The organism is Escherichia sp. KTE159 (assembly GCF_000408805.1).
GTDB lineage: Bacteria > Pseudomonadota > Gammaproteobacteria > Enterobacterales > Enterobacteriaceae > Escherichia > Escherichia marmotae.
Genome location: NZ_KE137295.1, coordinates 74199 through 131869, shown reverse-complemented (window position 1 = coordinate 131869; position 57671 = coordinate 74199). Strand labels below are relative to the sequence as shown.

At 50.6% G+C, this 57671-nt stretch carries 49 protein-coding genes and 1 pseudogene (1 of these 50 only partly in view); 30 read left to right on the top strand and 20 right to left on the bottom strand.

Annotation, left to right across the window (positions count from 1 at the left end; genetic code table 11):
- Positions 1–921, top strand: the 3' portion of a protein-coding gene (gene dtpC / locus A31E_RS02495) for a dipeptide/tripeptide permease DtpC (RefSeq protein WP_001517606.1). 537 nt of this gene lie to the left of the window's left edge; the window shows 921 of its 1458 coding nt (coding positions 538–1458); its start codon lies beyond the left edge, outside the window; it ends in the stop codon at positions 919–921.
- 236 nt (positions 922–1157) lie between these two features.
- On the top strand, positions 1158–2675 hold the full coding sequence (lysS, locus tag A31E_RS02500) for a lysine--tRNA ligase (RefSeq protein ID WP_016249489.1): 1518 nt from the start codon (positions 1158–1160) through the stop codon (positions 2673–2675).
- Between the two features lie 118 nt (positions 2676–2793).
- On the opposite strand, the gene ghoT is transcribed toward lysS, so the two are convergent.
- From ghoT to yjdI, 4 genes are all read right to left on the bottom strand, one after another.
- The gene (gene ghoT / locus A31E_RS02505; protein WP_001173345.1) at positions 2794–2967 is read right to left on the bottom strand and encodes a type V toxin-antitoxin system toxin GhoT; all 174 of its coding nucleotides are present in this window, start codon (positions 2965–2967) and stop codon (positions 2794–2796) included.
- Between the two features lie 26 nt (positions 2968–2993).
- A complete protein-coding gene (gene ghoS / locus A31E_RS0123275) occupies positions 2994–3290 on the bottom strand; it encodes a type V toxin-antitoxin system endoribonuclease antitoxin GhoS (protein WP_001517605.1) in 297 nt (98 codons plus the stop codon).
- Between the two features lie 226 nt (positions 3291–3516).
- Positions 3517–3789 carry a GNAT family N-acetyltransferase gene (locus A31E_RS02510; protein WP_000405652.1) on the bottom strand — a complete coding sequence of 91 codons (273 nt, stop codon included), beginning with the start codon at positions 3787–3789 and terminating at the stop codon, positions 3517–3519.
- Positions 3790–3800: 11 nt separating this feature from the next.
- The gene (gene yjdI, locus A31E_RS02515) at positions 3801–4031 is read right to left on the bottom strand and encodes a 4Fe-4S mono-cluster protein YjdI (protein ID WP_000371696.1); all 231 of its coding nucleotides are present in this window, start codon (positions 4029–4031) and stop codon (positions 3801–3803) included.
- A gap of 178 nt (positions 4032–4209) precedes the next feature.
- Here yjdI and A31E_RS02520 point away from each other — a divergent pair, with 178 nt between their 5' ends.
- The 5 genes from A31E_RS02520 to A31E_RS02540 all read left to right on the top strand — a co-directional run bounded on the left by A31E_RS02520 (position 4210) and on the right by A31E_RS02540 (position 10943).
- Positions 4210–5841, top strand: a complete 1632-nt coding sequence (locus A31E_RS02520; protein ID WP_001216442.1) for a sensor histidine kinase — start codon at positions 4210–4212, stop codon at positions 5839–5841.
- Positions 5838–6557, top strand: a complete 720-nt coding sequence (gene dcuR, locus A31E_RS02525; protein ID WP_000611294.1) for a two-component system response regulator DcuR — start codon at positions 5838–5840, stop codon at positions 6555–6557. Before A31E_RS02520 ends, dcuR begins: the two co-directional genes overlap by 4 nt.
- Positions 6558–7126: 569 nt before the next feature.
- A complete protein-coding gene (gene dcuB, locus A31E_RS02530; protein WP_000899515.1) occupies positions 7127–8467 on the top strand; it encodes an anaerobic C4-dicarboxylate transporter DcuB in 1341 nt (446 codons plus the stop codon).
- Between the two features lie 77 nt (positions 8468–8544).
- Entirely contained in the window at positions 8545–10191 is a 1647-nt protein-coding gene (gene fumB / locus A31E_RS02535; protein WP_016249488.1) for a class I fumarate hydratase, read from the top strand.
- 122 nt (positions 10192–10313) lie between these two features.
- The gene (locus A31E_RS02540; RefSeq protein WP_000621498.1) at positions 10314–10943 is read left to right on the top strand and encodes a DUF2238 domain-containing protein; all 630 of its coding nucleotides are present in this window, start codon (positions 10314–10316) and stop codon (positions 10941–10943) included.
- 154 nt (positions 10944–11097) lie between these two features.
- Here the strand turns inward: A31E_RS02540 and melB are convergent, their stop codons facing one another.
- On the bottom strand, positions 11098–12519 hold the full coding sequence (gene melB / locus A31E_RS02545) for a melibiose:sodium transporter MelB (RefSeq protein ID WP_000028086.1): 1422 nt from the start codon (positions 12517–12519) through the stop codon (positions 11098–11100).
- A gap of 92 nt (positions 12520–12611) precedes the next feature.
- On the bottom strand, positions 12612–13967 hold the full coding sequence (gene melA, locus A31E_RS02550; protein WP_000986613.1) for an alpha-galactosidase: 1356 nt from the start codon (positions 13965–13967) through the stop codon (positions 12612–12614).
- Positions 13968–14237: 270 nt separating this feature from the next.
- Here melA and melR point away from each other — a divergent pair, with 270 nt between their 5' ends.
- The 7 genes from melR (at position 14238) to pmrB (ending at position 23694) form a co-directional block, all read left to right on the top strand.
- On the top strand, positions 14238–15146 hold the full coding sequence (gene melR, locus A31E_RS02555) for a transcriptional regulator MelR (RefSeq protein ID WP_016249487.1): 909 nt from the start codon (positions 14238–14240) through the stop codon (positions 15144–15146).
- 197 nt (positions 15147–15343) lie between these two features.
- The gene (gene adiA, locus A31E_RS02560) at positions 15344–17611 is read left to right on the top strand and encodes an arginine decarboxylase (RefSeq protein ID WP_077633379.1); all 2268 of its coding nucleotides are present in this window, start codon (positions 15344–15346) and stop codon (positions 17609–17611) included.
- Positions 17612–17945: 334 nt separating this feature from the next.
- Positions 17946–18707 (top strand): AraC family transcriptional regulator, encoded by a 762-nt coding sequence (locus A31E_RS02565; protein ID WP_001217088.1) that lies wholly within the window; start codon positions 17946–17948, stop codon positions 18705–18707.
- Between the two features lie 136 nt (positions 18708–18843).
- A complete protein-coding gene (gene adiC, locus A31E_RS02570; RefSeq protein ID WP_000093135.1) occupies positions 18844–20181 on the top strand; it encodes an arginine/agmatine antiporter in 1338 nt (445 codons plus the stop codon).
- A 103-nt stretch (positions 20182–20284) separates the two neighbouring features.
- Positions 20285–21928, top strand: a complete 1644-nt coding sequence (gene eptA, locus A31E_RS02575; protein ID WP_001517598.1) for a phosphoethanolamine transferase EptA — start codon at positions 20285–20287, stop codon at positions 21926–21928.
- On the top strand, positions 21925–22593 hold the full coding sequence (basR, locus tag A31E_RS02580) for a two-component system response regulator BasR (protein WP_016249486.1): 669 nt from the start codon (positions 21925–21927) through the stop codon (positions 22591–22593). The genes eptA and basR overlap by 4 nt, the downstream gene beginning before the upstream one ends.
- Entirely contained in the window at positions 22594–23694 is a 1101-nt protein-coding gene (pmrB, locus tag A31E_RS02585) for a two-component system sensor histidine kinase PmrB (protein ID WP_001052120.1), read from the top strand.
- On the opposite strand, the gene pmrR is transcribed toward pmrB, so the two are convergent.
- From pmrR to crfC, 4 genes are all read right to left on the bottom strand, one after another.
- Positions 23670–23759 carry an LpxT activity modulator PmrR gene (pmrR, locus tag A31E_RS24885; RefSeq protein ID WP_001517597.1) on the bottom strand — a complete coding sequence of 30 codons (90 nt, stop codon included), beginning with the start codon at positions 23757–23759 and terminating at the stop codon, positions 23670–23672. The genes pmrB and pmrR overlap by 25 nt on opposite strands.
- A gap of 128 nt (positions 23760–23887) precedes the next feature.
- The gene (gene proP / locus A31E_RS02590) at positions 23888–25390 is read right to left on the bottom strand and encodes a glycine betaine/L-proline transporter ProP (RefSeq protein WP_001517596.1); all 1503 of its coding nucleotides are present in this window, start codon (positions 25388–25390) and stop codon (positions 23888–23890) included.
- Positions 25391–25659: 269 nt separating this feature from the next.
- Positions 25660–26532: a diguanylate cyclase regulator RdcB family protein gene (locus tag A31E_RS02595; protein WP_016249485.1), complete on the bottom strand. Its 873-nt coding sequence runs from the start codon at positions 26530–26532 to the stop codon at positions 25660–25662.
- Positions 26529–28757 (bottom strand): clamp-binding protein CrfC, encoded by a 2229-nt coding sequence (gene crfC, locus A31E_RS02600; RefSeq protein WP_001517594.1) that lies wholly within the window; start codon positions 28755–28757, stop codon positions 26529–26531. Before crfC ends, A31E_RS02595 begins: the two co-directional genes overlap by 4 nt.
- A 401-nt stretch (positions 28758–29158) precedes the next feature.
- On the opposite strand from crfC, the gene A31E_RS02605 reads away from it, so the two are divergent.
- From A31E_RS02605 to yjdN, 3 genes are all read left to right on the top strand, one after another.
- Positions 29159–29494: a zinc ribbon domain-containing protein YjdM gene (locus A31E_RS02605; RefSeq protein WP_000056775.1), complete on the top strand. Its 336-nt coding sequence runs from the start codon at positions 29159–29161 to the stop codon at positions 29492–29494.
- A gap of 139 nt (positions 29495–29633) precedes the next feature.
- Positions 29634–29810 (top strand): hypothetical protein, encoded by a 177-nt coding sequence (locus A31E_RS26815; protein ID WP_157942462.1) that lies wholly within the window; start codon positions 29634–29636, stop codon positions 29808–29810.
- Between the two features lie 161 nt (positions 29811–29971).
- Positions 29972–30415, top strand: coding sequence for a VOC family metalloprotein YjdN (yjdN, locus tag A31E_RS02610; RefSeq protein WP_001131293.1), 444 nt, complete (start codon positions 29972–29974; stop codon positions 30413–30415).
- A 160-nt stretch (positions 30416–30575) separates the two neighbouring features.
- Here the strand turns inward: yjdN and yjdP are convergent, their stop codons facing one another.
- Together yjdP and rpiB are read right to left on the bottom strand one after the other, a co-directional pair.
- Positions 30576–30905, bottom strand: a complete 330-nt coding sequence (yjdP, locus tag A31E_RS02615) for a DDRRRQL repeat protein YjdP (protein ID WP_016249484.1) — start codon at positions 30903–30905, stop codon at positions 30576–30578.
- Positions 30906–30973: 68 nt separating this feature from the next.
- A pseudogene (gene rpiB / locus A31E_RS02620) lies at positions 30974–31240 on the bottom strand (bifunctional allose-6-phosphate isomerase/ribose-5-phosphate isomerase RpiB); the annotation flags it as partial.
- A 244-nt stretch (positions 31241–31484) separates the two neighbouring features.
- Here rpiB and yjcS point away from each other — a divergent pair.
- The 12 genes from yjcS (at position 31485) to yjcO (ending at position 47109) form a co-directional block, all read left to right on the top strand.
- Positions 31485–33470 carry an alkyl sulfatase YjcS gene (gene yjcS, locus A31E_RS02625; protein WP_016249482.1) on the top strand — a complete coding sequence of 662 codons (1986 nt, stop codon included), beginning with the start codon at positions 31485–31487 and terminating at the stop codon, positions 33468–33470.
- Between the two features lie 208 nt (positions 33471–33678).
- Positions 33679–33954, top strand: a complete 276-nt coding sequence (locus A31E_RS02630) for a YtcA family lipoprotein (protein ID WP_016249481.1) — start codon at positions 33679–33681, stop codon at positions 33952–33954.
- Positions 33955–33973: 19 nt separating this feature from the next.
- Positions 33974–35005, top strand: a complete 1032-nt coding sequence (mdtN, locus tag A31E_RS02635; RefSeq protein WP_000446339.1) for a multidrug efflux transporter periplasmic adaptor subunit MdtN — start codon at positions 33974–33976, stop codon at positions 35003–35005.
- Positions 35005–37056 carry a multidrug efflux transporter permease subunit MdtO gene (mdtO, locus tag A31E_RS02640; RefSeq protein ID WP_016249480.1) on the top strand — a complete coding sequence of 684 codons (2052 nt, stop codon included), beginning with the start codon at positions 35005–35007 and terminating at the stop codon, positions 37054–37056. The genes mdtN and mdtO overlap by 1 nt, the downstream gene beginning before the upstream one ends.
- Positions 37053–38519, top strand: coding sequence for a multidrug efflux transporter outer membrane subunit MdtP (mdtP, locus tag A31E_RS02645; RefSeq protein ID WP_016249479.1), 1467 nt, complete (start codon positions 37053–37055; stop codon positions 38517–38519). The genes mdtO and mdtP overlap by 4 nt, the downstream gene beginning before the upstream one ends.
- Positions 38520–38716: 197 nt before the next feature.
- Positions 38717–40864: a formate dehydrogenase subunit alpha gene (gene fdhF, locus A31E_RS02655; protein ID WP_077627668.1), complete on the top strand. Its 2148-nt coding sequence runs from the start codon at positions 38717–38719 to the stop codon at positions 40862–40864.
- A 373-nt stretch (positions 40865–41237) separates the two neighbouring features.
- On the top strand, positions 41238–42806 hold the full coding sequence (locus tag A31E_RS02660) for an ABC transporter substrate-binding protein (protein WP_016249478.1): 1569 nt from the start codon (positions 41238–41240) through the stop codon (positions 42804–42806).
- 100 nt (positions 42807–42906) lie between these two features.
- Positions 42907–43956 carry an ABC transporter permease gene (locus tag A31E_RS02665; protein WP_016249477.1) on the top strand — a complete coding sequence of 350 codons (1050 nt, stop codon included), beginning with the start codon at positions 42907–42909 and terminating at the stop codon, positions 43954–43956.
- Positions 43956–44789, top strand: coding sequence for an ABC transporter permease (locus A31E_RS02670; RefSeq protein ID WP_001131973.1), 834 nt, complete (start codon positions 43956–43958; stop codon positions 44787–44789). Before A31E_RS02665 ends, A31E_RS02670 begins: the two co-directional genes overlap by 1 nt.
- On the top strand, positions 44782–45618 hold the full coding sequence (locus tag A31E_RS02675; RefSeq protein WP_016249476.1) for an ABC transporter ATP-binding protein: 837 nt from the start codon (positions 44782–44784) through the stop codon (positions 45616–45618). The genes A31E_RS02670 and A31E_RS02675 overlap by 8 nt, the downstream gene beginning before the upstream one ends.
- On the top strand, positions 45605–46309 hold the full coding sequence (locus A31E_RS02680) for an ABC transporter ATP-binding protein (RefSeq protein ID WP_000156932.1): 705 nt from the start codon (positions 45605–45607) through the stop codon (positions 46307–46309). The genes A31E_RS02675 and A31E_RS02680 overlap by 14 nt, the downstream gene beginning before the upstream one ends.
- A gap of 110 nt (positions 46310–46419) precedes the next feature.
- Positions 46420–47109 carry a Sel1 family TPR-like repeat protein YjcO gene (gene yjcO, locus A31E_RS02685; protein ID WP_016249475.1) on the top strand — a complete coding sequence of 230 codons (690 nt, stop codon included), beginning with the start codon at positions 46420–46422 and terminating at the stop codon, positions 47107–47109.
- 161 nt (positions 47110–47270) lie between these two features.
- Here the strand turns inward: yjcO and gltP are convergent, their stop codons facing one another.
- From gltP to nrfA, 8 genes are all read right to left on the bottom strand, one after another.
- Positions 47271–48584: a glutamate/aspartate:proton symporter GltP gene (gltP, locus tag A31E_RS02690; RefSeq protein ID WP_000789606.1), complete on the bottom strand. Its 1314-nt coding sequence runs from the start codon at positions 48582–48584 to the stop codon at positions 47271–47273.
- A 342-nt stretch (positions 48585–48926) separates the two neighbouring features.
- Entirely contained in the window at positions 48927–49523 is a 597-nt protein-coding gene (gene nrfG, locus A31E_RS02695) for a heme lyase NrfEFG subunit NrfG (protein ID WP_000812997.1), read from the bottom strand.
- Positions 49520–49903, bottom strand: a complete 384-nt coding sequence (gene nrfF, locus A31E_RS02700) for a heme lyase NrfEFG subunit NrfF (protein ID WP_016249474.1) — start codon at positions 49901–49903, stop codon at positions 49520–49522. The genes nrfG and nrfF overlap by 4 nt, the downstream gene beginning before the upstream one ends.
- The gene (locus tag A31E_RS02705; protein ID WP_071990857.1) at positions 49896–51614 is read right to left on the bottom strand and encodes a heme lyase CcmF/NrfE family subunit; all 1719 of its coding nucleotides are present in this window, start codon (positions 51612–51614) and stop codon (positions 49896–49898) included. Before A31E_RS02705 ends, nrfF begins: the two co-directional genes overlap by 8 nt.
- A 19-nt stretch (positions 51615–51633) precedes the next feature.
- Positions 51634–52590 carry a cytochrome c nitrite reductase subunit NrfD gene (nrfD, locus tag A31E_RS02710; RefSeq protein ID WP_001517578.1) on the bottom strand — a complete coding sequence of 319 codons (957 nt, stop codon included), beginning with the start codon at positions 52588–52590 and terminating at the stop codon, positions 51634–51636.
- The gene (nrfC, locus tag A31E_RS02715) at positions 52587–53258 is read right to left on the bottom strand and encodes a cytochrome c nitrite reductase Fe-S protein (RefSeq protein WP_000220276.1); all 672 of its coding nucleotides are present in this window, start codon (positions 53256–53258) and stop codon (positions 52587–52589) included. The genes nrfD and nrfC overlap by 4 nt, the downstream gene beginning before the upstream one ends.
- Positions 53255–53821 carry a cytochrome c nitrite reductase pentaheme subunit gene (gene nrfB / locus A31E_RS02720; RefSeq protein ID WP_010377524.1) on the bottom strand — a complete coding sequence of 189 codons (567 nt, stop codon included), beginning with the start codon at positions 53819–53821 and terminating at the stop codon, positions 53255–53257. The genes nrfC and nrfB overlap by 4 nt, the downstream gene beginning before the upstream one ends.
- Positions 53822–53865: 44 nt before the next feature.
- Positions 53866–55302 carry an ammonia-forming nitrite reductase cytochrome c552 subunit gene (gene nrfA, locus A31E_RS02725; protein WP_000196871.1) on the bottom strand — a complete coding sequence of 479 codons (1437 nt, stop codon included), beginning with the start codon at positions 55300–55302 and terminating at the stop codon, positions 53866–53868.
- Positions 55303–55694: 392 nt separating this feature from the next.
- Here nrfA and acs point away from each other — a divergent pair, with 392 nt between their 5' ends.
- Positions 55695–57653: an acetate--CoA ligase gene (acs, locus tag A31E_RS02730; protein ID WP_016249472.1), complete on the top strand. Its 1959-nt coding sequence runs from the start codon at positions 55695–55697 to the stop codon at positions 57651–57653.
- Positions 57654–57671 lie beyond the last annotated feature (18 nt).

The window sequence follows — 57671 nt, the reverse complement described above, 5'->3', positions numbered from 1 at the left end:
GGTTTGTTGATATTCCTGAGTGGTCATCGTCATTTCCAATCCACGCGAGGTATGGATAAAAAAGCGCTCACTCGCGTGAAGTTTGCCTTGCCGGTATGGAGTTGGTTGGTGGTGATGCTCTGTTTAGCCCCGGTATTTTTTACCCTATTGCTGGAAAACGACTGGTCCGGATATTTGCTGGCGATCGTTTGCCTTATTGCTGCACAAATCATTGCCCGCATGATGATCAAATTCCCCGAACACCGCCGTGCTCTTTGGCAAATTGTATTGTTGATGTTTGTCGGGACGTTGTTCTGGGTACTGGCACAACAGGGCGGCAGTACCATCAGCTTGTTTATCGATCGCTTTGTGAATCGTCAGGCATTCAATATTGAAGTACCTACTGCGCTATTCCAGTCGGTGAATGCAATTGCGGTGATGCTCGCTGGGGTTGTACTTGCCTGGCTGGCGTCGCCAGAAAGCCGCGGCAACTCAACATTGCGCGTCTGGCTGAAGTTTGCCTTTGGCTTACTGCTGATGGCTTGTGGCTTTATGTTGCTGGCATTTGATGCCCGACATGCAGCGGCTGGCGGTCAAGCGTCAATGGGCGTGATGATATCCGGGTTGGCGCTAATGGGCTTTGCCGAACTCTTTATTGATCCGGTGGCAATTGCGCAAATCACGCGCCTGAAAATGTCTGGCGTATTAACCGGTATTTATATGCTGGCAACAGGCGCGGTCGCCAACTGGCTGGCAGGCGTAGTGGCACAACAGACGACAGAGTCGCAAATTAGCGGTATGGCAATTGCAGCTTACCAGCGATTCTTTTCCCAGATGGGAGAGTGGACGTTGGCTTGTGTCGCGATCATCGTGGTATTGGCCTTTGCTACCCGATTTCTGTTTAGCACGCCGACCAATATGATACAGGAAAGCAACGATTAACTGCCGTGAAAACAATTGGTTACGAATCAATTGACTTTTAGTTAATCACACTAGCAAATCAAGATTAATAAGATATTTAAACTATTTTTATGATTATTTATTAGTGATATCAACTTGAGGTGAGCGTTGGTTTCGATAAGATAAACTGAGTTATTAATAGTCGAGGCAGATAATACAGTGTACCGATCTGTCTCTTTATCTACGCTAAATTGAAAGCTGGATTTAGAGGAACCAAAATGTCTGAACAAGAAACACGGGGAGCCAATGAGGCTATTGATTTTAATGATGAACTGAGAAATCGTCGCGAAAAACTGGCAGCACTGCGTCAGCAAGGTGTGGCGTTTCCCAATGATTTTCGCCGCGACCATACCTCTGACCAGTTGCACGAGGAATTTGATGCGAAGGATAACCAGGAACTGGAATCCTTAAACATTGAAGTCTCGGTTGCTGGCCGAATGATGACCCGTCGCATCATGGGGAAAGCCTCCTTTGTAACGTTGCAGGATGTAGGTGGCCGTATTCAACTGTACGTTGCGCGAGATAACCTGCCAGAAGGTGTTTATAACGACCAGTTTAAAAAATGGGATTTGGGTGACATTATCGGCGCACGCGGTACGCTGTTTAAGACACAAACTGGCGAGCTTTCCATTCACTGTACTGAGTTACGCCTGCTGACTAAGGCACTGCGTCCCTTGCCAGATAAATTTCATGGCTTACAGGACCAGGAAGTCCGTTATCGTCAACGTTATCTGGACCTGATCGCTAACGATAAATCCCGTCAAACTTTTGTTGTTCGTTCAAAAATTCTGGCCGCTATCCGCCAGTTCATGGTCGCTCGTGGGTTTATGGAAGTAGAAACCCCGATGATGCAGGTAATTCCAGGTGGGGCATCTGCTCGCCCGTTTATTACCCATCACAATGCTCTTGATTTGGATATGTACCTGCGTATTGCGCCAGAGTTGTATCTGAAACGCCTGGTTGTAGGTGGTTTTGAACGAGTATTCGAAATCAACCGTAACTTCCGTAATGAAGGTATTTCTGTTCGTCATAATCCTGAGTTCACGATGATGGAGCTCTACATGGCGTATGCGGATTACCACGATTTGATTGAACTGACGGAGTCACTGTTCCGCACCCTGGCACAAGAGGTACTGGGTACAACTAAAGTCACTTATGGTGAGCATGTGTTTGATTTTGGCAAACCGTTTGAAAAACTCACCATGCGCGAAGCAATCAAAAAATATCGTCCAGAAACCGATATGGCAGACCTGGATAATTTTGATGCCGCTAAAGCATTAGCCGAATCTATCGGTATTACGGTAGAGAAAAGCTGGGGGCTGGGACGTATTGTCACCGAAATCTTTGATGAAGTGGCAGAAGCACATCTGATTCAGCCAACCTTTATTACTGAGTATCCGGCGGAAGTGTCGCCGCTGGCGCGCCGTAATGATGTTAACCCGGAAATCACCGACCGTTTTGAATTCTTCATCGGTGGTCGTGAAATCGGTAATGGTTTTAGCGAATTAAACGACGCAGAAGATCAGGCAGAACGTTTCCAGGAGCAGGTTAACGCTAAAGCTGCAGGTGACGACGAAGCCATGTTCTACGATGAAGATTACGTTACTGCGCTGGAATATGGTCTGCCGCCAACCGCTGGTTTAGGTATTGGTATCGACCGAATGATTATGCTGTTTACTAACAGTCATACTATCCGCGACGTTATTCTCTTCCCGGCTATGCGCCCACAGAAATAAGTTTTACTTTAATGAACGAAGCAGCCTGATGACTGCTTCGTTCGTCGTTCCGCAAGTCCAGCTTTGAGGAGAGACGCTTCGTTTCAAGATAACCAGCGGGTCCACTCAACCACAGCTCCTAAAAGAGAGAAAAAAGTAATGCCACGGGCAGGCTCATTGGCCAGGTTATTCCTACCAGGAATGCACTAAGTAAACGAATATGTGTTTTCTCATGTGAGAGAAACCAGATAATGACAAAGGATATGTTCACACCAATCACATAAAAAATTAATATTTTAGAGAATAGTGCCATTTTGAATATCTTCTTATCCTTTCCATCTATTTGTAGAACTGACGGAAATAGTCATCGACTATCATAATGTTGAGGTCAAAATCAATATCTGGTAAGTCTAAGCATTTGAGCCTGATTAAATCTTCAATTTCACTTGCGGCTAATGATGTCGTTATTGCGAAAGCATTCTCATTCAATTGTCGTGGTATTCCATATTCATCAGCAACTATAGAGGAGAAATCCATATCATACATTAACGACCTTAACCTTAAGAAAACTGAGTAATAAGATGATGGATAATCAAAAGAAACAACGTAAGTTTTGAACCTGTTTATACCTTCCATAAAATGACTCCTATCAATATTATACGCCCTGGGGATGCAAAGTTTATTAACCCCGATTGATGATTCTCATATAGGAGATATTCTTTTTTTTTGCTCAATAGAGGGGATGATTTGGGACAAAAAAACGCTCTCTCTGACCATTATTTGTGCATCCCCCTACCCTTCAGATACTCTCCTGAATGACGTTACGCAGAACATGAAAATATCATTACTCCACACTCTACCATCAGTTACGAATATCATCATACTCACGCGTTTTATCAAATTCGTGTTTCGCAAACGGACACAGCGGGATAATTTTTCGTTTCTCCCGGCGCATTTTTTCCACGACTTTTGCCACCAGTTGTTTACCAATCCCCTGCCCTTTCAAACTTTCATCAACATCGGTATGTTCGATAATGGCTAAATTTTCTCCGGTTGGCACAAAGACAATTTCTGCTATTTGCTTTCCCTGCGCATCATTAATATAAAAATTATTATGGCCCTCACGTATTTCCATTTTTCCCTCGCTTATTTATGACGGTATTTCAGTGCGCCACTTGGGCACGTATCAATAACGTTCACTACGGTAGCGACGTCAACTTCATCCGGCATAATCCACGGCTTACGTTTGAGATTAAATAACTTGCCGTTGCCACGTACGCAGTTGCCGGAATGCTGACACATCGCGGTGTTGAACCAGACATCTATCTTTTCGCCGGTATAGCAGCGATAACCATCATCCAGTAGAGCTTGATCCATGACCTTCCCCCATCAAAAGTATGGTTTTCGCTATAAGCATAGCTCCCGAATCGCCAGACGACACTGGCAGTTTCAATGAGCAGCTCCTCTGCTCCAAATAGCCAATCCCCCTTACTCCCTTTGAATTACCCGCATCATCAGGGATAATGCTTAGGAAATTTGTCATACAAGGAAGCTGATGAGACATTCACTGCCCTGCCGCATGTTACGCAAACGTCCGATGAAACTCAGTACCACGGTGATCTTAATGGTCAGCGCAGTGCTGTTCTCGGTGTTGCTGGTAGTGCATCTGATTTACTTCTCGCAGATCAGCGATATGACGCGTGACGGACTAGCCAACAAGGCGCTGGCTGTGGCGCGAACCCTTGCTGACTCGCCGGAAATCCGACGGGGCTTACAAAAAACACCGCAGGAGAGCGGTATCCAGGCCATCGCTGAAGATGTACGCAAACGGAACGATCTGCTGTTTATTGTCATTACCGATATGCAAAGTCTTCGCTACTCACACCCTGAAGCCCCGCGAATTGGTCAGCCATTTAAAGGTGATGACATCCTTAAAGCTTTGAACGGCGAGGAAAATGTTGCTATTAATCACGGTTTTCTGGCGCAAGCCTTACGCGTATTTACCCCTGTCTACGACGAAAATCATAAACAGATCGGCGTGGTGGCGATTGGTCTGGAGTTAAGCCGTGTAACACAGCAGATCAATGACAGCCGCTGGAGCATTATCTGGTCAATTTTATTCGGTGTGCTGGTTGGCGGTCTGGGCACCTGGATACTGGTCAAAGTACTTAAGCGCATCCTGTTCGGCCTGGAACCCTATGAAATCTCTACTCTGTTTGAGCAACGCCAGGCAATGCTGCAATCGATCAAGGAAGGCGTCGTTGCCGTGGACGCTCGTGGCGAAGTCACACTAATTAATGATGCCGCGCAAGAACTGCTCAACTACCACAAATCGCAGGATGACGAAAAGTTATCGACACTTAGTCAGGCATGGTCGCAGGTAGTTGATGTATCGGAAGTGTTACGCGACGGCACGCCGCGACGAGATGAAGAGGTGACCGTTAAAGACAGACTCTTACTGATCAACACCGTTCCGGTGCGCAGTAATGGCATTATCATCGGAGCCATCTCTACCTTCAGAGACAAAACAGAAGTTCGTAAGCTGATGCAACGGTTGGACGGTCTGGTCAACTATGCCGATGCCCTTCGTGAACGATCCCACGAATTTATGAACAAATTGCACGTGATTCTCGGATTATTGCATCTGAAGAGTTATAAGCAGTTGGAAGATTACATTCTCAAAACAGCCAACAACTATCAGGAAGAGATTGGCTCTCTGCTGGGTAAGATCAAATCTCCGGTTATCGCTGGTTTTTTAATCAGCAAGATTAACCGTGCGACCGATTTAGGCCATACGCTGATTTTAAACAGTGAAAGCCAGTTGCCAGACAGTGGTAGTGAAGATCAGGTCGCGACGCTAATTACCACGCTGGGAAACCTGATAGAAAACGCGCTGGAGGCATTAGGGCCGCAACCTGGTGGCGAAATCAGCGTCACGTTACACTACCGTCACGGCTTGCTGCACTGTGAAATTAACGATGATGGGCCGGGGATTCCCCCCGATAAAATCGATCACATTTTTGACAAAGGTGTCTCGACAAAAGGAAGCGAACGAGGCATCGGTCTGGCACTTGTCAAACAACAGGTTGAAAATCTCGGCGGCAGCATTGCCGTGGAATCAGAACCCGGAATTTTCACACAATTTTTTGTCCAATTACCCTGGGATGGGGAGAGGTCGAGCAAATGATTAATGTATTAATTATCGATGACGACGCAATGGTAGCGGAACTAAATCGCCGCTATGTCGCACAGATACCGGGCTTTCAGTGCTGCGGCACCGCCTCTACGCTTGAGAAAGCCAAAGAGATTATCTTCAACAGCGACACCTCCATCGACCTGATATTACTCGATATCTATATGCAAAAAGAGAATGGACTCGATTTACTGCCCGCCCTGCACAACGCTCACTGCAAAAGCGATGTGATTGTCATCTCTTCCGCTGCCGATGCCGCAACTATTAAAGATTCACTACATTACGGCGTCGTTGATTACCTGATTAAACCCTTCCAGGCATCACGTTTTGAAGAGGCACTCACCGGCTGGCGACAAAAAAAAATGGCGCTGGAGAAGCAGCAGTATTACGACCAGGCGGAACTGGACCAGCTAATTCATGGCAGTTCATCCAACGAACAGGATACGCGTCGTCTGCCGAAAGGCTTAACGCCACAGACTTTACGCACGCTGTGCCAGTGGATTGACGCTCATCAGGACTATGAGTTTTCAACCGACGAGTTGGCCAACGAGGTTAACATCTCACGCGTTTCGTGCCGTAAATATTTGATCTGGCTGGTGAATTGCCACATCTTAGTTACCAGCATCCATTATGGTGTCACTGGTCGTCCGGTTTATCGTTACCGTATTCAGGCAGAGCATTACTCATTACTGAAGCAATATTGTCAATAAAGCGTTATTCGTTATCTGGAAGTAACAATTATTGTAGTAACGCAAACCAGCACTGGCACAAGTTACATCCCCTATCAGTAAAACTTGTGCCAGATCAAATATAATTTCCCTTCTTCAGTCCAGCAAATTAATATCCTTTCGGATAAATAGAGTTTTTAATTTCAAAACGCTAACAAAAGTTAATTAACTATTATGTTACCTGCATTATGTGTATTTTTACCCACAAATAGGTAGATCAGAATAATCTATAAACTTAATGACATCTTCCTGTAGAACAAAAACAGACTGATAAATATCAACAAGATAGCAAACAAACAAGTCATTAACATCTGCAAAACATAAACGATAAACCCATCGCCAGAGAGTATTTCTCTCTGAAAAAGTCACTTATCACAGTGCATAAATTTTCTGCTGTTTTAATCAGCCAATATTTACTGTGAAGTATTTACTCAAGCCAGTAACGACCAAACGGATATTTAGTCAGGCTCTGAAAACAGTTCATCCAAAACAGAACGTGACTGTGATCTATTCGACAAGAATTTAAATGGGATTATCGCGAGGGTTCACACATGTTATTTACTATCCAACTTATCATAATACTGATATGTCTGTTTTATGGTGCCAGAAAGGGCGGTATCGCGCTGGGGTTATTAGGCGGTATCGGCCTGGTCATTCTGGTCTTCGTCTTCCACCTTCAGCCGGGTAAACCCCCCGTTGATGTAATGCTGGTCATCATCGCGGTGGTGGCGGCATCTGCGACCTTGCAAGCCTCTGGCGGCCTTGACGTCATGCTGCAAATTGCCGAAAAACTGCTGCGCCGCAACCCGAAATATGTCTCCATTGTCGCGCCGTTTGTCACCTGTATACTGACCATTCTTTGCGGTACTGGCCACGTGGTCTACACCATTCTACCGATCATCTATGACGTCGCCATTAAGAACAACATTCGCCCGGAACGCCCGATGGCGGCGAGTTCTATCGGCGCGCAAATGGGAATTATCGCCAGTCCGGTGTCCGTTGCGGTAGTATCACTCGTCGCAATGCTGGGTAACGTCACCTTTGACGGTCGTCATCTTGAATTCCTTGACCTGCTCGCTATCACCATCCCATCTACCTTGTTAGGAATCCTGGCGATCGGTATCTTCAGTTGGTTCCGCGGTAAAGATCTGGATAAAGACGAAGAATTCCAGAAATTCATCTCTGTACCGGAAAACCGTGAGTATGTTTACGGTGATACCGCTACGCTGCTGGATAAAAAACTGCCGAAAAGCAACTGGCTGGCAATGTGGATCTTCCTCGGGGCAATCGCCGTGGTCGCGCTTCTCGGTGCTGATTCAGACCTGCGTCCATCTTTTGGTGGCAAACCGCTATCAATGGTACTGGTTATTCAGATGTTTATGCTGCTGACCGGGGCGCTGATTATTATCCTGACCAAAACCAATCCCGCGTCTATCTCAAAAAACGAAGTCTTCCGTTCCGGTATGATCGCCATCGTGGCGGTGTACGGTATCGCGTGGATGGCGGAAACCATGTTCGGTGCGCATATGTCTGAAATTCAGGGCGTACTGGGCGAAATGGTGAAAGAGTATCCGTGGGCTTATGCCATTGTTCTGTTGCTGGTCTCCAAGTTTGTGAACTCCCAGGCCGCAGCGCTGGCAGCCATTGTTCCGGTTGCACTGGCGATCGGCGTTGACCCGGCATACATCGTGGCTTCAGCACCGGCTTGCTACGGTTATTACATCCTGCCGACCTATCCTAGCGACCTGGCAGCGATTCAGTTTGACCGTTCCGGAACCACCCACATCGGTCGCTTCGTCATCAACCACAGCTTCATTCTGCCAGGGTTGATTGGCGTGAGCGTATCCTGCGTCTTTGGCTGGATCTTCGCCGCGATGTACGGGTTCTTGTAATTGCACTATGCGTGCTGCCCATCGCTGTGCGGCACGCCATTTTCGTATAACAAATACAGAGTTACAGGCTGGAAGCTATGTCAAACAAACCATTTATCTACCAGGCACCTTTCCCGATGGGGAAAGACAATACCGAATATTATCTGCTCACCTCCGATTACGTCAGCGTTGCCGAATTTGACGGTGAAACCATTCTGAAAGTGGAACCAGAAGCCCTGACCCTGCTGGCGCAGCAAGCCTTCCACGACGCATCTTTCATGCTCCGTCCGGCCCACCAGAAACAGGTTGCGTCTATTCTTCACGACCCAGAAGCCAGCGAAAACGATAAGTATGTGGCGCTGCAATTCTTGAGAAACTCTGAAATCGCTGCCAAAGGCGTGCTGCCGACCTGCCAGGATACCGGCACCGCGATCATTGTCGGTAAAAAAGGTCAGCGCGTATGGACCGGCGGCGGTGATGAAGAAGCCCTGTCAAAAGGTGTCTATAACACCTATATCGAAGATAACCTGCGCTATTCACAGAACGCGCCGCTGGATATGTACAAAGAGGTTAACACCGGCACTAACCTGCCTGCGCAAATCGACCTGTACGCGGTAGATGGCGACGAGTACAAATTCCTCTGCGTTGCCAAAGGTGGCGGCTCTGCCAACAAAACGTATCTCTACCAGGAAACGAAAGCCCTGCTAACCCCCGGCAAACTGAAAAACTTCCTCGTTGAGAAAATGCGCACCCTCGGCACCGCAGCCTGCCCGCCGTACCATATCGCATTTGTGATTGGTGGAACTTCCGCTGAAACCAACCTGAAAACCGTTAAGTTAGCAAGTGCTCACTATTACGATGAACTGCCGACGGAAGGGAACGAACACGGTCAGGCATTCCGCGATGTCCAGCTTGAACAGGAACTACTGGAAGAGGCCCAGAAGCTCGGCCTCGGCGCGCAGTTTGGCGGTAAATACTTCGCCCACGACATCCGCGTGATCCGTCTGCCGCGTCACGGCGCATCCTGCCCGGTAGGTATGGGCGTCTCCTGCTCCGCTGACCGTAACATCAAAGCAAAAATCAACCGCGAAGGTATCTGGATAGAAAAACTGGAGCACAACCCAGGCCAGTACATTCCGGAAGAGCTACGTCAGGCAGGTGAAGGCGAAGCGGTGAAAGTCGACCTTAACCGTCCGATGAAAGAGATCCTCGCCCAGCTTTCGCAGTATCCGGTTTCCACCCGTTTGTCGCTCACCGGCACGATTATCGTTGGTCGCGATATTGCGCACGCTAAGCTGAAAGAACTGATCGACGCCGGTAAAGAACTGCCGCAGTACATCAAAGATCACCCGATCTACTACGCAGGTCCGGCCAAAACGCCTGCTGGTTATCCTTCCGGTTCACTTGGCCCAACTACCGCAGGACGTATGGACTCCTATGTGGATCTGCTGCAATCCCACGGCGGCAGCATGATCATGCTGGCGAAAGGTAACCGCAGTCAGCAGGTCACCGACGCTTGTCATAAACACGGCGGCTTCTACCTCGGCAGCATTGGCGGCCCGGCGGCAGTGCTGGCACAGCAGAGCATTAAGCATCTGGAATGTGTTGCCTATCCGGAGCTGGGTATGGAAGCTATCTGGAAAATCGAAGTGGAAGATTTCCCGGCGTTTATCCTGGTCGATGACAAGGGCAACGACTTCTTCCAGCAGATCGTCAATCAACAGTGCGCGAACTGCACTAAGTAACCTCTTCGGCCCGGCGCCTGGCGGTATACTGCCAGGTGATCCCCCCGGGCCACCTCTTTTGCGATTGTAATTTCACGCTTACTGGTGAATAGTCAGTATTTTCCCTGACTTGCGAACTCACCATGATCCGCACACTCAAGCCGTTAATTCTTAACACTGGCGCGTTGGCGCTAACATTCATCCTGATTTACACCGGCATTTCGGCTCATGACAAACTGACCTGGTTGATGGAAGTGACGCCAGTGATTATTGTCGTACCGTTGCTGCTTGCCACCGCCAGACGTTATCCATTAACGCCCTTGCTCTATACGCTGATTTTCTTTCATGCCATCATCCTGATGGTTGGCGGTCAGTATACCTACGCAAAAGTTCCCATCGGTTTTGAAGTGCAGGAATGGCTGGGGCTGAGTCGTAATCCGTATGACAAGCTGGGGCACTTTTTTCAGGGGCTGGTGCCTGCACTGGTGGCGCGAGAGATCCTTGTGCGTGGGATGTACGTGCGCGGACGTAAAATGGTAGCGTTTCTGGTCTGCTGCGTGGCGCTGGCGATAAGCGCAATGTATGAATTGGTTGAGTGGTGGGCAGCGTTGGCGATGGGCCAGGGCGCGGATGATTTTCTCGGCACCCAGGGCGACCAGTGGGATACGCAATCCGATATGTTCTGTGCGCTGCTGGGCGCATTAACCGCGGTGATATTCCTCGCTCGCTTTCACTGCCACCAGTTACGGCGCTATGGCTTGATAACCGGATGACAACCTGCGTTTTGTTTATGCCGGATGCGGCGTAAACGCCTTATTCTGCCTACAAAATGTGCAAATTCAATCAATTGAATTTCTTATTGTAGGCCTGATAAGACGCGCCAGCGTCGCATCAGGCAATGTTTTCATTCGCTATTGCCAACGTCCGTCAGGCTTTCACATCGCTCACTGCACCGACCGGAATATCAGCATGAACAGGTACGGGGGGCACTTTACGATATTTATCCAGCAGATGGATCTGGATCCTGCGCAGCGTGTCGCCATTGAGGCGATAGAAACGGAAGTAGAGAATCAGCGTGACCATGAAGAACAGAGCAGGTAGAGCAATCATAATAAACTGCATACCTAATATGGCTTGCGTAGACTGTTCAACATTCGGGACATAGCCAATCATCCCCAACACAACTGCAATGAAAAAAGCCGCAAATGCCGAACCGCCCTTCACCACCATCGTCTGCACGGAATAAGCAATGCTCTCACAGCGGATGTGCAATTTATATTCACCGTAGTCAACGGTATCTGCCACCATGATGACCTGTAATACCCAGAACAGCGCCGTCCCCACATTCAGCAAAATACCGGCTATCACAATAAGAGCGACGTTGTGATAGCCCACTAATGCCATCAACAGAAGAACACCACAGCTTAATACCGGAAGAATAGAGGCTCCGGCCCATAAAATACGTCGGGATAATGATTTAACTAAACGCGGGAAGAACACTAACGTCACCAGGTTAGCTGCTCCCGCATACGACAGGTAATAGGGAAACAGATCCGCATCACCGATAACATACGAGAAATAATAGATAGCAAAGCCGGTGATAATGTTGCTGGCAATATTATAAGCAAGAGCCATTCCCAACAGGCAGGAAAGCTGATCGTTTTTATAAATAAGCGCAATGATGGCTTTTAGTGTCAGGTGTTTTTCTCCGACAGACGATTGATTATCTGACGAAAAGACTTCATGCACATTACGCAGAGTGATGATGGTCGACACAATAAAAAACGCAATCAGCACCAGTGTGAACATCTGAAAGCCAAATCCCCGATCGCCGCCGCCGACATAATTAACAAATGGCAGCGTCACGCCTGCCGTAACAAAACCCGCCAGACTGGCAAAAAAGCGCGGATAAGGAACCAGTTGTTCTCGCTCACGTTTGTCGAGGGTTATGGTTGGAACCAGTGACCAGAAGGGAATATCCATTATGGTGTAAGTCATGCCCCAAAGAATGTAGGTCACGCAAACAAAGACAATCTGAGTAGTACCTTCAAACAGATGCGCGCTAAAGAGAAGAAATAAGATTACAGAGTTAGCCAACGTACCGATCAGGATCCAGGGCTTAAACTTACCCCATCGCGATCGCGTAGCATTTACAATCCACCCCATAATCGGATCGTTAATAGCATCCCAGATCCTCGCCACCAGAAACAAAGTACCAATCAAACCAACCGACAGCCCGACAACATCGGTGTAGTAATACATCAGGTACATATACACAATGCCGATCGCAAAATCCTTCCCGAACGCTCCAAATCCATAACTAAGTTTTGTCGTCATTGAAATGCTCATAGGGTATCGGGTCGCTGTTACCAACGCCCGCCTTCTGTTATTGGTATCGTCAGAGGTGTGCGCCGGAAGACATACCCCGGCGCAGTAGCGTATTAGCGGTGCAACCAGCCGGGTAGCCAGTTGCCGTGGGCGGTAATCAGGTCGTCAACAAGAGCATAAATTTCGTCAATGCTCAGCACAGCGGCGGTGTGCGGATCCATCATCGCGGCGTGGTAAACACGGTCACGATTTTCCGTGAGAATCGCTTCCGTCAGTAGCGTTTGTACGTTGATATTGGTTTGCATCAGTGCTGCCAGATGCGAAGGTAGCGTACCGACTTTAGTCGGCTGAATGCCATTAGCATCAACCAGACAGGCGACTTCCACGCAACATCCTTGCGGCAGGTTATCAATCAGGCCATCGTTACGAACGTTGCCATAAATCACACTCGGTTCACCGGTCCAGATAGCGTTCATGATTGTGCTGGCATATTCCCGCGACGGTTTAATATCAATCCGGGACGCATTCTTATACTCCTCCAGCTCTTTATGCCAGTTCGCCAGTTGCTCAACGCAGCGTTTCGGGTACTCATCCAGCGGCACTTTATAACGTTCAATCAAATCCTCACGGCCTGGCTTAATAAACCACGGCGTATATTCAGCAAAGTGTTCTGATGATTCCGTGACGAAGTAGCCCAGCTTTTTGAACATTTCATAGCGCACAATATTCTGGCAGCGGGGATTACCATGAATATTCGGCTTCGGTGCCTGGCCCGCATCATAGGCTGCCAGCAGTTCCGGATAGAGATTCACGTAACTGCCGTCTGCGGTTTTGCGCTCCAGCTCCAGGTAGAACGCCATATGGTTGATACCTGCACAACGATAACGCAGTGTAGCGGGATCGATATTGAGATCGCGCGCCAGTTCTTCCGCCGTTCCCTGCACCGAATGGCACAACCCTACCTGTTTGATATGCGGATAGCGGGCATACATTGCCCAGGTATTCATCGCCATCGGGTTAACGTAGTTCAGCATGGTGGCGTCGGGGCACACTTCCGTCATGTCCTCACAAATCTGCCACAGATGCGGAATGGTACGCAGCGCGCGCATAATGCCGCCCGGCCCCAACGTGTCGGCAATAGTTTGTTCCAGACCGTGACGCTTACAAACCTCAAAATCGGTGACCGTACAGGGTTCATAACCGCCAATCTGAAATGCCACCACCACGAAATCAGCATCCTGTAAGGCTTCTTTCTGTTGGGTATGACAGGTAATTTTGCCGCTGGCTCCTGCTGAATCCATCAGCTTACGCACCACAATGTGCGACTCTTCCAGGCGGGTGGGATCGATATCCATCAGGGCAATATGCGCCGTTTTCAGCGCCTCGCGATGAAACACATCACCAAGAATATTTTTAACGAAAATCGTCGAACCAGCGCCGATAAAAGTAATTTTGGGTGCAGACATCATTCAGGTCTCCTGGCTTGCTTGAATGATTTCATCATGGCAGGCGATTTCGCAGAAAACCTCCGGCTTCCCCGTTGAGCATTCCCAAAAACTCAGATCCTGGGTTGCTTAGCAGTAAATCTGAGTTTTCGGGAATAAATTGCCTAAAAAACAGAGTAATTAGCCCTTATAAAACCCTATCCATTCCTCTCTCTTTACGTTTTGTGTCGTCATTCGCAGTCACCCCTGCCAACTTCTGCCATGATTCTGATAATCCAGGAAAGAGGGCTATCGATGAATACAGACACATTTATGTGCAGCAGTGATGAAAAGCAGACCCGCAGCCCGCTGTCGCTATACTCGGAATATCAGCGGATGGAAATTGAATTTCGCGCGCCGCATGTCATGACCTCCAGCCACTGGCATGGTCAGGTTGAGGTAAATGTGCCTTTCGATGGCGATGTGGAATACCTGATCAACAATGAACACGTAAGTATCAATCAAGGCCATATCACGCTGTTCTGGGCCTGTACGCCGCACCAGCTAACCGATACCGGAACCTGCAAGAGCATGGCAATTTTTAATCTGCCAATGCATTTGTTTCTCTCCTGGCCACTGGATAAAGACCTTATAAACCATGTGACTCACGGCATGGTGATTAAATCACTGGTGGCACAGCAACTTAGTCCGTTTGAAGTACGCCGCTGGCAGCAGGAGTTGAACAACCCAAACGAGCAAATCCGCCAGCTCGCCATTGATGAAATTGGCCTGATGCTCAAGCGATTTAGCCTCTCCGGCTGGGAGCCTATTCTGGTCAATAAAACTTCGCGCACGCACAAAAATAGCGTCTCGCGCCATGCGCAGTTTTATGTCAGCCAGATGCTGGGCTTTATTGCGGATAACTATGATCAGGCGCTGACCATCAACGATGTGGCCGAGCACGTCAAACTTAATGCCAATTATGCAATGGGGATATTTCAGCGGGTCATGCAGTTGACGATGAAACAGTACATTACTGCGATGCGCATCAACCACGTTCGCGCATTACTGAGCGATACCGATAAAAGTATTCTCGATATTGCACTGACGGCAGGCTTTCGTTCGAGTAGTCGTTTTTACAGCACGTTCGGCAAATATGTCGGCATGTCGCCGCAACAATACCGAAAACTTAGCCAACAACGCCGCCAGATGCTTCCCGGCTAAAAACGATATCAGTATCAGCCAAAAAAATAATTTAGCTGTCGATAATAAACATTGAAAATCAATTAAAAAATTAATTTAAACTTTTGTTTATAATATAAAAATTTTAAAAACGCTTGTTTTTCAATCACTTTACAGCCTGAAATGCCCGGAAGATACTTGCCCGCAGCGAAGATTCCTTCACAACCGGGTAAGCAATGATGAAAGTATTAATTGTTGAAAGCGAGTTTCTACATCAGGACACCTGGGTCGGTAGCGCCGTTGAGCGTCTGGCAAATGCCTTGAGCCAACAAAATGTTACCGTGATTAAATCCACCTCCTTTGATGATGGCTTTGCCATTCTCTCTTCAAATGAAGCCATTGATTGTCTGATGTTCAGTTATCAAATGGAGCATCCGGACGAACACCAAAATGTCAGAGAATTGATCGGTAAGCTTCATGAGCGTCAGCAAAATGTGCCGGTATTCCTGTTAGGCGACCGGGAAAAATCAATCGCCGCGCTGGATCGCGATCTGCTGGAGCTTGTCGATGAATTCGCCTGGATTCTGGAAGATACCGCTGACTTTATCGCCGGACGCGCCATCGCAGCGATGTCCCGCTACCGCCAACAGCTATTGCCGCCACTGTTCAGCGCGCTGATGAAATATAGCGACATCCATGAGTACTCCTGGGCCGCGCCAGGTCACCAGGGCGGTGTTGGCTTCACTAAAACCCCCGCCGGACGTTTCTACCATGACTACTATGGTGAAAACCTGTTCCGCACCGACATGGGCATCGAACGAACTTCCCTCGGTTCTTTACTTGACCATACTGGCGCATTTGGCGAAAGCGAAAAATATGCCGCGCGCGTATTTGGTGCCGACCACTCCTGGTCAGTCGTCGTCGGCACTTCAGGGTCTAACCGCACCATCATGCAAGCCTGCATGACAGATAACGACGTGGTTGTTGTTGACCGTAACTGCCACAAATCCATCGAACAAGGTTTAATGCTGACTGGCGCGAAACCGGTATACATGGTGCCAAGCCGCAACCGCTACGGCATTATCGGGCCAATCTATCCGCAGGAAATGCAGCCTGAAACCTTGCAGAAGAAAATCAGCGAAAGCCCGCTGACCAAAGACAAAGTCGGGCAAAAACCCTCTTACTGCGTGGTAACCAACTGCACCTATGACGGCGTATGCTATAACGCCAAAGACGCGCAGGATCTGCTGGAAAAAACCGCCGATCGTCTGCACTTCGACGAAGCCTGGTACGGTTACGCACGTTTTAATCCGATCTATGCCGATCACTACGCGATGCGCGGTGAGCCGGGTGATCACAGCGGTCCTACCGTTTTCGCCACTCACTCCACTCATAAACTGCTGAATGCACTGTCGCAGGCGTCTTATATTCATGTACGTGAAGGCCGCGGCGCGATTAACTTCTCCCGCTTTAATCAGGCATACATGATGCATGCCACCACTTCCCCGTTATATGCCATCTGCGCGTCAAACGATGTGGCTGTATCAATGATGGACGGCAACAGCGGCCTGTCGCTGACTCAGGAAGTGATCGACGAAGCGGTCGATTTCCGCCAGGCAATGGCACGGTTGTATAAAGAGTTTGCTGACGAAGGTAGTTGGTTCTTTAAGCCGTGGAATAAAGAAGTGGTTACCGATCCGGAAACCGGCAAAACCTATGACTTTGCCGACGCACCGCACAAACTGCTGACCACCGTTCAGGACTGCTGGGTAATGCATCCGGGCGAAAGCTGGCACGGCTTCAAAGATATTCCGGATAACTGGAGTATGCTTGACCCGATTAAAGTCAGCATCCTCGCTCCGGGGATGGGTGAAGACGGTGAACTGGAAGAAACCGGTGTTCCGGCGGCACTGGTTACCGCATGGCTGGGTCGCCACGGCATTGTGCCCACCCGTACCACCGACTTCCAGATTATGTTCCTGTTCTCAATGGGCGTAACCCGTGGGAAATGGGGAACGCTGGCTAACACCCTCTGTTCCTTCAAACGCCACTACGACGCTAACACCCCGCTGGCTCAGGTAATGCCGGAACTTGTTGAACAATATCCTGACACTTATGCGAACATGGGCATTCACGATCTGGGCGACAAAATGTTTGCCTGGCTGAAAGAAAACAATCCTGGCGCACGATTGAACGAAGCCTATTCCGGCCTGCCGGTGGCAGAAATCACTCCGCGCGAAGCATACAACGCAATTGTCGATAACAACGTTGAACTGGTATCCATTGAAAACCTGCCGGGACGTATTGCGGCGAACTCAGTCATCCCATATCCGCCCGGGATCCCAATGCTGCTTTCCGGTGAAAACTTTGGCGATAAAAACAGCCCACAAGTAAGCTATTTACGCTCACTGCAATCCTGGGATCATCATTTCCCTGGTTTTGAACACGAAACGGAAGGCACCGAAATTATTGACGGTATTTACCACGTAATGTGTGTGAAAGCGTAACCACTATTCCGCTGAAGGCGTAATTGTTTAAATAACATTACGCCGCCTGGCCTGAGGCCTTTTGAGTATGGCAACGTTTTCATAAAAATTGCTGCAAACAAAAATGTCATACTTTTTGCGCGGTCCCACCCCGCGCTTTTTTTGTTTGTTATTTACACTTCTTCACTCTGTAAAAATTTTTGTACATGAGAAATTACTATAAAAATTTGTAATATTAGCAAAACACGTTATTTTTATGCATGTTTTGATTCGTCATACAATTATATAACCAGTCCCCGGTATCTCTCTATGTTGGCGAGATCCACTATTTTCTTTGCATTTCAGGAGTACATGTATGAGGATTTGCAGCAACCAACCTTGTATAGTTTTATTAACTGAAAAAGATGTCTGGCTAAGAGTGAATGGGAAAGAACCTATAAGTTTGAAAGCTAACCATATAACGTTATTAAGTTGTGAAAACAATATTATCGACGTCTCCTCTCTGAATAACACTTTGGTTGCGTATATTAGCCTCGACATCATCAAAGATTATCTCCGTTTTCTGAATAAAGATCTCTCGAAAATACCGGTCTGGCAGCGTAGCGCCACGCCTTTTATTTCCCTGTCATGCCTGACACCAGAGGTGTTTCGCGTCGCAGCGCAACACAGCATAATGCCCGCTGAAACAGAGTCGGAAAAGGAACGAACACGTGCATTATTATTCACTGTACTATCTCGTTTTCTCGACAGTAAAAAATTCCTTTCACTGCTAATGCATATGTTACGTAATTGTGTTAGCGACAGCGTTTATCAAATCATTGAAAGCGATATCCATAAAGACTGGAATCTTAGTATGGTAGCCAGTTGTTTATGCCTTAGCCCAAGTTTGTTAAAGAAAAAGCTGAAAAGCGAAAACACCAGTTATAGCCAAATAATAACCACCTGCCGGATGCGTTATGCCGTAAATGAATTAATGATGGATGGTAAAAATATCTCACAGGTGTCACAGTCCTGTGGCTACAACAGTACGTCTTACTTTATTTCTGTATTTAAAGATTTCTATGGCATGACCCCACTCCATTATGTTAGCCAGCATAGAGAACGTTCTATCGCCTGATTTATAACCTTAACGAAGAGATATATTAATAACAGCATCAGCGATAAGCCAGCCGACGATAATTCAACGCGCGAATGCAGGCGTATGATATGACGTAATTTATTGTCACGAAGCTCGCCTTCGCAGGAGTTTTATTATGTCTTCGGATGCTGATGCTCACAAAGTGGGCTTAATCCCCGTCACCCTAATGGTGTCGGGGAATATTATGGGGTCAGGTGTTTTTCTGTTACCTGCAAATCTGGCCTCGACGGGGGGGATTGCTATATATGGTTGGCTGGTGACAATTATCGGCGCTTTGGCTTTATCGATGGTTTACGCCAAAATGTCGTTCCTCGATCCCAGCCCTGGCGGTTCATATGCCTACGCGCGCCGCTGTTTTGGTCCTTTCCTCGGGTATCAAACTAACGTTCTCTACTGGCTGGCCTGCTGGATCGGCAATATTGCTATGGTGGTCATTGGCGTCGGCTACCTGAGCTATTTCTTCCCGGTACTGAAAGATCCGCTGGTATTAACTATCACCTGTGTTGTGGTGCTGTGGATCTTCGTTCTGCTTAATATCGTCGGGCCGAAAATGATTACCCGCGTGCAGGCCATCGCCACTGTACTGGCGCTGATCCCCATCGTCGGGATTGCCGTATTCGGCTGGTTCTGGTTCCACGGAGAAACCTATATGGCGGCCTGGAACGTTAGCGGTCTGGGCACTTTCGGCGCAATTCAAAGCACCTTAAACGTAACGCTGTGGTCATTTATCGGGGTAGAAAGTGCTTCTGTTGCAGCGGGTGTAGTGAAAAACCCGAAACGCAACGTCCCTATTGCCACCATTGGTGGGGTACTGATTGCTGCCGTCTGCTATGTGCTCTCGACCACGGCAATTATGGGGATGATCCCGAATGCCGCACTGCGCGTTTCCGCCTCGCCATTCGGTGATGCTGCACGGATGGCGCTGGGTGATACCGCAGGAGCCATTGTCTCCTTCTGTGCGGCGGCTGGTTGCCTGGGTTCGCTCGGCGGCTGGACGTTACTGGCTGGACAAACGGCGAAAGCCGCTGCCGATGACGGTTTGTTCCCACCGATTTTTGCCCGCGTCAACAAAGCAGGCACACCGGTAGCCGGGTTGATTATCGTTGGTATCCTGATGACTATCTTCCAGTTCAGCAGCATCTCACCAAACGCAACCAAAGAGTTCGGTCTGGTCTCTTCCGTATCGGTTATCTTTACCCTGGTGCCTTATCTTTATACCTGTGCAGCTTTACTGCTTTTAGGCCACGGTCACTTTGGCAAAGCGCGTCCGGCGTATCTGGTCATCACAACTATCGCCTTCCTTTATTGCATCTGGGCGGTGGTTGGTTCTGGTGCACAAGAAGTCATGTGGTCATTTGTCACTCTGATGGTGATCACCGCTATGTACACGCTGAACTACAACCGGCTGCATAAAAACCCGTATCCTTTAGATCCACCCATTAGCAAAGATTAAGCCTCCTTAATCCAGCAAACATAAAAGCCAACCTTAAGAACTTAAGGTTGGCTTAACTTTGCTTTGCGAGCATATGCGCACTTTGTTCGATGGAAACACCGTGATGTTAAAGCGCCTTTTAAAAAGACCCTCTTTGAATTTACTCGCCTGGCTATTGCTGGCCTCTTTTTATATTGCTATCTGCCTGAACATTGCCTTTTTTAAACAGGTGTTACAGGCGTTACCGCTGGATTCGCTGCATAACGTGCTGGTTTTCTTGTCGATGCCAGTCGTCGCGTTCAGCGTGATTAATATTGTTCTGACACTAGGCTCTTTCTTATGGCTTAATCGACCACTAGCCTGTCTGTTTATTCTCGTTGGCGCATCTGCGCAATATTTCATCATGACTTATGGCATCGTCATCGACCGTTCGATGATTGCCAATATCATTGATACCACACCGGCGGAAAGTTATGCGTTGATGACGCCACGCATGTTACTAACGCTAGGGTTAAGCGGCGTACTTGCTGCGCTGATTGCCTGCTGGATAAAAATCAAACCTGCTGCCTCGCGCCTGCGCAGTGTTCTTTTCCGTGGAGCCAGTATCCTGATATCTGTACTGCTGATTGTGCTGGTTGCCGTGCTTTTTTATAAAGACTACGCCTCGCTGTTTCGCAACAACAAAGAGCTGGTGAAATCTTTAAGCCCCTCCAACAGCATTGTTGCCAGTTGGTCATGGTATTCCCACCAGCGACTGGCAAATCTGCCACTGGTACGCATTGGTGAGGACGCACACCGCAACCCGTTAATGCAAAAAGGAAACCGGAAAAACCTGACCATTTTGATCGTCGGGGAAACCTCGCGGGCGGAGAATTTCTCACTCAATGGCTACCCGCGTGAAACCAACCCGCGACTGGCGAAAGATAACGTGATCTATTTTCCTAATACTGCGTCTTGCGGCACAGCAACGGCTGTCTCCGTACCGTGCATGTTCTCAGATATGCCGCGCGAGCATTACAAAGAAGAGCTGGCACAACACCAGGAAGGCGTGCTGGATATCATTCAGCGGGCAGGCATCAACGTACTATGGAATGACAACGATGGCGGCTGCAAAGGCGCATGTGACCGCGTGCCTCATCAGAACGTCACTGCCCTGAACTTACCCGGTCAGTGCATCAACGGCGAATGCTATGACGAAGTGCTGTTCCACGGGCTGGAGGAGTACATCAATAATCTGCAAGGCGATGGGGTGATTGTCTTACACACCATCGGCAGCCACGGCCCGACCTATTACAACCGCTATCCACCGCAGTTCAGGAAATTTACTCCCACCTGCGACACCAACGAGATCCAGACCTGTTCCAAAGAGCAACTGGTCAATACTTACGACAATACGTTGCTCTACGTCGACTATATTGTTGATAAAGCGATTAATCTGCTGAAAGAACATCAGGATAAATTTACCACCAGCCTGATTTATCTTTCTGACCACGGTGAATCGTTAGGTGAAAATGGCATCTATCTACACGGCTTGCCTTATAGCATCGCCCCGGATAGCCAAAAGCAGGTTCCGATGCTGCTGTGGTTGTCGGAGGATTATCAAAAACGGTATCAGGTTGATCAAAGCTGCCTGCAAAAACAAGCACAAACGCAGCACTATTCACAGGACAATTTATTCTCAACCCTGTTGGGATTAACCGGCGTCGAGACGAAGTATTATCAAGCCGCGGATGATATTCTGCAGGCATGCAGGAGAACGACTGAATGAAAATTCTAATTGTTGAAGACGATACACTGTTATTGCAGGGATTGATTCTGGCGGCACAAACTGAAGGCTACGCGTGTGATGGCGTCACGACCGCGCGGATGGCGGAACAAAGCCTGGAAGCCGGTCATTACAGCCTGGTGGTGCTGGATTTAGGTTTACCCGACGAAGATGGACTGCATTTTCTCGCTCGTATCCGGCAGAAAAAATACACCCTGCCGGTACTGATCCTCACCGCCCGCGACACGCTTACCGACAAAATCGCCGGGCTGGATGTCGGTGCCGACGACTATCTGGTGAAGCCTTTCGCGCTGGAAGAGTTGCACGCCCGCATCCGCGCCCTGCTGCGACGCCATAATAATCAGGGCGAAAGCGAGCTGAAGGTTGGCAACCTGATGCTGAATATGGGTCGCCGTCAGGTATGGATGGGCGGTGAAGAGCTGATCCTGACACCAAAAGAATATGCCCTGCTGTCGCGCCTGATGCTCAAGGCGGGTAGTCCGGTGCATCGGGAAATTCTCTACAACGACATTTACAACTGGGACAACGAACCCTCAACGAATACCCTGGAAGTGCATATCCATAACTTGCGCGACAAAGTGGGCAAAGCCCGTATCCGCACCGTGCGCGGCTTTGGCTATATGCTGGTCGCTAATGAGGAAAACTAATTGAACCTGATGCGTTTTCTGCGTCGACCAATATCGCTGCGTCAACGGCTGATATTAACCATTGGGGCAATTCTGCTGGTGTTTGAGCTGATCAGCGTTTTCTGGCTATGGCATGAAAGCACCGAGCAGATTCAGCTATTTGAGCAGGCGCTGCGCGACAATCGCAACAACGATCGCCACATCATGCGTGAAATCCGTGAGGCGGTCGCCAGTCTGATTGTTCCTGGCGTGTTTATGGTCAGTCTGACGCTGTTTATCTGCTATCAGGCGGTACTTCGCATCACCCGCCCACTGGCGGAGCTGCAAAAAGAGCTGGAAGCGCGTACCGCCGACAACCTGACACCTATTGCTATTCACAGTGCCACCCTCGAAATCGAAGCGGTAGTTTCTGCATTGAACGATCTGGTCAGTCGCCTGACCAGCACGCTGGATAACGAACGGCTGTTTACCGCTGACGTCGCTCACGAACTACGAACGCCGCTGGCAGGGGTACGTTTGCATCTGGAGTTAATGGCGAAAACGCACAACATTGACGTAGCGCCGTTAGTCGCGCGGCTCGATCAGATGATGGCCAGCGTCTCCCAGTTGTTACAACTGGCGCGCGCCGGACAGTCATTCTCTTCGGGTAATTACCAGCATGTAAAGTTGCTGGATGATGTGATCCTGCCCTCCTATGACGAACTCAGCACCATGCTCGACCAGCGTCAGCAAACCTTGCTGTTGCCAGAAAGCGCCGCCGACATCACTGTCCAGGGCGACGCCACTCTACTACGCATGTTGTTGCGTAACCTGGTAGAAAACGCCCATCGCTATAGTCCCGAAGGCAGCAACATTATGATTAAACTGCAAGAAGATGGCGGTGCGGTAATGGCAGTTGAAGATGAAGGGCCTGGTATTGATGAGAGTAAATGCGGAGAGTTGAGCAAAGCGTTTGTACGGATGGACAGCCGTTATGGCGGAATTGGTCTGGGATTAAGTATTGTCAGCCGCATCACGCAGTTGCATCACGGGCAGTTTTTCCTGCAAAACCGGGAAGAGACTTCCGGCACGCGCGCCTGGATACGGCTGAAGAAAGATCAATACGTGGCAAACCAAATATAAAGAAAGCTGCTTACTACCAGCACGCTAAACACGGTAGTTAAACTTTCATAAATACGGTTTTTCATTGCACTCTCCTCCATTGAACTGGAGGAGAGTATGCACGCCAGAGATTAAGTGAACCTTAAGAGTCGGGTCAGACCGATTGGGGGCCTGATAAGACGCGACAGCGTCGCATCAGGTAATCCGTTTCAGGTTACTCATCAATTCGCGGATGTTGCTGTACCAGGCGAGTGCGTTTCGCCTGCAAATCGGCAATCTCGTGGTCAATATCTTCGATTTTTTGCTCGATATTATCGTAATGCTCAACGAGAATTTCCTTCGCTTCCTGCAAATCTGACGCCGCCGGTGTCGCGCCTTTCAACGGACGATTCGCCGTCTCTTTCATGGTCACGCCGGTAATCAAACCAATCACCGCCACTACCATCAGGTAATACGCTGGCATCATCAGATCCTGCGAACTTTCTACCAACCATGCCGCCAGCGTTGGCGTCAGACCGGCAATCAGCACCGAAATATTAAATGCCGCCGCCAGCGCGCTGTAACGGATATGCGTCGGGAACATCGCTGGCAGCGTTGAGGCCATAACGCCCGTAAAACAGTTGAGGATCACTGCCAGCATCAACAGTCCGGCAAAAATCAGACCGATGATATTACTGTTAATCAGAATAAACGCCGGGATCGCCAGTGCAAACAGCGCAACACTACCGAGGATCACAAACGGGCGACGGCCAAAACGGTCACTCAGCAGGCCCATTACCGGCTGCACAAACAACATCCCGATCATAATGGCGATAATAATCAGCACCCCGTGATCTTCGGAGTAATGCAGGTTATGCGACAAATAACTTGGCATATAGGTCAGCAGCATGTAGTAAGTCACGTTAGTGGCTATCACCAGACCAATACACGTCAACAGGCTGCGCCAGTGCTTCGTGGCAATCTCTTTAAACGAGATTTTCGGGCCATCCTGCAAACCTTCGCGGTCGCCCTGTTCCAGTTTCTCAACATGTTGCTGGAACGCTGGTGTCTCTTCTAAAGCATGACGTAGATAAAGTCCGATAATCCCTAACGGCAGAGCGATAAAGAACGGAATACGCCAGCCCCAGTCGAGGAAGTTCTCTTCACCGACGATGGTAGAAATTAACACCACCACACCCGCGCCCAGAACAAACCCGGCAATAGAACCGAAATCCAGCCAGCTACCCATAAAGCCACGTTTGCGGTCAGGAGAGTATTCCGCAACAAATATCGATGCTCCGGTATATTCGCCGCCGACCGAGAAACCTTGCGCCATCTTACAAATCAACAGCAGAACCGGTGCCCAAATACCAATCGAGGCATAGGACGGTATCAATCCAATACAGAATGTACTGATCGACATAATCACAATGGTGATAGCGAGGATCTTCTGGCGACCATATTTATCGCCCAACATACCAAAGAAGAGCCCGCCAAGCGGTCGAATCAGAAAGGGAACGGAGAAGGTGGCAAGTGCAGCAACCATCTGCACGCTGGGATCAGCCCCAGGGAAAAAGACTTTACCTAATGCGTAAGCAACAAAACCATAAACACCAAAATCAAACCATTCCATTGCATTACCCAGCGATGCTGCAGTAATGGCTTTTCGCAGTTTACCGTCATCAATAATAGTGACATCACGAAGGGTTATCGGTTTTACTTTTTTCCTTTTCAGCATAGCTTTCCTCGCAGAGTAAGCCCATTTCCGCACACGTCAGGCAAATCGACGTGGCGCCCGCAAAAGGGGAGCGGGAATTGCAGGGTGCAATCTCTGTAACAAGCGTAGCGGGTTTATTTACACGTTCTGATTAAGAACTGTACAACCAAACCTGTTGACGCCTGAATTGGGCAGTTAATGACCTTTTTACCCTACCAGCGTTTAAATTTGTGATCAACTTCACACATGGATTTCGTTTAACACTCATTGGTGTAACCGATTATTTACACTTAATTTACAGTGAAGATTTCCTCTACCATCGCCCCCGCCAGACGCTGTGCTGAGCAGAGCCGTGGCATCCCCAGCGCGACAGTTTGCCAGCGTTGGGTTACTGACCAGCAAACGGGCTGTTTATCGGCATCGGACCACTTGCCCAGCCAGCTTAAAAAGTCAGCATAATCTCCGCCAGTCGGGGTAGTGGGAGAGGTAAACCACTGAGGGTAATAATGACGAGTAGTCGGTGCTGCGTTGATACTTTCGGCCAGATATTGCGTCGCTTTCACGCGCAAATCGTCAAGCAACAACACCGCCGCTTGCGGGCTTCCCAGACGGCAGGCATCACCAAACGCCCCCCAGCGCAACTCTTCCAGAACAATGAAACAACGCCCAGGCAACGACCAGGCGTTATACGCACCAGCACGCCAGCGGGTAAAAACTTGCGCGCTCTGCTCGCCCGCCTGCACCAGTAATCCTCGTTGCATTAACGCTTTTTCCTTCCAGCAACAACGGCTGGAAAACCACCCATACAACGCGGCAATTTGCTGCGGAAGTTTCGGGAAAGCAGATTGTGGGCGGTGATCCATTTTTTGCAAAAGTGCCAGATGTTGCGCGACCTGCGTCAGCGCCAGATGAGCGGGATCAAGCATCGCCGCCAGTTTTTCCACCAATGTCAGGCGCAGGCTAAGCGGCGCATTTAACATTCCTGCGTTCGCCCACGTCTGAAGCTGTGTGCGAGCAAGGATCTCCAGCATCAGCCGTTCGCGAAACTGCTGCTGATGGGCTTGTGGATAGCGGGCGTCATTGCCCTGCGCCAGATCCACTAAAAAGCGGGGATAAACCGACTCCAGCACGCGACCGGGGCCGTCCAGTAACGTCTTAGTCAATATCGTTCTGCCGTGAAAAGTGTTTGAATATCATCGCGTAACAACTGAGAGTCCGTATAAATCCAGCCGTGAGTCATCACAGTCTGCTGCAATTGCTGCTGCATCATCTTAACTACAGATTCATTTTGTTGACGCAGAGCCAGGCTTTCGCGTAAACGCGTCTGTAATTCCGTCAAGCATAAAGCGAAATCAGCAAAAAAAGTGCTCATGTCTGCCGTGACAGAATCATCGACCTGAACCGCCAAAGCTTTAGCCATTTGTTGGCAATAAAGGTCGACTTCCGCGGTTAACATTCGTTGTAGCGCGCTGTAATCAATAGCCTCCGGCGGAGATTTCTCACTACTCCGCCCCCAGTCGGGCTGATTCAGCCAGCGCGAGAAAGTCTCACGCACAATGCCAAAACGGGTGATCTGCTCATCCGTTTTTTCCTGGCGAGATATTGCATTGCTGAACAACTGACGAGTATTGAAGTGGGGAGCTGCGCTGTGAAAAGCAGGAAAATGAAATCCAGGACGAAACCCGGACTCACTCAATTCCGTTTTAACCCGTTGCTCAATGGGACGAATAACATCGGTTAACACCCGGCAAAGGGTTGATTCCAGTTCAGTAAAACGCAGCGTGAAGTCACGGCTGATTTTGGTTTGTGCCGTCTGTAACAACGTCTCGCAGCGGGTGCGGATCTCACTTAACGGCCACGAATCATGTTGAAACAGCGCAGCTAACTGGGCATTCACCTCATTTTGCTGCTGACACAGAAAGTCGGTGGCTGACGTCAGGGCCACCTTGATTTCATGTTTAATCTCGCCACTCACCTGTACCTGATTGAGCTGCAATAGCTGCATATTTTCTTCAACCTGGCGGATATTTTGCCGCAATTGTTCGCAGGCGACGTTCAGCCCGTGTGCGCGAAAATCCAGATATTCCCGCGCCTGCAGGGCGTAATTCAACAACTTATGCGATGCAGATCGCAGAGCATATAACGACGCGTTAGCGTAGGCGGCATGGAGTAACGCCTGAACCGGTTGGGCGAATAGCGAATCGTCCCACAGTTGATCGGCAGCATGACGAATATGGTCGATATCCGCCAGATCGGCGTTACACCAGCGCCTGCCCAGCGCCGCATGGGCAAAATCCTCCACCCAGCGTTGTTGCTCCGGTGCTGGTAATTTACCGTTGTTGACTAACTCATGGCGTGCCCGATTCGCCAGATAGCCCCACATCGACGACACCGGAAATATCTGCCCAGGCGTAACGCAACCTTTCATCAGCGTCCCGGAAATCAGCGCCCTCACCTGTTCGGCATCGTCACTGTTCCGATCCTGCTGATCGAACTTATTGACCAGTACATACAGCGGTACTGATTTCCCCACCGCTAAAACCGCCTCACGAACCTCCTCATCGGAGATTGACTTCAGTTGCGTATAATCCAGTACCGCCAGCACTGCGGAGGCGCGCGCCAGTTGCTCGTTAAGCATTTCTTGCAGATGCGGTTGCCCGGCTTCATTTGGCCCGGGAGTATCCAGTAACGTTAACTGCCCGGGATAACTCTCCAGCCCCGCCAGATGGACAAACTCCACTTCAATCACTGGAATATGCTCAATGGCGGCATAAGCAGAAAAGGGAAAATCGACGTCCAGCGCCTTCGCCAGACGCACCAAATCATTCAAACTTTTCAGGCAATGAAAAATAGGCTGGGCACCAAGATAATATTTTTCGAAAGCGATGCCATTTTCGATCCGCTGCATAAGTGCGCGCATATCTTTATCTATTTCCAGCAGATCGGTCAGATGTTTAATATCGAAATCACGCAAGCGCTGTTGTAATTGTTGGATTAAACGGTCGATTGGCGCGACATGCGAAAAATGCAACACCGGTTCTTTTTGCCCCGGAGCATGGCGAATAAGCGTCGGTAGCGCAGTCATAGGACGGTTGCGATTAGGAAGAACTTCAGTGCCAACAATAGCGTTAATGGTGGTTGATTTCCCTGCTTTCATGGTGCCAACAATCGCCAGCACCATTTCCAGACGGGAGATTTTACGCAGCTCATTACTCAACATGGCATGACGCTCGTCGATATTATGCTGCCCCCAGGGCAAAGTCAGTGGTGGTGTATCTTCTCCGGGTACAGAGAGAGGCATTTTTTCCAGTAACTGCAACTGTTGTCGGGAAAGCTGTAACAGGCGTTCAGCCTCCTGACTTAACTCATATATTGTCTGTGTGTACATGGAAAATTCTTCCTTAAAGCAAATTTTATTACTTTTATTTAGCCAGATTGTTTTTTAGTTCTGCTTTCGGATTTTATAATTACAGCAGTAAATAACTCTTATAATTAATATAGTCTTTTTATCCGAATGAATAAGCCTCTTCCGATACATTTAAAATGTCAGAAAGATAGAAATAATAATTGAATTAAAAAAAGAACAAGAAGAGAGTTAACCTTAACTTAAATAATAAATGGAGGCAAAAAGATTATTTTCTTTTTGCGTTGTCTTTCAAATGAAAACGTTTGTCGTCTAAAATCAGCAGTACCCCCGACAAACTCAGGGATTTTGTGTATAATTGCGGCCTTTTTCGGCAATCTGCCGTTTTTTGGCGCTTTTGCCCTGCTGACTTTGAGGAAATCCACATGTCATTACCAAACTGCCCGAAATGCAACTCCGAATACACTTACGAAGATAACGGCATGTACATCTGCCCGGAATGCGCCTACGAATGGAACGACGCTGAACCTGCACAGGAAAGCGACGAGCTGATCGTTAAAGATGCTAACGGCAACCTGCTGGCTGACGGCGACAGCGTTACCATCATTAAAGACCTGAAGGTAAAAGGTAGCTCTTCGATGCTGAAGATCGGCACCAAAGTGAAAAACATCCGCCTGGTTGAAGGTGACCATAACATCGATTGCAAAATCGATGGTTTTGGCCCGATGAAACTGAAATCTGAGTTTGTGAAAAAGAACTGATTTCGATTGCCGGGTGCGAAGCATCCGGCAACGGTGCCAATGCCTGATGCGACGCTTGCACATCGTATCAGGCCGGGGAATTCCCGCGCTATCCGTAGGCCGGATAAGGCGTTTACACCGCATCCGGCAATGGTGCCAAATGCCTGATGCGACGCTTGCCGCGTCTTATCAGGCCTACAAATTCCCACACCATCCGGCAACGGTGCCAATGCCTGATGCGACGCTTGCACATCGTATCAGGCCGGGGAATTCCCGCGCTATCCGTAGGCCGGATAAGGCGTTTACGCCGCATCCGGCAATGGTGCCAAATGCCTGATGCGACGCTCGCCGCATCTTATCAGGCCTACAAATTCCCACACCATCCGGCAACTATGCCAATGCCTGATGCGACGCTTACCGCGTCTTATCAGGCCTACTCTTCATCTGTACAAAATTCAAACTACACTTAACTGACTTCTCTTCACTGAGGTCACCATCATGCCGTTAAGTCCCTACATCTCTTTTGCCGGTAACTGTGCCGACGCAATAGCCTATTATCAACGCACGTTGGACGCGGAACTGCTGTATAAAATCAGCTTCGGAGAAATGCCGAAACCCGCACAGGAAAGCGCCGAAGGCTGCCCATCAGGAATGCAATTCCCCGATACTGCCATCGCCCATGCTAACGTGCGCATTGCCGGTAGCGATATCATGATGAGCGATGCCATACCGTCAGGAAAAGCCAGCTACTCCGGCTTTACGCTGGTGCTCGATTCGCAACAGGTCGAAGAAGGGAAACGCTGGTTTGACAACCTTGCCGCCAATGGAAAAATCGAAATGGACTGGCAGGAAACCTTCTGGGCGCATGGCTTCGGCAAAGTCACCGATAAATATGGAGTGCCGTGGATGATTAATGTTGTTAAACAACAGCCCACAAAATAAGCCCCACCGGGAGGCTCGTCCTCCCGCGATGTGAGCAGACGTTATTGTCACAAGTGACTTTGTTATACACAGAGTCGAGGAGTGAGTTACGCTTCTGAAGGCGATCGTTGCGGATAAACTGGAACCGGGGTTAACCAGCAATCAGGCAAAAACGATCCGACTAACGCCCATATTCATCTTCCATTCTCCGTTCTTCATCTTCCAGTTGCCGACGCTCCTGATCAAGCTGGCGCTGGCGATCATCCAGTTGCCTGCGGCGATCTTCAAACTGGCGGTGGCGATCATCATATTGTCTGCGACGATCGTCGCTCACTTCACGCTGCCAACCGTCATCACGCGAATCTTCATAATCGCGTCCACGGTCAGGCTTATAAGCGTCGTTAATCGCCTGCTGAATATTGCCAATGGTGTCATCGATAATATCGGCATGAGCCGGAACAGCGGTCAGCGTGAGCAGGGTAAATAAAAATAACAGCGGATAGCGTTTCATTAACTAACCTCAGAAAGAGACTCTATCCACATTAGTCATTACTCATCCATGCAAACAGTGGATGAATCTCAATTCCTCCGCTGCTCTATTGCCATAATCGCCTCCACACGCTGTTGATGACGACCGCCTTCGTACTGCGCCCCCAGCCATGCATCCACAATCATTTTCGCCAGTTCGAGGCCAACCACTCGTGAACCAAAAGCCAGCACGTTGGTGTCGTTATGTTGCCGCGAGAGTTGCGCGGAATAAGGTTCGCTACAGACGACCGCACGAACTCCGGCAAACTTGTTCGCCGCTATCGAAATGCCGACACCTGTACCACAAATCAAAATCCCGCTATGCTAACGATATTACCGTTAATATATATAATTAAAGAATAAACCGTTTCGTATTATTTATAGAAAAAATAAAACTATCGCTGTCTTCCTTCTTCAGCACTAATGCCTAATAAAATAGCGTGTTCTGCTCACACTTACTCTTATTAAAGTCGAAGCTTCCCAATTATGATAACGCCAGTTTCAAATGACGTATTTTGTATGGGTCATATATTTACGACACAAATGATAAATGGAGATTTATATGAATAACTCACGGTTATTCCGTTTGAGCAGGATTGTTATTGCATTAACCGCCGCCAGCGGCATGATGGTAAATACCGCTTACGCGAAGGAAGAAGCTCAGGCTGCCAGCCAATATACTCAGCAAATTAACCAGAACTACGCCAAATCATTGCCGTTTAGCGATCGTCAGGATTTTGACGATGCCCAGCGTGGATTTATCGCCCCGCTACTGGATGAAGGTATTCTGCGTGATGCTAACGGAAAAGTTTATTATCGGGCAGATGATTACAAATTTGATATTAATGCCGCCGCACCGGAAACCGTAAATCCCAGTCTGTGGCGTCAGTCGCAGATCAACGGCATTTCTGGCCTGTTTAAAGTCACCGATAAAATGTATCAAGTGCGCGGTCAGGACATCTCTAACATTACGTTCGTTGAAGGCGAGAAAGGGATTATTGTTATCGACCCACTGGTGACGCCGCCAGCCGCGAAAGCCGCACTTGACCTTTACTTCCAGCATCGTCCGCAAAAACCAATTGTTGCCGTTATCTACACCCACAGCCACGCCGACCATTATGGCGGAGTGAAAGGCATTATCACTGAAGCTGATGTTAAATCAGGGAAAGTTCAGGTAATCGCTCCGGCAGGCTTTATGGACGAAGCTATCAGCGAAAACGTGCTGGCGGGTAACATCATGAGCCGCCGAGCCCTTTACTCTTACGGCCTGTTACTGCCGCACAACGCACAGGGCAACGTGGGTAATGGCCTCGGTGTCACGCTGGCGACCGGCGACCCGAGCATTATTGCGCCAACCAAAACAATTGTCAGAACTGGCGAGAAGATGATTATCGATGGTCTGGAGTTTGACTTCCTGATGACCCCAGGCAGCGAAGCACCCGCGGAAATGCATTTCTATATTCCGGCCCTGAAAGCGCTGTGCACCGCCGAGAACGCCACTCACACCCTGCACAACTTCTACACCCTGCGCGGCGCGAAAACCCGCGACACCAGCAAGTGGACCGAGTACCTGAACGAAACGCTGGATATGTGGGGTAACGAAGCGGAAGTACTGTTTATGCCACACACCTGGCCAGTCTGGGGCAATAAGCATATCAATGATTATATTGGTAAATATCGCGATACCATCAAGTACATTCACGATCAGACCCTGCACCTGGCAAACCAGGGCTACACCATGAATGAAATCGGAGACATGATTAAGTTGCCGCCAGCACTTGCCAACAACTGGGCCAGCCGCGGCTACTATGGCTCTGTTAGCCATAACGCCCGCGCGGTGTATAACTTCTATCTTGGCTACTACGATGGCAATCCGGCTAACCTGCATCCATATGGTCAGGTGGAGATGGGCAAGCGTTATGTACAGGCGCTGGGCGGTTCCGCGCGCGTGATCAACCTGGCACAGGAAGCGAATAAGCAAGGGGATTACCGCTGGTCGGCAGAATTACTGAAACAGGTGATTGCCGCCAATCCGGGTGACCAGGTAGCGAAAAATCTGCAAGCCAAAAACTTTGAACAGCTTGGTTATCAGGCCGAGTCCGCCACCTGGCGCGGTTTCTACCTGACTGGTGCGAAAGAGCTGCGCGAAGGAGTACATAAGTTCAGCCACGGCACCACCGGTTCCCCGGACACCATTCGCGGGATGTCAGTCGAAATGCTGTTCGACTTTATGTCCGTGCGCCTCGATAGCGAAAAAGCCGCTGGCAAAAATATCAGCCTGAACTTCAATATGAGTAACGGCGATAACCTCAACCTGACGCTGAACGATAGCGTGCTTAACTACCGTAAAACGCTGCAGCCTGAAGCCAACGCCGCTTTCTACATCAGCCGTGAAGATCTGCACGCGGTGCTGACCGGACAGGCGAAAATGGCAGAGCTGGTAAAAGCGAAGAAAGCCAAAATTATTGGCAATGGTGTGAAACTGGAAGAAATTATTGCCTGTCTGGATAATTTTGATTTGTGGGTGAATATCGTTACCCCAAATTAATTCCACTCACTTTCGGGGGCAATTAAGCTCCCGAAAGCATTTATATCAAAAATATAAATCATTAACTAATACATAAAATAAATAAGTTATGAATGCGGTGGCTGAATAAAGCTATTTTTATTCCACAAGAAAATAGCCATACTGACGCCTTCAATGGATATTGACATTCACTACAGATATTGTTCGCAGCAGACAGGATGTATTTATTATGCCAACAGTTTTCTCTCGCATGGTGATGCAACTCAAAAAAGCAACCTGGATAATTCCCGTCTTCATGGTTTCGGGATGCTCATTATCTCCGGCGATCCCGGTAATCGGCGCTTATTATCCCGGCTGGTTTTTCTGCGTTATTGCCAGCCTTATTGTGACTCTCATCACAAGGCGAATTATTCAGCGGGCAAATATCAATCTGGCATTTGTCGGAATTATTTATACCGCCCTTTTTGCTCTCTACGCCATGCTGTTCTGGCTGGCATTTTTCTAATCTATTTTGAGATGCGCTCATGGAAAGTACGCCGAAAAAAGCTCCTCGCAGTAAATTCCCTGCCCTGCTGGTGGTTGCGCTGGCACTGGTTGCCGCTGTTTTTGTTATCTGGCGCGTCGACAGTGCGCCATCAACTAACGACGCTTACGCGTCAGCCGATACCATTGATGTAGTACCGGAAGTCAGCGGTCGCATTGTAGAACTGGCAGTCACCGACAACCAGGCAGTTAAACAAGGTGATTTACTGTTTCGCATCGACCCGCGCCCGTACGAAGCTAATCTGGCGAAAGCCGAAGCTTCCCTCGCCGCGCTGGATAAGCAAATTATGCTCACTCAGCGTAGCGTTAATGCCCAACAGTTCGGTGCTGACTCGGTTAACGCCACGGTAGAAAAAGCTCGCGCCGCTGCCAAACAGGCCAACGATACATTACGCCGTACCGAGCCGCTACTGAAGGAAGGTTTTGTCTCTGCGGAAGATGTAGACCGCGCGAGAACCGCACAGCGTGCGGCAGAAGCCGATCTTAATGCTGTATTGTTGCAGGCACAGTCAGCCGCCAGCGCCGTTAGCGGCGTCGATGCACTGGTCGCGCAACGCGCGGCGGTCGAAGCGGATATTGCCCTGACCAAACTGCATCTGGAAATGGCCACCGTTCGCGCACCGTTCGATGGTCGGGTGATTTCCCTCAAAACCTCGGTTGGGCAATTTGCCTCCGCGATGCATCCTATTTTCACGCTAATCGACACCCGTCACTGGTACGTGATCGCCAACTTCCGCGAAACCGATCTGAAAAACATTCATGCCGGTACGCCTGCGACAATTCGCCTGATGAGCGACAGCGGCAAAACCTTCGAAGGTAAAGTAGATTCCATTGGCTACGGTGTGTTGCCGGATGATGGTGGTCTGGTGCTTGGCGGTCTGCCGAAAGTGTCTCGTTCTATTAACTGGGTCCGCGTTGCCCAGCGTTTTCCGGTCAAAATCATGGTCGATAAACCTGACCCGGAAATGTTCCGTATCGGCGCATCGGCAGTCGCTAATCTTGAGCCGCAATAATGAGCGCCCTCAACTCCCTGCCATTACCGGTGGTCAGGCTGCTGGCGTTCTTTCATGAAGAGCTAAGCGAGCAACGGCCAGGTCGCGTGCCGCAGACCGTGCAGCTCTGGGTAGGCTGCCTGCTGGTAGTGCTAATCTCGATGACCTTCGAGATCCCCTTCGTGGCGTTATCACTGGCAGTGCTGTTTTACGGTATTCAGTCGAACGCGTTTTACACCAAATTTGTGGCGTTCCTGTTTGTGGTCGCCACAGTGCTGGAGATCGGCAGCCTGTTTTTGATCTACAAATGGTCTTACAGCGAACCGTTGATCAGACTGATCATCGCCGGGCCGATCCTGATGGGCTGTATGTTTTTGATGCGCACCCATCGGCTGGGGCTGGTCTTTTTTGCCGTCGCTATCGTCGCCATTTACGGGCAAACCTTCCCCGCCATGCTCGATTATCCGGAAGTCGTCGTGCGCTTAACGCTGTGGTGTATTGTTGTCGGCCTCTACCCGACGTTATTGATGACGTTAATCGGCGTGTTGTGGTTTCCCAGCCGCGCCATCACGCAAATGCATCAGGCAATTAATGACCGACTTGATGAAGCGGTAAGCCACATGACAGAAAGCCTCACGCCACTACCTGAAACGCGGATTGAAAGAGAGGCGCTGGCGCTGCAAAAACTCAGTGTCTTTTGCCTCGCGGATGACGCCGACTGGCGAACCCATAGCGCATGGTGGCAAAGCTGCGTGGCAACGGTAACCTACATTTACTCGACGCTGAATCGCTACGATCCCACCGCGTTTGCTGACTCGCTGGCAATCATTGAGTTCCGGCAAAAACTAGCCCTGGAAATCAACAAACTGCAACATGCTATTGCACAAGGTCAATGCTGGAAAAGCAACTGGCGGCTAAGTGAAGAGGAAGCAATGGCGGCGCGGGAATGTAACCTGGAGAATATCTGCCAGACGCTGTTACAGCTTGGTCAGATGGACCCGCATACGCCGCCGACACCCGCCGCCAAACCACCTTCATTTGTACCCGATGCCTTTACCAATCCGGACTATATGCGCTATGCAGTGAAAACGCTGCTGGCCTGTTTAATCTGTTACACCTTCTATAGCGGCGTGGACTGGGAAGGCATTCACACCTGTATGTTGACCTGCGTGATCGTCGCTAACCCAAATGTTGGTTCATCGTACCAGAAGATGGCGTTGCGTTTTGGCGGGGCTTTTTGTGGGGCAATTCTGGCGCTGCTAATGACCATTTTAGTCATCCCCTGGCTGGACAATATTGTCGAATTGCTGTTTGTGCTGGCACCGATTTTCCTGTTGGGGGCGTGGGTTGCCACCAGCTCTGAACGTTCTTCTTATATCGGAACGCAGATGGTGGTGACCTTCGCGCTCGCCACACTCGAAAACGTTTTTGGTCCGGTGTATGACCTGGTGGAAATACGCGATCGCGCCATCGGTATTCTTATCGGCACTGCGGTATCGGCAGTGATTTACACCTTTGTCTGGCCTGAAAGCGAAGCGCGCACACTACCGCAAAAACTGGCTGGCGCGCTGGGTATGTTAAGCAAACTGATGCGTATTCCTCGCCAGCAGGAAGCTACAACGCTGCGTACCTATATACAAATTCGTATTGGTCTGCATGCAGCGATTAATGCCTGTGAAGAGATGTGTCAACGTGTGGCGCTGGAGCGTCAACTAGATAACTCAGAGCGTGCTTTGTTGGTTGAACGTTCGCAAACAGTGATTCGCCAGAGCCGTGACCTTCTTCACGCCTGGGACGCTACCTGGAACTCGGCGCAGGCACTGGATCACGCGCTCCAGCCGGACAGGGCAAGCCAGTTTGCTGAGGCGCTGGAGAAATACTCCACGGGTCTGGCAACCACAATCAGCCATTCGCCAGTGATAGCGCTTGAAGAGACACCTGCCTCGCAGGCCATCCTGCCCACCTTATTAAAACAGGAGCAACACGTCTGTCAGCTCATCGCCCACTTGCCAGACTGGACTGCCCCGGCATTAACGCCCGCCACGGAACAGGCACAAGGAGCCACTCAATGATCAATCGTCAACTTTCACGCTTGTTGTTGTGCAGCATTCTCGGCAGCGCGACGCTGATTTCCGGTTGTGCGTTGGTGCGTAAGGATTCAGCCCCTCATCAACAACTTGAACCAGAGCAAATCAAACTTGCCGATGATATCCATCTGGCCAGTTCCGGTTGGCCACAAGCACAGTGGTGGAAACAGTTTCATGATCCACAACTGGATGCGCTGATCCAACGGACGTTAAGCGGTTCGCACACCCTCGCTGAAGCGAAATTGCGGGAGGAAAAAACGCAGTCGCAAGCTGATTTGTTAGATGCCGGTTCACAATTACAGGTTGCGGCGTTAGGGATGCTTAACCGCCAGCGCGTTTCGGCAAACGGCTTTTTAAGCCCTTATGCGATGGATGCGCCCGCACTGGGAATGGACGGGCCGTACTATACCGAAGCTACAGTAGGTTTGTTTGCTGGACTGGATCTCGATTTGTGGGGTGTGCATCGCTCAGCGCTTGCTGCCGCCATTGGCGCGCATAACGCGGCTCTGGCAGAAACCGCAGCGGTGGAGTTATCGCTGACCACTGGCGTGGCGCAGCTTTATTACAGTATGCAGGCCAGCTACCAGATGCTCGATCTGTTAGAACAAACCCGCAGTGTGATTGATTACGCGGTGAGAGCGCACCAGAGTAAAGTGACGCATGGTCTGGAAGCGCAAGTGCCTTTCCACGGCGCGCGGGCACAGATTCTGGCGGTCGATAAACAAATTGCTGCCGTCAAAGGGCAAATCACCGAAACGCGAGAATCCCTGCGCGCATTGATTGGCGCGGGAGCCAGCGATATGCCAGAGATCAAACCGGTGGCGTTACCGCAAGTACAGACTGGCATTCCGGCGACGCTCTCTTATGAGTTGCTCGCCAGACGTCCGGATCTGCAAGCCATGCGCTGGTATGTTCAGGCGTCATTAAATCAGGTGGATTCCGCACGGGCGCTGTTCTACCCGAGCTTTGATATCAAAGCGTTTTTCGGACTGGATTCCATTCACCTGGACACCTTGTTCAAAAAAACCAGCCGCCAGTTCAACTTCATACCAGGTCTGAAATTGCCGCTGTTTGACGGTGGACGCCTGAATGCCAATCTCGAAGGCACGCGCGCCGCCAGCAACATAATGATTGAACGTTACAACCAGTCAGTACTGAACGCGGTGCGCGACGTTGCAGTCAATGGCACGCGTTTGCAAACGCTGAATGAAGAACGGGAGATGCAGGCAGAACGCGTAGAAGCGACTCGCTTCACCCAGCGCGCCGCCGACGCCGCCTACAGACGTGGATTAACCAGCCGTTTACAGGCAACCGAAGCCCAGTTGCCGGTACTTGCCGAAGAAATGTCCTTACTCATGCTGGATAGTCGCCGCGTGATTCAAAGTATTCAGTTGATGAAATCGCTGGGCGGCGGGTATCAGGCTGCCCCGATCGTTGAGAAGAAATAAAACAGACGTCGCGTGATGGCTGTCACGCGGCATATCGTTTCGTCACGTCAAAACTGACGACAGCCTGTTTTTCGTCAGAGTTTTGAACAAAAAGCGCCCGTAATATCAGGGAATGTCCCCAAATAAAAGGTGGCATAAAAGATGCATACTGTAGTCGAGAGCGCGTATGCGTGATTTGATTAACTGGAGCGAGACCGATGAAAAAAGTCGTCACGGTTTGCCCATATTGCGCATCAGGTTGCAAAATCAACCTGGTCGTCGATAACGGCAAAATCGTCCGGGCGGAGGCAGCGCAGGGGAAAACCAACCAGGGTACTCTGTGTCTGAAGGGTTATTATGGCTGGGATTTCATTAACGATACCCAGATCCTGACCCCGCGCCTGAAAACCCCCATGATCCGTCGCCAGCGTGGCGGCAAACTCGAACCTGTTTCCTGGGATGAGGCACTAAATTACGTTGCCGAGCGCCTGAGCGCCATCAAAGAGAAGTACGGTCCGGATGCCATCCAGACGACCGGCTCCTCGCGCGGTACGGGTAACGAAACCAACTATGTAATGCAAAAATTTGCGCGCGCCGTTATTGGTACTAATAACGTTGACTGCTGCGCTCGCGTCTGACACGGCCCATCGGTTGCAGGTCTGCACCAATCGGTCGGTAACGGCGCAATGAGCAATGCCATTAACGAAATTGATAATACCGATTTAGTGTTCGTCTTTGGGTATAACCCAGCGGATTCCCACCCGATCGTAGCGAATCACGTGATTAACGCTAAACGTAACGGGGCGAAAATTATCGTCTGCGATCCGCGCAAAATTGAAACTGCGCGCATTGCTGACATGCACATCGCACTGAAAAACGGCTCGAACATCGCGCTGTTAAATGCGATGGGCCATGTCATTATTGAAGAAAATCTGTACGACAAAGCGTTCGTCGCTTCCCGTACGGAAGGCTTTGAAGAGTATCGTAAAATCGTTGAAGGCTACACGCCGGAATCGGTTGAAGATATCACCGGCGTCAGTGCCAGTGAGATTCGTCAGGCGGCGCGGATGTATGCCCAGGCGGAAAGCGCATCCATTCTGTGGGGCATGGGTGTTACCCAGTTCTATCAGGGCGTGGAAACCGTGCGTTCTCTGACCAGCCTCGCAATGCTGACTGGTAACCTCGGTAAGCCGCATGCGGGCGTTAACCCGGTTCGTGGTCAGAACAACGTGCAGGGTGCCTGCGATATGGGCGCACTGCCAGATACGTATCCTGGCTATCAGTACGTGAAAGATCCGGCTAACCGCGAGAAATTCGCCAAAGCCTGGGGTGTAGAAAGTCTGCCAGCCCATACCGGTTACCGCATCAGCGAGTTACCGCACCGCGCAGCGCATGGCGAAGTCCGTGCGGCGTACATTATGGGCGAAGATCCGCTGCAAACTGACGCGGAACTGTCGGCAGTACGTAAAGCCTTTGAAGATCTGGAACTGGTCATCGTCCAGGACATCTTTATGACCAAAACTGCGTCAGCGGCGGATGTCATTTTACCGTCAACCTCGTGGGGCGAACATGAAGGTGTCTATACTGCGGCTGACCGTGGTTTCCAGCGTTTCTTCAAGGCGGTTGAACCGAAGTGGGATCTGAAAACGGACTGGCAAATCATCAGTGAAATTGCCACCCGTATGGGTTATCCGATGCACTACAACAATACCCAGGAGATCTGGGATGAGTTGCGTCATCTGTGCCCGGATTTCTACGGTGCGACTTACGAGAAAATGGGCGAACTGGGCTTCATTCAGTGGCCTTGCCGCGATACTTCAGATGCCGATCAGGGGACTTCTTATCTGTTTAAAGAGAAGTTTGATACCCCGAACGGCCTGGCGCAGTTCTTCACCTGCGACTGGGTAGCGCCAATCGACAAACTCACCGACGAGTATCCAATGGTACTGTCAACGGTGCGTGAAGTTGGGCACTACTCCTGTCGTTCGATGACCGGTAACTGTGCGGCACTGGCAGCTCTGGCTGATGAACCTGGCTACGCACAAATCAATACCGAAGACGCAAAACGTCTGGGTATTGAAGATGAGGCACTAGTTTGGGTGCACTCGCGTAAAGGCAAAATTATCACCCGCGCGCAGGTCAGCGATCGTCCGAACAAAGGGGCGATTTACATGACCTACCAGTGGTGGATTGGTGCCTGTAACGAGCTGGTTACCGAAAACTTAAGCCCGATTACCAAAACGCCGGAGTACAAATACTGCGCCGTGCGCGTCGAGCCGATTTCCGATCAGCGCGCCGCCGAGCAGTACGTGATTGACGAGTACAACAAGTTGAAAACTCGCCTGCGCGAAGCGGCGCTGGCGTAATACCGCTTTAACTCACGTTAAAGGCGACGGTATTACCCAACGCCTTTGTATCAATCCGGGAACGCTCATCCGTTTCCGGATTTTTTATACATACCCGCGCAGTCAGACCAGTCCATCCTGGTTATCAGCGACATCCTCTCCGTTGTTATTCTCATCCAATCACAAGTGCAAATGAGAATTATCTTTACTCAATTCTCATCGCGACCTAACGTAATAATACTTTACATTTGATGATTAAAATTTCGGCAAGGTGAGAAATCATCGACCGTCTAACATGCTCTATTAAAGGGATATTTTGGCGCAATTTATGCAGTAATGCCCCGTCAGATAGCGTATTGATAACCTCAAAGTAACTTCAGGGATTGGGAAGCATATGATTAAAAAACTATTATCTTTACTGGTATTAAGCGCAATTTCCGCCACCGCCTTTGCCGCGACACCGCCGAATACGTTGGTTGTTGCCCAGGGACTGGATGATATTGTGAGTCTGGATCCGGCAGAAGCTAATGAACTCTCCAGTATTCAGACTGTACCAAGCCTGTATCAACGCGTTGTGCAGCCGGATCGTAACGATCCCGCGAAAATCACTCCGATTCTGGCCGAAAGCTGGCAGGCTGATCCTGTAGCAAAAACGCTGACCATAAAACTCAAAAGCGATGCGAAATTTGCCTCCGGTAATCCGGTGCGCCCGGAAGATGTGATTTACTCTTATGTCCGTGCCGTCACGCTGAATAAGTCCGGTGCGTTTATTCTCAATGTACTGGGCTGGCAACCGGAAAATATCGCCAGCCAGTTGAAGAAAATCGACGACCATACTGTCCAGGTACAGTGGAGTGCTGACGTCAGTCCGGCGCTGGCGCTGAATATTCTCTCTACGCCAATTGCCTCAATTGTTGACGAGAAGTTGGTTGCGCCAAACGCCAAAAATAACGACTTTGGTAATGAATGGCTGAAGATGCATTCCGCTGGCAGCGGCGCGTTTAAAATGCGTACCTACCAACCGCATCAGGCCATCGTGATGGAAGCCAACGCCAGTTCACCGACCGGCGCACCGAAGCTGAAAAGCGTCATCATCAAAAATGTTCCCGATCCTGCAACGCGTCGCCTGCTGATCCAACAAGGCGATGCTGATATGGCTCGCGATCTGGGGGCAGACCAAATTGATGCATTACAGGGTAAACCTGGCGTCAAAGTGATGAGTATTGCCTCCGCTGAGCAGAACTATCTGGCCTTTAATACCGGTAACAAGGATAACCCGCTGATGAGTAATCCTGCGTTCTGGGAAGCTGCTCGCTGGTTGGTCGATTACGACGGCATCACCAAAAATCTGCTGAAAGGACAATACTTTACCCATCAAAGTTTCCTGCCAGTAGGTTTCCCCGGAGCACTGGAAGAGACACCGTTCACCTTTAATCCTGCCAAAGCAAAAGAGATCCTCGCTAAAGCTGGAATCAAAGACCCGCACTTCACGCTTGATGTCGAAAATAAACCGCCATTTATTACCATCGCGCAGTCAATTCAGGCCAGCTTTGCTCAGGGTGGTGTAAAAGTGGATTTGCTGCCAGCCGCGGGGAGCCAGGTTTACTCACGGGTTCGCGCCCATCAGCATCAGGGGGCCATTCGTATGTGGTTGCCTGATTATTTTGACGCACATTCCAACGCCAGCTCTTTCGCCTATAACGATGGCAAATCCAGCACCGTTGCCGGGTTAAATAGCTGGAAAATCCCGGAACTGAACAAAGAAACGCTGGCGGCAGTCGCTGAACCCGATAATGCTAAACGTCTTGATTTATATAAAAAAATGCAACAAGAACTGCAACGTAGTTCCCCGTATGTCTTTATTGATCAAGGCAAAACGCAAATTGTCATGCGTGATAATGTGCAGGGTTATCAACAAGGATTGAATGCCGATATGGTCTGGTTTGATCAGGTAACCAAATAATCCTGTACGCCACTCGCGCCCGACAACGTTATCGGGCGCGGTTACCAGGGCTGGTCCGCACTGCAGACCAGTCGCTGATTTTTCACTGTATGGAAAGATCATGTCTGCCGCTTTTTCCACTCACGCGAGATGGCGAGGCAAACGCCCTCTGCTCGCGCTCTTGCAGGGACTGTTTACCGTCTCTCTGACGTTGCTCGGCCTGCTGCTGATTACCTTTGCGCTTTCGGCCCTCTCACCGGTCGATCGGGTACTGCAAATCGTTGGCGATCACGCCAGCCAGTCCACCTATGATCAGGTGCGCCACCAGTTAGGGTTAGATCAACCGTTAGCCGTCCAGTTCTGGCATTACCTGGTGAATCTGGCTCACGGCGATCTCGGCATTGCCAGCGCTACCGGGCAACCGGTTCTCCAGGACTTGCTATCGGCGTTTCCGGCGACCCTAGAACTGGCGACGTTGGCGCTTATTGTCGGCTCCGTTGTCGGCGTTATTGCGGGTGTACTTTGCGCCCGTTATGTCGGTTCACCGCTGGATTTCGCCGTGCGGACACTGACTCTGCTGGGAAATTCCGTCCCCATTTTTGGGCTTGGTCTGCTGATGCTGGCACTGTTTTACGCCAGACTGCAATGGAGTGCCGGACCGGGCCGGCTGGATGATATTTATCAATTCACCATTGAACCCCGCAGCGGATTTGCGCTGATTGATACGTGGCTTTCTGGCGATCGCGAGGCGTTTACCAATGCCATCAACCATTTGATACTGCCGGTTTTATTACTGGCGTACTTCTCACTCGCCAGTATTACGCGCCTGACACGTTCCGCTTGTCTTGGCGAAATGAATAAAGAATATATTCTGCTGGCGCGCGCCAAAGGGGCCAGCGAGATGACAATTTTGCTACGTCATGTTTTGCCCAACATTCGCGGCACCTTGCTCACCGTTATCGCTCTCGCCTATACATCGATGCTGGAAGGCGCGGTACTGACAGAAACTGTCTTTTCATGGCCGGGCATTGGGCGCTATCTCACCACGGCGCTGTTCGCGGGCGACACTACAGCAATCATGGGGGGAACATTGCTGATTGGCGTCTGCTTTGTGTTGATAAATAACCTCACCGACCTGCTGATCCGGCTGACCGATCCGAGGTTGCGCTGATGCCGATGTTTCTCTTTTTACGCCGTTTGCGTCATTCACCCGCCGCGTTCTGCGGTTTGATAATTATCCTGTTATTGATGCTAATTGCGCTCTTCGCGCCGTGGCTGGCTCCTCACGATCCTAACTGGCAGGATGCGGCTGCACGGTTACAAGCGCCGGGTAGCCAGCACTGGCTCGGAACAGATAGTTACGGGCGAGATCTGCTTTCACGTTTAATCTACGGCAGCCGACCAGCGCTGGGTCTGGTGGCACTGGTGACCATCATTACACTCCCGGTCGGTCTGCTGATTGGCATTTTATCCGGATACTATGGCGGCTGGCTGGAACGCGTGCTGATGCGTTTTACTGACGTGGTGATGTCAATGCCGCGTTTGATTCTGGCCTTTGCTTTCGTTGCCATGCTGGGGCCGGGGCTGGTTAACGGCGCGCTGGCGCTGGCGTTAACCACCTGGCCCGCTTATGCGCGTCAGGCGCGCAGTGAGATCCAACGTCTACGACACAGTGATTATCTTGCTGCTGCAGAGATGATGGGCATCCGCGGCTGGCGTCTGCTTATTGGTCATATTTTGCCATTGTGCCTGCCATCGGCCATTGTCCGCCTGGCGCTGGATTTAGCAGGCATCATTCTGGCGGCTGCTGGCCTGGGTTTTCTTGGTCTTGGTGCTCGTCCGCCAATGGCGGAATGGGGAGCCATGATCGCTGATGGTATGCAGGTCATTTTCGATCAATGGTGGATTGCCGCCGCGCCCGGCGCAATTATCTTAATTGCCAGCCTGGCCTTTAATCTACTGGGCGATGGCTTGCGCGATGTTCTGGAGCCACAACATGACTGATCCGCGCCTTAGTATCAACAATCTCTGTATCGACTATCCGGGTTCCCGGGTCGTTAACAATATCAGTTTTACATTAGGCAATGAGCGTCTGGCGCTGGTCGGTGAGTCAGGTTCGGGTAAGTCCATGACCGCCCGCGCCCTGATGGGGCTGGTACGCAAACCCGGAGTGGTAACCGCAGACACACTTAACATCCTGGGTCGTGATGCGCTCACCCTTAACTCGCGTGGATGGCAACAACTGCGCGGTAACGATATCGCAATGGTATTGCAAGATCCGCGTTATGCACTTAATCCTGTGAAAACTGTGAAAGCGCAACTGGAAGAGGCACTTACGCTTCACCAACGCCTGAGTCGCCGCGAAAAAGAAGAGAAAATAAATACCGCAATTCAGGCTGTCGGCCTTAATACGCGAGTGTTGCAAAGCTATCCACGAGAACTTTCTGGCGGGATGGGGCAGCGAGTGATGATTGCAATTGCGCTCATCAACAATCCCCGGGTATTGATTGCCGATGAGCCAACATCGGCACTGGATGTTCGCCTGCGCAATCAGATTCTGGAACTGCTGGTGACCCTGTGTGAACAACGACAGATGGCGATGCTGCTGATCAGTCACGACCTGCCATTAGTTGCCCAATTTTGCCACCGGGTGCTGGTGATGTATCAGGGAAGTAAGGTGGATGAAATGCGCGCCGATGCGCTACCCACAGCAACACACCCTTACACGCGCACACTGTGGACTTGCCGCCCGAGTGCGCAAACTTACGGACAGATGCTGCCGACGCTGGACAGGACGGCGATGACGCCGGAGAAATACCATGACGATTGTTGAAATTAATCACTTGCAGGTTACTTTTGCTGAGAAAACCGCAGTTTCAGCCGCCAGTTTTTCGGTTAATGCCGGAGAAACATTTAGCTTAATTGGCGAATCAGGCTGTGGAAAATCCACAATTTTGCGCGTAATTGCCGGATTACAGCGCGACTGGCGCGGCCAGGTATCGCTGTTTGGGCACACCATCAAACCAGGCATGCGTTTTCAGGGCGATCTCCGCCGCAATGTGCAAATGGTGTTTCAGGATCCCTATGCCTCATTGCATCCCAATCATACGTTGTGGCGAACGCTGGCTGAACCGCTCAAAATCCGTGGTGAACGTGAAATAGAAAAACACGTCCATACCGCACTGGAACAAGTTGGTTTACCTGCCGACGCCGCTCGCCGCTACCCGCATCAACTTTCCGGTGGTCAGCGACAACGTATGGTTATTGCTCGCGCCCTATTATTACGGCCACAACTTCTTCTGCTGGATGAACCCACCTCAGCACTGGATATGTCGGTACAAGCGGAAATTCTTAATTTGTTGAATCAACTGAAGCGGAAGCACCAAATGACCTATCTGCTGGTCAGCCACGATGCAGATGTCATCGCGCACATGTCTGACCGGGCGGCAATGATGGATGGGGGGAAAATTCAGCGATTTTTCGATCGCAACGCTCTGGAAAAAGGTGAGCATCGGATGGATTAAAAATCCTTACATCGCATTAAATCATTCTGCCTGCAGGTCTTTTTACAGTTGTTTTTTTGTCCATCCGAACACTTTATACTGTCTATACCCTACCAAACCTCATTATCAAAATGAAAAAAATTATCACTTTGATGTTATTTTTGACATTCTTTGCCCACGCGGACGACTCCGAGCCAGGCAGCCAGTATGTAAAGGCAGCAGAGGCCGGAGATAAACGCGCACAATATTTTCTTGCCGATAGCTGGTTTAGCTCCGGCGACTTGAGCAAAGCCGAATATTGGGCACAGAAAGCCGCTGACAGCGGTGATGCCGATGCCTGCGCGCTGTTAGCGCAGATCAAAATCACTAATCCGGTCAGTCTGGACTATCCACAAGCAAAAGTGCTTGCCGAAAAAGCGGCGCAAGCGGGCAGTAAAGAAGGTGAAGTGACGCTGGCACATATTCTGGTTAATACCCAGGCAGGTAAACCGGATTATCCGAAAGCGATTTCACTGTTAGAAAACGCCTCGGAAGATTTGGCGAACGACTCCGCCGCTGATGCCCAAATGCTGCTTGGCTTAATTTACGCCAACGGCGTGGGCATCAAGGCCGACGATGACAAAGCAACCTGGTATTTCAAGCGTAGCTCTACCATTTCCCGTACCGGGTATTCCGAGTACTGGGCGGGAATGATGTTCTTAAACGGTGAAGAAGGTTTTATCGAGAAGAACAAACAAAAGGCGCTGCACTGGTTGAACCTGAGCTGTATGGAAGGGTTTGATACCGGATGTGAAGAATTTGAAAAGTTAACTAATGGCTAAAATTGGGGTGTCGGATGCGGCGTAAACGCCTTATCCGACCTACAAAAATTACGCTAAATCAGGCTATTGTGCAGTCTGGCGTAGGCCTGATAAGACGCGGTAAGCGTCGCATCAGGCATCCACACATTGCCGGGTGGATATAACTTCCCGGCAATCTTCAATTACTGATCCGCCGTCTTATCAAATTTGCCCAGCACTTCACGCTCGTAGGCCATCGCCTTTTTGCGGTCAAATTTGTGTTCCCACTTGGCAATTACCAGCACCGCCAGCGCATTACCCACCACGTTCAGCGCAGTACGCGCCATATCGAGGATACGGTCAACACCGGCAATAAACGCCAGGCCTTCCAGCGGGATCCCCACGCTACCCAGCGTTGCCAGCAGCACCACAAACGACACGCCCGGCACGCCAGCAATCCCTTTCGAGGTCACCATCAGCGTCAGTACCAGAATGATTTCCTGCCAGATGGACAAGTCAATGCCATACAACTGGGCGATGAAGATAGCGGCAATACTTTGATACAGCGTCGAACCATCGAGGTTAAAGGAGTAACCAGTTGGCACCACGAAACTGGTGATTGATGCTGGTGCGCCGTAGGCTTCCATCTTCTCGATAATCCGCGGCAGCACACTTTCAGAGCTGGCAGTGGAGTACGCCAGAATCAGCTCGTCTTTCAGAATACGAATCAGGATCCAGACGCTTAACCCGCACAGGCGCGCCACAATTCCCAACACCACCAGAGCAAAGAACAGAATGGCAAAATGCACCAGCAGCACCAGTTTCGCCAACGGCCACAGAGAAGAAAAACCAAAGTTAGCTACTGTCACCGCAATCAACGCAAACACACCAATCGGCGCGTAACGCATCACCATGTGAGTCACTTTAAACATGGTTTCGGAGATGGAGCGGAACACGGTCACCAACGGTTCACGATGCGTCGCGGGCAGGGAGGAAAGTCCCAGACCAAACAACACCGAGAAGAAGATGATCGGCAGCATTTCGCCTTTCGCCATCGACGCCACAATGTTCGTCGGCACCAGCGACAAAATAGTGCCCATTATGCCGTGGGAACTGCTTTGTACCGCTTCCGTGGTGCTCTGATATTTCGAAATATCGACAGTCGCCAACTGCGACATATCCACCCCGGAACCGGGCTGGAAGACGTTCGCCAGAGTGATCCCCAGAATGATAGCGACGGTGGTGATCACCTCGAAGTAGATAATGGTTTTCGCGCCAATTCGTCCGAGTTGTTTAGCATCACCAACACCTGCAATCCCAACAACCAGCGTGGAGATAACAATCGGCACAACAATCATTTTGATCAGGTGGATAAAAATATCACCCGCCGGAGAGAGCAAATTGACGACCAGCCATTCGCGGCTGTCGCTATGGTAGTGCAGGTAACTTCCCAGGAGAATGCCCAGCACCATAGCAAACAGAATCTGCCAGGCCAGGCTGAATTTTATATTTTTCATCAGAATAACTTCCTCAATGGAGCGCCGCTCTCCCGTTCAAAAACGTGAGAACGTGACATACTGCCAGGGCATGAATTGTGTTGCGTTGGTTTGTAGATTTTTTTAACGCTTATGATCAGTATCATTTGCGCGGTATGTTGCGCAACCCTTTAACAACAGAGCTTTTCGCTGCATTAATGCATAATAACGCGAGTTTATGGCAAGATTAATGCATAACCATTTGTTATGGAAAGATTTTTATTTGTTTAATTTGCAATAATACTGATTGGTGATTATTTTCTGAATGCGTTCATTCGGTTAATTTTTATGCAGCTCAATAACATAATCTTCAGCTCCGGATGATTAATCCGATCGCCGCTGCAGCAGTTTTGCCATATTAATCGACTCAACCAACTGTGTCCGGTTTACCCTGGGTGAGTTGAGATCCATCACTTTTTGCCATAGTTCGATGGATTGCGCGTAGTTCGCCTGCATAAACGCATCAGAAGCCAGCAGCATCAGGGCGGTGATTTCGTTTTCGTCCAGCGCCAGGGCTTTGTCGATCATCGCACGAGCCTGGGCGGTCATATGCTGGCTGGCCTGGTAATAAAGCACCGTCGCCAGCGCCGCGTACAGTTCAGCGTTCTCACCGCGCAGTCGCAGCGCCTGACGGTACGCCAGCAGCGAATTGCTGTAATCGTTTTGCCACAGGTAATACTCGCCCAGCAGCGCCCACTGTTCGCTATTTTGCGGGTTGGCGCGAATTTTATCCTGCAATGCCTGAAGCTGTGTCTCCGGTGTTTGCTGGCTGGCAAACTGATGTAACGGATCGCGCTGGCGCAGATACTCCGCACGTGCCGCCTGCCATTTCGGACTTAACAGATAACCGCCGATACAGAGCAGCGCCATCACAACCGCCAGCGCCACCAGCGTTTTTACCGGCACTTGAGGCTGTTTCATCGTTTCCCCCTCACCCGCCAGAGGATCAGCGCCATCAGCAGTAACAACACCACTGGCAGCGCCCACAGGAGCAGCGTCTGGCTGGTCAGCGGTGGGTTATAGCGGACAAAATCACCGTAGCGTTCGGTCATCCAGCCGACAATCTCAGCTTTGCTTTTCCCCTCCGCCACCATCTTGTAAACCTGATGACGCATACTGACTGCCACCGGCGCGTTGGATTCCAGTAAGTTCTGATTCTGACACTGCGGGCAACGTAACTGACAGGCAATATTTAACGCCTGTTCCTGTTGTTGCAGATTGGCGAATTGCCAGGTGTCTACGACCTGGGCGTGTGCAAAACAGGCAAATATCAACAGTAACGTGAGAAGCAATTTATTCATCGCGATTTCTCCCCCGCCATCCGCTTAGCAATGCACCCGCAATCATCAACAACCCTCCCCCCCAGATCCAGCGCACGCCGCTTTGTACATACAAACGAAAAGCGTATCGATCTGGCCCAGTTTTCTCCCCCATCACTGCATACCAGTCATGGATGCCGTTCCAGCAAATAGACGGCTCCATCATTTGCTGACGGCGCGCTTCATAAAAACGCCGCTCCGGCGTCAGTTCACCAATACGTTGCTGATGGTCAAACAGCGCCACTACCGCTTTTTCGCTGGTGTAATTGCCTTTGGCTTGCAGATCGAGGCGTTCAAAACGGAAGGTGTAACCCGCCAGCGTCACCTGCTGACCCGGCTGTAAATTCAGGCTGATCTCCTGACGGCTAATGCTGGAAACCACGATCCCGGCGGCAAATAACAGTACGCCAGAATGTGCCAGCAGCGCCGGAAGCGGTGCACGTTTGCCAGAGACATACGTCGCCAGCACAATCACCACCAGCATCAACAAACCAAACGGTAATGTCGCGCGATTAAAATACGGCGCACCAACGGAGAGACGCCCCCAGCCCAGCAGGCCGTAAATCATCGGATACAGCGTTCCCACCAGTACGATCAGCAGCACCGCGCAAAACATTAACAGCGTTGCGAGAATTAACATTTCCCGCGATAACCCCGAAAAACGCACCGCAGAGCCACCGTCCCGTGCCCGCCAGCTATACAGCGCCAAAGACGCAAGGCTAATCAGTGCAAACAGGCTGAACAGCGGCACGGCGCGAACGTTATCCAGCGCGAACGCATGAACCGAAACCAGAATGCCGGAACGAACAATCAACGTACCCAGCAGCGACAACATCAGCGTAACTATCGCCAGCAACAGCGACCAGTGGCGGAAAATTCCCTGCCGACGAGTCAGAGACAAACTGTGCAGCAGCGCAGTGGCAGAAAGCCAGGGTAATAAGGAGGCGTTTTCCACCGGGTCCCAGAACCACCAGCCGCCCCAACCCAGTTCACAATAGGCCCACCAGGAACCGAGGATGATCCCCACCGTTAATGCACACCACCCCGGCAGCGCCCATCGCCAGCAGACACGGGCGCTGGCTGCATCAAACTCGCCGCGCAGTAAACTCGCCAGCGCCACACTCGTCGCCACCATCAAACCGCCATAGCCGAGATAAAGCAGCGGCGGATGGAAGATAAGACCTGGATGCTGCAGCATCGGATTGAGATCGCGGCCTTCGATTGCTGGTGGGAATATGCGCACAAAGGGATCAGACCACAGCAACACAAACAGCAGCAGCGCGGCGAGTATGAGAGATAAAACGGCTAACGTGAGCGGAAATAGCGACCCGGTTTGCTGCCGATAATGCCAGGCAAACAGCGCGCTCCAGGCGGAAAGCAACAGCACCCAAAGCAGCAACGAACCTTCATGACCGCCCCACACCGCCGCCAGTTTGAGTTCCCACGACAGCAAACTGTAGCTATGTTGAGCGACATAAATAACCGAGAAATCGCTGGTGAGAAAACAATACGTCAGTACGCCAAAGGCAAGCAGCAGGAGCGCGAACTGTGCCAGAGTGCCGATGCTGGTGAGCCGCATCATAGCAGGCCAGCGCAGTCGCACACCCACGAAGGTCGTCAACGGGGTCAACACGTTGACCCCGAGACTTAACAACAACGCCAGAAAACCGACTTCAGGAAGGAATACGTCCAGAAACCACCTCTTTTCTGGCCTACGCCACCGTCAACTGCCCAGCGTAGAGAATGAAAAAGCGCAGCATCAACACACCGATCAGGCTGGCTCCACACGCCGCCAGCACGGCGGGAATGCCGGAACTGCGATTCACCCACGGTTTGAGCAGCATTGGCACAATCAGCCCCAGCCCGACAACGCCAAGCCAGAACCACCCTGTCCAGAAACCGCCGCCCAATGCTGCCACCAGCGCCCGCACTTTACCGTCATCGCCCAACGCCAGACCGACGAAAAACGCCACCAGCAGGAAGATTTCACCCCATACAACGGGTATTTCCATACGGTGAACAAAGTGCGCTTCCGTGGAATGCGGGTTATTGCGCTGGCGTATCGCCATGGCGATCAGCGCCACTGCCGCACCGGACGAGATGCCGGAGAACAGGAACAGCACCGGCAGAATCGGGTTATTGAGGAACGGATACGATTTCAGCGCCGACAGCAGAAAACCGGTATAAGCCCCCAGCAACACCGCCAGCACCAGCATCAGCGTTTCCAGCCCGCGATGAACAGGCGTCAGCAGGGTCAGAACCTTTTGCACGATCCCCAACTTCGGCAACCAGCGTTGTTGCAGGGCAAGCAAATCTTGTTCAAAGATTTTCGCCAGCCACAGCACCAGCACCACCATGTAGAGCTGAAACAGCATCACCCCCATCGACATCACCGAGGTAAAACTGTAGTGGAACATCAGTTTCCAGAAGGTCCACGGCTTCGTCAGGTGGAAGACGAGGATCAACAAACCGAGGATCACCGCGCCAGGCCCGACAAACAGCGTGGTACGCAGCAACGTACTGTCTGCACCGCCCACCTGTGGATAGAAACGACGCAGCAACACAGCCAGCGTCACCAACCCCGCAGAAATTCCCACTAAAAACAGATAGATGGCAATCGGCCAGTCCCACACCAGCGATTCAAAATGAAATGCGGAAGCCTGAGTCATTGGCTTACCTCCCCGTATTTAAACGGCACGCGGTACAGCTTCGGCTTGGTTCCCAGCGCCAGCTTGTAGCGGTAAGTGGTTTTCTGGCGCAGCAGTTTTGAAATTTCACTGTTGGGATCATCCAGATTGCCAAATGTCAGCGCCTTCGTCGGGCAAGCCTCAACGCACGCGGGCAGCTTACCGGCCTGCAAATTGGTCTTACGGCAGAAGTCGCATTTGTCCGCGGTCTTCGTGACCGGATGGATAAAGCGCACGCGGTACGGACAGGCGGCGATGCAGTACTGACAACCGACGCAGAGATCCGGATTAACATCGACAATCCCGCTGGCGGCATCGCGAAAAGATGCACCGGTCGGGCAGACGTCAACGCACGGCGCATGGTCACAGTGCTGGCAAGACTTACGGAAGAAGCGATATTTCACATCAGGAAATTCGCCCTGCGGCTCGCTGCGAATAATCGTCAGGCGCGAAACACCTTCCGGCACCTTGTTCACTTCCCGACAAGCATCCATACAGGCGGTACAGCCGATGCATAACGACTCGTCATGCACCATGCCGTAACGCACGCCATTGATATTCAACGTTTTCGCCACCACGCGCCCTGCGGTGCCGCTGACGGCTGCCAGCACGCCGACGCCGGTGAGAAACTGGCGACGAGACCAGGTCATGGCTGCTCCTTAAGCAACGGAACAGACGCCGGGTTAAAGTTCGGATTGGTGCGCTGATCGCTGTGGCAATCGACGCAAATCTTAATCCGTCCTTTGTCACTTAACGTCTGCATCGTATCTTGCTGTGGATGCAGGGAATGACAACTGGCGCACGCCACTTTAGTGACATGAACATCGTGCGGCCAGAATGCTTTTTGCAACTGTTCCGGTAGATGACAGGACATACAGACACTGTTCTGCTCTCCAACGTTGTACATCGGCTCGTTAAAGCGCATCACATCTTTCACCCCTTCGCGATGTTGCGGCGACGGCTGGCCGTGACAGTTGGTGCAGGTAACCGGCAGTTTGTTATTCGGGTTGATAACGGAAGCATGTTTGCCATGCATACCTTCGGTGTCTGGCTTATGACAGTCCAGACAGGCGGCGTCCGGGTTACGCTGCTGGGTAACTTCGTAGCGATCATCAGATACCTGCGCTGCAGGGGTAGCGGTAATTCCGTTCAGGCTCCACAACAGGCCCGACGCCAGCACCCCGGCAGTTAATAACGAACGTAATACGCTCATATTCACTCCATTGTGTTTTCCGCCCCTTGCGAGGCGGAACGGGGTTATTGGCTTAACAGACCGTTTTTACGTGCCTGCTCTTCCCACTGCGGGATCACCGTTTTGATAAAGTCCTGCTTCTCGGCCTTGATTTGTTCCATGTTCAGGCCAATTGCCTGCTGGGCTTTCTCTTTGGTCGAGATATCCGGGATCTGGATTTCATGGGTGATACCTTTGGTCGCCAGCAGGCGCGCCAGTTTGGTACGCGCATCAGCGGCTTTATCCATCGCCGTGCCGAGCATCCGCAGACCTTCTTCCGGTGCATGCATATGAATGCCGTGGGAAGCGATCGCCAGATCCCAACGCCACTGGGCATGACGGATGTCGTCCTGAATCGGCTTCATCTCGGCTTCCGTAGCGCCTGCATCCAGTGCCGCTTTCGCTTCGAAGTGAGCGTGAACCAGTTGATCCTCAACCTTGATTTTCAGGTCATTAATCGACTGTTTACGCTCCGCGACCACTTTTTGCAGCGTGGCTTTGTCCTGGGTATGACAGTTCGCACAAGTCTGGGCGAAGTTATCAAACGGATTGCCAATTTTATGGTCGGTGTAGAGTTTGCCTTCCGCGTTCTGCACTTTCGGCATGTGACAGTCGATGCAGGTCACGTTGTTTTTGCCATGAATGCCCGCAGTCCAGGTTTCATATTCCGGGTGTTGCGCTTTCAGCATCGGCGTTTTCGACAGGGAGTTGGTCCAGTCGGAGAAGGCAATTTTGTCGTAATACTGCTCCATATTTTCGACTTTCATGCCGTTATCCCACGGGAATTTAACGGCTTTATCTTTACCGTCAAAGTAATACTCCACGTGGCACTGACCGCAGACCATCGACTGCTGGTCAAAACGACCACCTTTCTCAAAAGGCTTACCAATGGCTTCCATCGCACGTGCCGCATACGGACGGGAAAGAGTTAACTCTGGTTTGCCTTTGGCGAACTCTGGCGAAGCGGTGTTATGGCAGTCAGCGCAGCCCAGGTTGTTGACGATTTCCGGGCCCCCGCGCGCCCATTTACCGTGGAAGTAACCATCTTCTCCGTCTTTCTGGATCAAACGCGCCACGTCCGGGCTTTTACAACTCCAGCAGGCCATTGGCATCGTGCCATCTTCGGCATTTTTCGGCGCACCGGTACGCAGGGTTTCGCGCACATCGGTAACGGCGTAGGCATGGCCGCGCGGTTTGTTGTAATCGCGCGAGAAAGGATACCCCGCCCACAGGATCACCAGTCGTGGATCTTCCGCCAGTGCGTCAACACGCTCTGACTGTTCCGAGGTGGCTTTCCAGGAGAGATATTGATCGGGATGCTGCGGGGCAAAGGTTTCATTCTTCGCTTCCACAGTTACAGGTTTCGCGGGAGCGGCCGTTTGTTCAGCGTGAACAGAAGTGAGAAAGAAAAAAGGAACCAACAAGCTGAAGAAACGGCGTGCGTTTATTTTTATCCTTGTCATAGGGGCTTCATCCAAATTTTGCCATTGAGGCAATGGCAGTTTTTATTGTTTTTTCATAACAGTAACCGCACATACACTGTCATGACATTGCTCGCCCCTATGTGTAACAAATAACCACACTCTGAATGTTGTCTTTAATCAATTGTAAGTGCATGTAAAATACCACTTTAGAGTTAGTCGGTATTTTTCCCGTTTCCAACGGTATGCATAACTGCATGTTCCTCAAAGAATTAATCAACTTTTGTTAGTGACCTTCAAAAATACCCTGCCGTTTATTTGCACTATTCTGCTTTTGCGTGATCTGTCGCCCAAATACTAAACAAAACTACCAATACCCCTACATTTAACGCTTATGCCACATATTATTAACATCCTACAAGGAGAACAAAAGCATGAGTCAAATTCACAAACACACTATTCCTGCCAACATCGCAGACCATTGCCTGATAAACCCTCAGCAGTATGAGGCGATGTACCAACAATCCATTAACGCACCAGATACTTTTTGGGGCGAACAGGGAAAAATTCTCGACTGGATCAAACCGTACCGGAAGGTGAAAAACACCTCCTTTGCCCCGGGTAACGTCTCGATTAAATGGTACGAAGACGGCACGCTGAATCTGGCGGCAAACTGCCTTGATCGCCATTTACAAGAAAACGGCAATCGTACCGCCATCATCTGGGAAGGCGACGACGCCAGCCAGAGCAAACATATCAGCTATAAAGAGCTGCATCGCGACGTTTGCCGCTTCGCCAATACCCTGCTCGGGCTGGGCATTAAAAAAGGCGATGTTGTGGCGATTTATATGCCAATGGTGCCGGAAGCTGCGGTCGCAATGCTGGCCTGCGCCCGTATTGGCGCGGTGCATTCGGTGATTTTCGGCGGCTTCTCACCGGAAGCGGTGGCCGGGCGCATTATCGACTCTAACTCACGACTGGTGATCACCTCTGATGAAGGCGTGCGTGCCGGGCGCAGCATTCCGCTGAAGAAAAACGTTGATGACGCACTGAAAAACCCGAATGTCACCAGCGTTGAACATGTCATTGTACTGAAGCGTACTGGCGGAAAAATCGGCTGGCAGGAAGGCCGCGACCTGTGGTGGCACGACCTGGTTGAGCAAGCCAGCGATCAGCACCAGCCGGAAGAGGTCAACGCCGAAGATCCTCTGTTTATTCTTTATACCTCCGGTTCTACCGGAAAACCGAAAGGCGTGCTGCACACTACCGGCGGTTATCTGGTTTACGCGGCGCTCACCTTTAAATACGTCTTTGATTATCATCCGGGTGATATCTACTGGTGTACCGCCGATGTGGGCTGGGTTACCGGGCACAGTTATTTGCTGTACGGCCCGCTGGCCTGCGGCGCGACCACGCTGATGTTTGAAGGTGTGCCAAACTGGCCGACGCCTGCCCGTATGGCGCAAGTGGTGGATAAGCATCAGGTCAATATTCTCTATACCGCGCCAACAGCCATTCGCGCACTGATGGCGGAAGGCGATAAAGCGATTGAAGGCACCGACCGTTCGTCGCTGCGCATTCTCGGTTCAGTAGGCGAGCCAATAAACCCGGAAGCGTGGGAGTGGTACTGGAAGAAGATCGGCAACGAGAAATGCCCGGTGGTCGACACATGGTGGCAGACCGAAACCGGCGGTTTCATGATTACCCCACTTCCTGGCGCTACCGAACTGAAAGCCGGTTCGGCAACGCGTCCGTTCTTCGGTGTGCAACCGGCACTGGTAGATAACGAAGGCAATCCGCTGGAGGGCGCGACCGAAGGCAGCCTGGTGATGACTGACTCCTGGCCGGGCCAGGCGCGTACGCTGTTTGGCGATCATGAACGTTTTGAACAGACCTATTTCTCCACCTTCAAAAATATGTATTTCAGCGGCGACGGCGCGCGTCGTGATGAAGATGGTTATTACTGGATCACCGGGCGTGTGGACGATGTACTGAACGTTTCTGGTCACCGTCTGGGGACTGCGGAGATTGAATCGGCGCTGGTTTCGCATCCGAAGATAGCCGAAGCCGCGGTGGTCGGTATTCCGCACAATATTAAAGGCCAGGCGATTTACGCCTACGTCACGCTTAATCACGGGGAGGAACCGTCACCAGAACTGTACGCAGAAGTCCGCAACTGGGTGCGTAAAGAGATTGGCCCGCTGGCGACGCCAGACGTGCTGCACTGGACCGACTCCCTGCCTAAAACCCGCTCCGGCAAAATTATGCGCCGTATTTTGCGCAAAATTGCGGCGGGCGATACCAGCAACCTGGGCGATACCTCGACGCTTGCCGATCCTGGCGTGGTCGAGAAGCTGCTTGAAGAGAAGCAGGCTATCGCGATGCCATCGTAACCCACAATTGCCTGATGC

Bases quoted from the DNA above. Each gene is read 5' to 3' on its own strand.
- lysS (WP_016249489.1), top strand. From the start codon at position 1,158: ATGTCTGAACAAGAAACACGGGGAGCCAATGAGGCTATTGATTTTAAT.
- ghoT (WP_001173345.1), bottom strand. From the start codon at position 2,967: ATGGCACTATTCTCTAAAATATTAATTTTTTATGTGATTGGTGTGAAC.
- ghoS (WP_001517605.1), bottom strand. From the start codon at position 3,290: ATGGAAGGTATAAACAGGTTCAAAACTTACGTTGTTTCTTTTGATTAT.
- A31E_RS02510 (WP_000405652.1), bottom strand. From the start codon at position 3,789: ATGGAAATACGTGAGGGCCATAATAATTTTTATATTAATGATGCGCAG.
- yjdI (WP_000371696.1), bottom strand. From the start codon at position 4,031: ATGGATCAAGCTCTACTGGATGATGGTTATCGCTGCTATACCGGCGAA.
- A31E_RS02520 (WP_001216442.1), top strand. From the start codon at position 4,210: ATGAGACATTCACTGCCCTGCCGCATGTTACGCAAACGTCCGATGAAA.
- dcuR (WP_000611294.1), top strand. From the start codon at position 5,838: ATGATTAATGTATTAATTATCGATGACGACGCAATGGTAGCGGAACTA.
- dcuB (WP_000899515.1), top strand. From the start codon at position 7,127: ATGTTATTTACTATCCAACTTATCATAATACTGATATGTCTGTTTTAT.
- fumB (WP_016249488.1), top strand. From the start codon at position 8,545: ATGTCAAACAAACCATTTATCTACCAGGCACCTTTCCCGATGGGGAAA.
- A31E_RS02540 (WP_000621498.1), top strand. From the start codon at position 10,314: ATGATCCGCACACTCAAGCCGTTAATTCTTAACACTGGCGCGTTGGCG.
- melB (WP_000028086.1), bottom strand. From the start codon at position 12,519: ATGAGCATTTCAATGACGACAAAACTTAGTTATGGATTTGGAGCGTTC.
- melA (WP_000986613.1), bottom strand. From the start codon at position 13,967: ATGATGTCTGCACCCAAAATTACTTTTATCGGCGCTGGTTCGACGATT.
- melR (WP_016249487.1), top strand. From the start codon at position 14,238: ATGAATACAGACACATTTATGTGCAGCAGTGATGAAAAGCAGACCCGC.
- adiA (WP_077633379.1), top strand. From the start codon at position 15,344: ATGAAAGTATTAATTGTTGAAAGCGAGTTTCTACATCAGGACACCTGG.
- A31E_RS02565 (WP_001217088.1), top strand. From the start codon at position 17,946: ATGAGGATTTGCAGCAACCAACCTTGTATAGTTTTATTAACTGAAAAA.
- adiC (WP_000093135.1), top strand. From the start codon at position 18,844: ATGTCTTCGGATGCTGATGCTCACAAAGTGGGCTTAATCCCCGTCACC.
- eptA (WP_001517598.1), top strand. From the start codon at position 20,285: ATGTTAAAGCGCCTTTTAAAAAGACCCTCTTTGAATTTACTCGCCTGG.
- basR (WP_016249486.1), top strand. From the start codon at position 21,925: ATGAAAATTCTAATTGTTGAAGACGATACACTGTTATTGCAGGGATTG.
- pmrR (WP_001517597.1), bottom strand. From the start codon at position 23,759: ATGAAAAACCGTATTTATGAAAGTTTAACTACCGTGTTTAGCGTGCTG.
- proP (WP_001517596.1), bottom strand. From the start codon at position 25,390: ATGCTGAAAAGGAAAAAAGTAAAACCGATAACCCTTCGTGATGTCACT.
- crfC (WP_001517594.1), bottom strand. From the start codon at position 28,757: ATGTACACACAGACAATATATGAGTTAAGTCAGGAGGCTGAACGCCTG.
- A31E_RS02605 (WP_000056775.1), top strand. From the start codon at position 29,159: ATGTCATTACCAAACTGCCCGAAATGCAACTCCGAATACACTTACGAA.
- A31E_RS26815 (WP_157942462.1), top strand. From the start codon at position 29,634: ATGCCTGATGCGACGCTTGCCGCGTCTTATCAGGCCTACAAATTCCCA.
- yjdN (WP_001131293.1), top strand. From the start codon at position 29,972: ATGCCGTTAAGTCCCTACATCTCTTTTGCCGGTAACTGTGCCGACGCA.
- yjdP (WP_016249484.1), bottom strand. From the start codon at position 30,905: ATGAAACGCTATCCGCTGTTATTTTTATTTACCCTGCTCACGCTGACC.
- yjcS (WP_016249482.1), top strand. From the start codon at position 31,485: ATGAATAACTCACGGTTATTCCGTTTGAGCAGGATTGTTATTGCATTA.
- A31E_RS02630 (WP_016249481.1), top strand. From the start codon at position 33,679: ATGCCAACAGTTTTCTCTCGCATGGTGATGCAACTCAAAAAAGCAACC.
- mdtN (WP_000446339.1), top strand. From the start codon at position 33,974: ATGGAAAGTACGCCGAAAAAAGCTCCTCGCAGTAAATTCCCTGCCCTG.
- mdtO (WP_016249480.1), top strand. From the start codon at position 35,005: ATGAGCGCCCTCAACTCCCTGCCATTACCGGTGGTCAGGCTGCTGGCG.
- mdtP (WP_016249479.1), top strand. From the start codon at position 37,053: ATGATCAATCGTCAACTTTCACGCTTGTTGTTGTGCAGCATTCTCGGC.
- A31E_RS02660 (WP_016249478.1), top strand. From the start codon at position 41,238: ATGATTAAAAAACTATTATCTTTACTGGTATTAAGCGCAATTTCCGCC.
- A31E_RS02665 (WP_016249477.1), top strand. From the start codon at position 42,907: ATGTCTGCCGCTTTTTCCACTCACGCGAGATGGCGAGGCAAACGCCCT.
- A31E_RS02670 (WP_001131973.1), top strand. From the start codon at position 43,956: ATGCCGATGTTTCTCTTTTTACGCCGTTTGCGTCATTCACCCGCCGCG.
- A31E_RS02675 (WP_016249476.1), top strand. From the start codon at position 44,782: ATGACTGATCCGCGCCTTAGTATCAACAATCTCTGTATCGACTATCCG.
- A31E_RS02680 (WP_000156932.1), top strand. From the start codon at position 45,605: ATGACGATTGTTGAAATTAATCACTTGCAGGTTACTTTTGCTGAGAAA.
- yjcO (WP_016249475.1), top strand. From the start codon at position 46,420: ATGAAAAAAATTATCACTTTGATGTTATTTTTGACATTCTTTGCCCAC.
- gltP (WP_000789606.1), bottom strand. From the start codon at position 48,584: ATGAAAAATATAAAATTCAGCCTGGCCTGGCAGATTCTGTTTGCTATG.
- nrfG (WP_000812997.1), bottom strand. From the start codon at position 49,523: ATGAAACAGCCTCAAGTGCCGGTAAAAACGCTGGTGGCGCTGGCGGTT.
- nrfF (WP_016249474.1), bottom strand. From the start codon at position 49,903: ATGAATAAATTGCTTCTCACGTTACTGTTGATATTTGCCTGTTTTGCA.
- nrfD (WP_001517578.1), bottom strand. From the start codon at position 52,590: ATGACTCAGGCTTCCGCATTTCATTTTGAATCGCTGGTGTGGGACTGG.
- nrfC (WP_000220276.1), bottom strand. From the start codon at position 53,258: ATGACCTGGTCTCGTCGCCAGTTTCTCACCGGCGTCGGCGTGCTGGCA.
- nrfB (WP_010377524.1), bottom strand. From the start codon at position 53,821: ATGAGCGTATTACGTTCGTTATTAACTGCCGGGGTGCTGGCGTCGGGC.
- nrfA (WP_000196871.1), bottom strand. From the start codon at position 55,302: ATGACAAGGATAAAAATAAACGCACGCCGTTTCTTCAGCTTGTTGGTT.
- acs (WP_016249472.1), top strand. From the start codon at position 55,695: ATGAGTCAAATTCACAAACACACTATTCCTGCCAACATCGCAGACCAT.